This is a genomic window from Dapis brunnea BLCC-M229 (assembly GCF_050015995.1).
Classification (GTDB): domain Bacteria; phylum Cyanobacteriota; class Cyanobacteriia; order Cyanobacteriales; family Microcoleaceae; genus Trichodesmium.
In genome coordinates, this window is sequence record NZ_JBNHEP010000026.1 from 1 (window position 1) to 57,671 (window position 57,671).

Annotated in this window: 39 protein-coding genes and 3 pseudogenes; 16 read left to right on the forward strand and 26 right to left on the reverse strand. The window is 35.5% G+C overall.

Annotated elements, in window-relative coordinates:
- Positions 1-373 precede the first annotated feature (373 nt).
- The gene (locus ACP6PM_RS02335) at positions 374-1,267 is read right to left on the reverse strand and encodes a sulfotransferase (RefSeq protein ID WP_426581484.1); all 894 of its coding nucleotides are present in this window, start codon (positions 1,265-1,267) and stop codon (positions 374-376) included.
- 278 nt (positions 1,268-1,545) lie between these two features.
- Here ACP6PM_RS02335 and ACP6PM_RS02340 point away from each other — a divergent pair, with 278 nt between their 5' ends.
- The 3 genes from ACP6PM_RS02340 to ACP6PM_RS02350 all read left to right on the forward strand — a co-directional run bounded on the left by ACP6PM_RS02340 (position 1,546) and on the right by ACP6PM_RS02350 (position 5,500).
- On the forward strand, positions 1,546-2,550 hold the full coding sequence (locus tag ACP6PM_RS02340; RefSeq protein WP_426581486.1) for an Npun_R2821/Npun_R2822 family protein: 1,005 nt from the start codon (positions 1,546-1,548) through the stop codon (positions 2,548-2,550).
- A 762-nt stretch (positions 2,551-3,312) separates the two neighbouring features.
- Complete coding sequence (locus tag ACP6PM_RS02345; protein WP_426581488.1) at positions 3,313-4,245, forward strand: Npun_R2821/Npun_R2822 family protein; 933 nt, start codon at positions 3,313-3,315, stop codon at positions 4,243-4,245.
- A gap of 475 nt (positions 4,246-4,720) precedes the next feature.
- A complete protein-coding gene (locus tag ACP6PM_RS02350) occupies positions 4,721-5,500 on the forward strand; it encodes a hypothetical protein (RefSeq protein ID WP_426581490.1) in 780 nt (259 codons plus the stop codon).
- A gap of 485 nt (positions 5,501-5,985) precedes the next feature.
- On the opposite strand, the gene ACP6PM_RS02355 is transcribed toward ACP6PM_RS02350, so the two are convergent.
- From ACP6PM_RS02355 to ACP6PM_RS02370, 4 genes are all read right to left on the reverse strand, one after another.
- A complete protein-coding gene (locus ACP6PM_RS02355; RefSeq protein WP_426581491.1) occupies positions 5,986-6,936 on the reverse strand; it encodes an NAD-dependent epimerase/dehydratase family protein in 951 nt (316 codons plus the stop codon).
- Positions 6,937-7,012: 76 nt separating this feature from the next.
- Positions 7,013-7,366: a hypothetical protein gene (locus ACP6PM_RS02360; RefSeq protein ID WP_426581492.1), complete on the reverse strand. Its 354-nt coding sequence runs from the start codon at positions 7,364-7,366 to the stop codon at positions 7,013-7,015.
- A 707-nt stretch (positions 7,367-8,073) separates the two neighbouring features.
- Positions 8,074-9,783 carry an ABC1 kinase family protein gene (locus ACP6PM_RS02365; RefSeq protein ID WP_426581494.1) on the reverse strand — a complete coding sequence of 570 codons (1,710 nt, stop codon included), beginning with the start codon at positions 9,781-9,783 and terminating at the stop codon, positions 8,074-8,076.
- 695 nt (positions 9,784-10,478) lie between these two features.
- On the reverse strand, positions 10,479-11,630 hold the full coding sequence (locus tag ACP6PM_RS02370; protein ID WP_426581496.1) for a DegT/DnrJ/EryC1/StrS family aminotransferase: 1,152 nt from the start codon (positions 11,628-11,630) through the stop codon (positions 10,479-10,481).
- A 551-nt stretch (positions 11,631-12,181) separates the two neighbouring features.
- On the opposite strand from ACP6PM_RS02370, the gene ACP6PM_RS02375 reads away from it, so the two are divergent.
- Positions 12,182-12,421, forward strand: coding sequence for a hypothetical protein (locus ACP6PM_RS02375; RefSeq protein WP_426581497.1), 240 nt, complete (start codon positions 12,182-12,184; stop codon positions 12,419-12,421).
- Positions 12,422-12,614: 193 nt separating this feature from the next.
- Positions 12,615-13,385, forward strand: a complete 771-nt coding sequence (locus ACP6PM_RS02380; protein ID WP_426581499.1) for an ABC transporter permease — start codon at positions 12,615-12,617, stop codon at positions 13,383-13,385.
- 1,478 nt (positions 13,386-14,863) lie between these two features.
- Here the strand turns inward: ACP6PM_RS02380 and ACP6PM_RS02385 are convergent.
- The 10 genes and pseudogenes from ACP6PM_RS02385 to ACP6PM_RS02430 all read right to left on the reverse strand — a co-directional run bounded on the left by ACP6PM_RS02385 (position 14,864) and on the right by ACP6PM_RS02430 (position 23,263).
- Positions 14,864-15,925 (reverse strand): calcium-binding protein, encoded by a 1,062-nt coding sequence (locus ACP6PM_RS02385; protein ID WP_426581500.1) that lies wholly within the window; start codon positions 15,923-15,925, stop codon positions 14,864-14,866.
- Between the two features lie 165 nt (positions 15,926-16,090).
- Positions 16,091-16,258, reverse strand: a complete 168-nt coding sequence (locus ACP6PM_RS02390) for a hypothetical protein (RefSeq protein ID WP_426581502.1) — start codon at positions 16,256-16,258, stop codon at positions 16,091-16,093.
- Between the two features lie 256 nt (positions 16,259-16,514).
- A pseudogene (locus ACP6PM_RS02395) lies at positions 16,515-16,676 on the reverse strand (tetratricopeptide repeat protein); the annotation flags it as partial.
- 12 nt (positions 16,677-16,688) lie between these two features.
- Positions 16,689-16,844: pseudogene (locus ACP6PM_RS02400) on the reverse strand (tetratricopeptide repeat protein); the annotation flags it as partial.
- A gap of 45 nt (positions 16,845-16,889) precedes the next feature.
- Positions 16,890-17,573, reverse strand: coding sequence for a sulfotransferase family 2 domain-containing protein (locus ACP6PM_RS02405; RefSeq protein ID WP_426581504.1), 684 nt, complete (start codon positions 17,571-17,573; stop codon positions 16,890-16,892).
- 227 nt (positions 17,574-17,800) lie between these two features.
- Positions 17,801-19,756, reverse strand: coding sequence for a hypothetical protein (locus ACP6PM_RS02410; protein ID WP_426581506.1), 1,956 nt, complete (start codon positions 19,754-19,756; stop codon positions 17,801-17,803).
- A 1,043-nt stretch (positions 19,757-20,799) separates the two neighbouring features.
- Positions 20,800-21,783: a GntR family transcriptional regulator gene (locus tag ACP6PM_RS02415; protein WP_426581507.1), complete on the reverse strand. Its 984-nt coding sequence runs from the start codon at positions 21,781-21,783 to the stop codon at positions 20,800-20,802.
- A 178-nt stretch (positions 21,784-21,961) separates the two neighbouring features.
- Positions 21,962-22,114, reverse strand: coding sequence for a zinc ribbon domain-containing protein (locus ACP6PM_RS02420; protein ID WP_426581509.1), 153 nt, complete (start codon positions 22,112-22,114; stop codon positions 21,962-21,964).
- A 191-nt stretch (positions 22,115-22,305) separates the two neighbouring features.
- On the reverse strand, positions 22,306-22,683 hold the full coding sequence (locus ACP6PM_RS02425) for an RNA-guided endonuclease InsQ/TnpB family protein (protein ID WP_426581511.1): 378 nt from the start codon (positions 22,681-22,683) through the stop codon (positions 22,306-22,308).
- Positions 22,684-23,122: 439 nt separating this feature from the next.
- Positions 23,123-23,263, reverse strand: coding sequence for a helix-turn-helix domain-containing protein (locus ACP6PM_RS02430; protein ID WP_426581513.1), 141 nt, complete (start codon positions 23,261-23,263; stop codon positions 23,123-23,125).
- Between the two features lie 427 nt (positions 23,264-23,690).
- Between ACP6PM_RS02430 and ACP6PM_RS02435 the strand changes: the two genes are divergently transcribed.
- The 3 genes from ACP6PM_RS02435 to ACP6PM_RS02445 all read left to right on the forward strand — a co-directional run bounded on the left by ACP6PM_RS02435 (position 23,691) and on the right by ACP6PM_RS02445 (position 26,711).
- The gene (locus ACP6PM_RS02435) at positions 23,691-24,428 is read left to right on the forward strand and encodes a dienelactone hydrolase family protein (protein ID WP_426581515.1); all 738 of its coding nucleotides are present in this window, start codon (positions 23,691-23,693) and stop codon (positions 24,426-24,428) included.
- A 583-nt stretch (positions 24,429-25,011) separates the two neighbouring features.
- Complete coding sequence (locus ACP6PM_RS02440) at positions 25,012-25,926, forward strand: S1 RNA-binding domain-containing protein (protein ID WP_426581517.1); 915 nt, start codon at positions 25,012-25,014, stop codon at positions 25,924-25,926.
- A gap of 98 nt (positions 25,927-26,024) precedes the next feature.
- A complete protein-coding gene (locus tag ACP6PM_RS02445; RefSeq protein ID WP_426581519.1) occupies positions 26,025-26,711 on the forward strand; it encodes a hypothetical protein in 687 nt (228 codons plus the stop codon).
- Here ACP6PM_RS02445 and ACP6PM_RS02450 read toward each other — a convergent pair.
- Positions 26,677-28,506 carry an Eco57I restriction-modification methylase domain-containing protein gene (locus tag ACP6PM_RS02450; RefSeq protein WP_426581521.1) on the reverse strand — a complete coding sequence of 610 codons (1,830 nt, stop codon included), beginning with the start codon at positions 28,504-28,506 and terminating at the stop codon, positions 26,677-26,679. The two genes, ACP6PM_RS02445 and ACP6PM_RS02450, sit on opposite strands and share 35 nt — an antisense overlap.
- 161 nt (positions 28,507-28,667) lie before the next feature.
- Between ACP6PM_RS02450 and ACP6PM_RS02455 the strand changes: the two genes are divergently transcribed.
- Complete coding sequence (locus ACP6PM_RS02455) at positions 28,668-29,663, forward strand: N-acetylglucosamine kinase (RefSeq protein ID WP_426581523.1); 996 nt, start codon at positions 28,668-28,670, stop codon at positions 29,661-29,663.
- A gap of 339 nt (positions 29,664-30,002) precedes the next feature.
- On the forward strand, positions 30,003-30,674 hold the full coding sequence (locus ACP6PM_RS02460) for a hypothetical protein (protein WP_426581525.1): 672 nt from the start codon (positions 30,003-30,005) through the stop codon (positions 30,672-30,674).
- A gap of 222 nt (positions 30,675-30,896) precedes the next feature.
- On the opposite strand, the gene ACP6PM_RS02465 is transcribed toward ACP6PM_RS02460, so the two are convergent.
- A complete protein-coding gene (locus ACP6PM_RS02465; RefSeq protein WP_426581527.1) occupies positions 30,897-34,892 on the reverse strand; it encodes a HEAT repeat domain-containing protein in 3,996 nt (1,331 codons plus the stop codon).
- 372 nt (positions 34,893-35,264) lie between these two features.
- On the opposite strand from ACP6PM_RS02465, the pseudogene ACP6PM_RS02470 reads away from it, so the two are divergent.
- Positions 35,265-35,946, forward strand: a pseudogene (locus tag ACP6PM_RS02470) (IS1 family transposase).
- A 146-nt stretch (positions 35,947-36,092) separates the two neighbouring features.
- Here the strand turns inward: ACP6PM_RS02470 and ACP6PM_RS02475 are convergent.
- Complete coding sequence (locus tag ACP6PM_RS02475) at positions 36,093-36,239, reverse strand: DUF4058 family protein (protein ID WP_426581529.1); 147 nt, start codon at positions 36,237-36,239, stop codon at positions 36,093-36,095.
- Between the two features lie 226 nt (positions 36,240-36,465).
- On the opposite strand from ACP6PM_RS02475, the gene ACP6PM_RS02480 reads away from it, so the two are divergent.
- Positions 36,466-41,430: a DEAD/DEAH box helicase gene (locus ACP6PM_RS02480; protein WP_426581531.1), complete on the forward strand. Its 4,965-nt coding sequence runs from the start codon at positions 36,466-36,468 to the stop codon at positions 41,428-41,430.
- Between the two features lie 333 nt (positions 41,431-41,763).
- On the opposite strand, the gene ACP6PM_RS02485 is transcribed toward ACP6PM_RS02480, so the two are convergent.
- The 3 genes from ACP6PM_RS02485 to rppB all read right to left on the reverse strand — a co-directional run bounded on the left by ACP6PM_RS02485 (position 41,764) and on the right by rppB (position 45,579).
- Positions 41,764-42,321 (reverse strand): DUF411 domain-containing protein, encoded by a 558-nt coding sequence (locus ACP6PM_RS02485; RefSeq protein ID WP_426581533.1) that lies wholly within the window; start codon positions 42,319-42,321, stop codon positions 41,764-41,766.
- 66 nt (positions 42,322-42,387) lie between these two features.
- On the reverse strand, positions 42,388-43,836 hold the full coding sequence (locus tag ACP6PM_RS02490; RefSeq protein ID WP_426581535.1) for a multicopper oxidase family protein: 1,449 nt from the start codon (positions 43,834-43,836) through the stop codon (positions 42,388-42,390).
- Positions 43,837-44,223: 387 nt separating this feature from the next.
- Positions 44,224-45,579 (reverse strand): two-component system sensor histidine kinase RppB, encoded by a 1,356-nt coding sequence (rppB, locus tag ACP6PM_RS02495; protein ID WP_426581537.1) that lies wholly within the window; start codon positions 45,577-45,579, stop codon positions 44,224-44,226.
- Between the two features lie 306 nt (positions 45,580-45,885).
- Between rppB and ACP6PM_RS02500 the strand changes: the two genes are divergently transcribed.
- Positions 45,886-46,416, forward strand: coding sequence for a DNA-binding protein (locus ACP6PM_RS02500; RefSeq protein ID WP_426581539.1), 531 nt, complete (start codon positions 45,886-45,888; stop codon positions 46,414-46,416).
- A 115-nt stretch (positions 46,417-46,531) separates the two neighbouring features.
- Here ACP6PM_RS02500 and ACP6PM_RS02505 read toward each other — a convergent pair whose 3' ends face one another.
- The 3 genes from ACP6PM_RS02505 to ACP6PM_RS02515 all read right to left on the reverse strand — a co-directional run bounded on the left by ACP6PM_RS02505 (position 46,532) and on the right by ACP6PM_RS02515 (position 49,464).
- Positions 46,532-47,347: a copper resistance protein B gene (locus ACP6PM_RS02505; protein WP_426581541.1), complete on the reverse strand. Its 816-nt coding sequence runs from the start codon at positions 47,345-47,347 to the stop codon at positions 46,532-46,534.
- A gap of 122 nt (positions 47,348-47,469) precedes the next feature.
- Positions 47,470-49,275, reverse strand: coding sequence for a copper resistance system multicopper oxidase (locus ACP6PM_RS02510; RefSeq protein ID WP_426581543.1), 1,806 nt, complete (start codon positions 49,273-49,275; stop codon positions 47,470-47,472).
- Positions 49,276-49,335: 60 nt separating this feature from the next.
- Positions 49,336-49,464 (reverse strand): hypothetical protein, encoded by a 129-nt coding sequence (locus tag ACP6PM_RS02515; protein ID WP_426581544.1) that lies wholly within the window; start codon positions 49,462-49,464, stop codon positions 49,336-49,338.
- A gap of 1,090 nt (positions 49,465-50,554) precedes the next feature.
- Here ACP6PM_RS02515 and ACP6PM_RS02520 point away from each other — a divergent pair.
- A complete protein-coding gene (locus ACP6PM_RS02520) occupies positions 50,555-50,938 on the forward strand; it encodes a hypothetical protein (protein WP_426581546.1) in 384 nt (127 codons plus the stop codon).
- A 442-nt stretch (positions 50,939-51,380) separates the two neighbouring features.
- Positions 51,381-51,662: a PepSY domain-containing protein gene (locus ACP6PM_RS02525; protein WP_426581548.1), complete on the forward strand. Its 282-nt coding sequence runs from the start codon at positions 51,381-51,383 to the stop codon at positions 51,660-51,662.
- A gap of 114 nt (positions 51,663-51,776) precedes the next feature.
- On the opposite strand, the gene rppA is transcribed toward ACP6PM_RS02525, so the two are convergent.
- Positions 51,777-52,475 (reverse strand): two-component system response regulator RppA, encoded by a 699-nt coding sequence (gene rppA / locus ACP6PM_RS02530; protein WP_426581549.1) that lies wholly within the window; start codon positions 52,473-52,475, stop codon positions 51,777-51,779.
- 379 nt (positions 52,476-52,854) lie between these two features.
- A complete protein-coding gene (locus ACP6PM_RS02535; protein WP_426581551.1) occupies positions 52,855-53,163 on the reverse strand; it encodes a multicopper oxidase domain-containing protein in 309 nt (102 codons plus the stop codon).
- Between the two features lie 284 nt (positions 53,164-53,447).
- Here ACP6PM_RS02535 and ACP6PM_RS02540 point away from each other — a divergent pair, with 284 nt between their 5' ends.
- On the forward strand, positions 53,448-57,452 hold the full coding sequence (locus ACP6PM_RS02540; protein WP_426581553.1) for an esterase-like activity of phytase family protein: 4,005 nt from the start codon (positions 53,448-53,450) through the stop codon (positions 57,450-57,452).
- The last annotated feature ends 219 nt before the right edge of the window (positions 57,453-57,671 follow it).

Sequence of the window (57,671 nt, forward strand, 5' to 3'; positions counted from 1 at the left end):
TGGGGAGATGGGGAGATGGGGAGATGGGGAGATGGGGAGATGGGGAGATGGGGAGTGTGGGAGAAATTAAAAAATATACATCCTCACCATTACCATGCAGGACTACCAATAAATTTATGTTTGTGAGATATTAGCATTTTGATTGCCTCTAACTGGAGAGTACAAAGTTCTGCCAAAAAACTATTTGCTTTGAAGGCTGAAAGTATTACTGGAAAAGACTTACAGTACTTACAGTTTTGAATAAAGAGTTTTTAACCCTTAGATCGCTGAAAGCCTCAGCTAGCAATAGTTCTTCCAAGAACTTTGCACTGTCTAGTCTCTAAGTTATGAAATAATTTAATTATTGTTTGAACAACAAAAAATATTTTTAATTTTAATTCCACTCAAAAGGTTTATTAACTTCTCCCGCAATACGCTCAAATATTTCTAGTTTTTCTGGTGCCAACTCTCTTTGCCAACGTAAATCTAATTTAATAGCTATATCTACATTGCTATAGTAATCACCATTTATTTTTTCTACTTTCTTCTCTATTTCCTGTCCTCGATAGCGACGAATCAGAGAATAAGCACCCTCATTACCAGAAATATCATAATGATCGTATTGCCAATACTCTATCATAGAAGGAACAAAATTTATATTCACAAAATTACAAATTTTTTCCACAGTTTGATGAGGATTACTCGCTAATTGTTCATAAGCAATCTCAATTCTTTTCTCAGGATTAAATTTTTCAAAAAAATCATTTCTTAGTTTGTGTTTTTCTACCCATTCTGTTGCCACCTTAGCCATATCCCAATGAGGATATTTTCTCAGATAAGAGTTAACAACAGCTCTACCATCACGAACTAAATGAATTAAATACCCTTCTACTTTTCCCGATGTAAATTCTTCAGCTTGAATTTTTTTTCCAATCCAAGGATAGGCTTTACTAGCATCAATAATAACGCTTTTATTCTCTAACTTGGAAAACATAAAAGAATAAGGATTAAAAATTTGATCTGTTTTGAAAATTTGTCTAATTTTTTTCTCAAACTTTAAAGGAATATACTTATTTAAACGAGTATTTCCCAGAACGCTAGCCAATTCATATAACCCTTTTTCTCCAAAAGTTTTTTCCCAAAATTCAGATGTCATATTCACACAATCAATAGGCTTTCGCTTGCGATGACGATTGGGAAGACCGACTAATTCACCTGCGGAAAAACAGTCTGGATGACTTCCTAAAATTAGTGATAGAAGACTAGACCCAGAATGCCCACTTGACATTATAAATATGACCTTTTTGTGCATCAGTAATTATTCCTATCAAAAAGAGTAAACAAAAATAATTGATTATTTTAGATAAAAGTATAAAAGTAGGTTAAATTAGTATTGCATAGAATTATTGATATAATCAATAGCAGTAATTCAAATTGATTTTTATGACCCAAAAATAGGGTCTCAAGCCTCCCCTTTTAAGGGGATGAAAAAAGTAAACTTCAGTATTTCAAGCCTCCCTATTGCATGAGGTACTGATAACTGATAACTGATAACTGATAACTGAAATGACCAACGGTATATATACTGTAGCAAATGATGTTGTCTTCGATCAACTAGTAGCTCTACTCAACAGTATAGAGGTAAATGTTGGTACTGACACACCAGTTTGCGTAATTGCTTATGACAATCGCACGGAAAAAGTCCAAGCTGACATAGAAAAGCGAAAAAATGTCCAATTCTTAGACAATCCAGAAATATTTGCCCCTTGGGAAGAATTTTCTTACCAAGCTTGGAAAGGTCATCCAAATGCCTTGAGTATGTGGGCTGAAAAAGGTATTAAAGGAGTAAATCGAATTGGCATGAATCGTAGATATTGTGGCTTCGATCCTCAAGCTCCTTTTGAAAAGTTTATGTATTTTGATGCAGATATTCTGGTCTTAAATTCCGTTGAATATATTTTTGACCAGTTGGATAAAGATGACTTTGTTGTCTATGATTTTCAGTATAAAGACCCCTCCCATATTTTTAATTTAGACTCCCCTAAATTGTTTGAAGTTTTTCCAGAATCACGGATTCAATCTGAAATTTTTTGTGCTGGATTTTATGCAGGAAAAAGGGGTTTATTTTCCGAATCCCAAAGGGAGTTTCTAGTAGAAAAGCTTAACTCTGGAGAAGGAGAAATTTTATATACATCCGCTCCTAACCAATCTTTACTCAACTATATGAAAATGCGATTGGATATTCCTGTTTATAATTTTGGTCTAGATTTACCCCCAGAAAAAAGAACTGGTTGTTCCGTCACATCACCTCATTTTGAAGAAAGAAATAATGTACTATATGATAAAGGAGAAAGACTGACATATCTTCATTATATTGGAGTTTCTTCTAAAAGGTTTGCCAGGCTTTGTCAGGGAGAAAATTTAGATTTTCCTTATCGAGAAATTTTTCTCCACTATCGTTATCTCCATGAACCAGATAAAAGACCAAAATTTACAGGGAAACCAGAACCTTATAATCCGCCAGTAAATCTTATGACTAAAGTCTTCAAAAAACTGGGTTTGGGGCGCTAAGTTAAAAATTATCAAAGAAATTTATCGTTGCCAATGATCGGGAATTGCGAACAAATATTAATTATGGGTAGTCTGTCACAGTAATCGTATCTGAGTTAATCTTGATATTTACCTAAATCTTGATTCCTCCAAATATCCAAGAGTATTTTGATAATGAGTCGTCAAAAAATCATTTTCCCTCTAGCATCTACCATTACTATTCATCACTACCTAATTATGTAATACCGATTTGAAAAAAGAATGCTATAAGGTAAAACTTCAATTATTAAGTAATTAACACAGATGGAATGGTTTTTTTGATAATTATTAGCTAGGAGGGTTTTAATTATAGGGTTTTAATTATTCTTATGTTTACTTATCCCCTACTCCCCCTGCTCCCCCTACTCCCCCTACTCAAAAAAGTGTACTAAACATTTATCAAATTGGTATAAGGAGTCGATTTTAAAAAACTTGCCAGGTTTTGTGAAGGAAAAATTAGATTTTACCTGTTGAGAGATTTGATTCCATTATCTTTATCTCTATAAACCACAAAAAAATAAAATTTCCTAGATGATTAATAGTTGATAATTTTTGGTTGAAAATCTGTGAATTTGAAGGATAAAAAAAGTAAAATTTATGTTTTGAATAAATTGATTGTTTGGAATGAGAGGTAATTGTTGATTATTAATTATTGAAAGGTGAAGCAAAACCTGCTAATCTGTCAGTAATATAAAATGACTAAAATCTGCAAAAAATTTTGTTTAAACCGTTCAGGAAAAAACCATGAAAGGAATATATATTGTCGCCAATGATAAGGTACTTGATAATACAATTGCTCTGCTAAAAAGTATCCGATTATATGATTCTGATACTCCAATTATGATGATTCCTTTTGATGAAAATTATCAGCAGGTAGCAGAAATTGTCACAAGTAAATATGGAGTAGAAATTTATCCAGACTTGGAATTTGTAGATAATCTATGCAACAATTTGTATAACATTTTTGGTCAGGGATTTTTTAACACTCCTAACAAACAAAAAAAACAAGCTTGTTGGTTCGGACCGTTCGATGAATTTCTCTATATTGATGTTGATATTGTTGTCTTTGAAAAAATCGCTGATAATCTCAAATATCTAGAAGATTATGATTTTCTATGTTGTGACTATCAATATTTAGGTGGGATAAAAAATGTCTTTACATCCAAAGTTCTAGAAGGTAAAATTTTTACCGAAGAACAACTTAAAGATGTATTTAATAGTGGGTGGTGGGCGTCAAAGAAAAACCTATTTACAGAAAGTGAACTATATGAAACCTTCGCTGAATGTGCTGCTCATACCGAGTATTTCGACTTTTCTGAAAAAACCACAGACCAGCCAATTTTCAACTATATAGTATTAAAACATATTTCTCGGCGATTGAATCTAGTTAGACGGCCAGAAGGTAAAGGTCCCGGAAGTTGGGCAGGTAGTCCCCATTTTGAACGGGAAGGCGATCGCTTGATTGACCCCAAAGTAGGTAAACCTGTACAATATTTACATTGGGCAGGTTTTCGGATTGAACCAGGATGCCCCTATTGGGATATTTGGGAGCATTATCGATATCTCGGCGAAACTAAACCTACTTACTATCCTCAGAAAATTGAGACTAAAAAAAGTTTAGGGCAAAGATTTATTGATAAAGTCAAAAATATAGGTCAGCAAATGAAGAAAAGTTAGGGTAAGGAAACTGCGACAAGAATTTCCAATTGAGATGTATAATTTGGAGTTATAAAAACTTGAAAGATTAAATAAATTTTCTACTGAAAAATATATTCTGGTAAATCAAAAAAAATTAAATAAGGAAAGAACAAAAAAATTTCCAACGGGGATATATGGGTGGGTGACTCGGAGTCAGAAGAAGTTGAACAATTAAATCAAATATAGCCTTTGTCAAAAAGCATAATTTACAACTGTATTTTTTTCCTTGTTAGCTGTTGCCAGATGAGCTGTTCCCTAAAATTTATAATTTTGTACCTTACTCCATTATGAGAATTGCTATGCTATATGTAAATTTCTAAATGTAAATTTCTAAAATTTATTCAAGATACTTTTTAGTTTAGCTTATTATCCTCAAGATTATTTCCCAATTTTTCCACTCGTCTAATCAAAGACTTTTGATGATTTTTGATTGTTAAAATTTCCAGGTAAAAATATGACCACCGAACAAAAAAAATTTTGTTTTTGTACTTTGGCTCTAGGGCAAAGATATCGCGATATAACCAAGCAATTAGCTAAAGACTTGGAAACAAATTCTCCCGGAACTTCCCTGGTAATTTATACAGAGAAACCTGATGATTTTAGTAGCTATAAAAACGTCATGGCTTTTAAACATCATCAACAAGGTATTCAACATTGTTATAATGACAAAAGATTTCTCTGTCAGAAAGCAATATCATTATTTCCAGTAGCTATATATATAGATGCTGATACTAGAATTTTAGAATCACTACCACAAGATATTGAATGGAAGCCAGGAATTACTGGACGGCATAAAAATTTAGTAGAACACGTTTCAAAATATCGTGCTTCTAGTTTACCAATATTGAAAAAGTTAGCAGAGAAGCTAAATATTTCTGATGAGTCATTTAATAATTCTAGTTGGATAGGGGAAGCCTTATTTATTCTAGTTAGAGATAATGGTAAGGAAATAGAATTTTTGGAAACTTGGGGGAAGATGTCTAGGTATGCAGAATTAAAAGGAATGCACGCTGGAGAAGGAAGTTTAATGGGATTAGCTGCTGCAAAAATAGAATGGGTTATTGATAGTGAAGCGTGGGAAAAAATTCGTGGAGTGACTCAGCACTGGGATGCTTCTCGTAGTAAACCAAAAGCAACTTCTTGGGATAAATTACAAAAGAGGATGGGCTATCATTATCGTTTAAATAAAACTAGAATAATGGCTTTAAGAGATTTTGAATTTTATTATCGATGATCGCTATAAAATCGGGTTGCTATACACACCTTAGTAAATAAAACGTTTCTATAATTAGAGGATAAAATATCAAAACTCATACCTAAAGCAAAAAAGCAAATCTGATATGTTTGACAAATTAAATATCATTATCATTTTTAGTGATTTACCGATTGAAAAAATTTGGTAATAAATCCAATTCATTAGAACAATCTTTTACATCTTTCAACTTATAGCAATTCCCATCTCTGATGAGATACAAGATTCGTTGGTTTTAGGCAGTAGTAATTCGCGAAATAACGAATAGAAAATAAGAAAAAACTCTACTTCAGTAACTTGAGAAACCCTATATCAAACTTCAAAGATACTTATCTTGTTTTTAAGGATTTTGAGAGATTTTTAATTTTATTATTGTAATGTTAGTATTTTTAATTAAAGAGTAAAGTGTTTACTCAGCACCTTACTCTATAAAGCTTTTCTCAGACAATAAATAATAAAGAAAAAATCTAACTATAGAGAGACTGCACCCATTCCCACTCTCTTTGTAACCCCTCTTTCAAAGAAACTTGAGGTTGATAACCTAAAATTTTCTTAGCTTTAGAAACATCTGCACTGGTATGACGAGCATCTCCCCTAGCTTTTTCCACAAAATTTTTCTTAATTGGACGTCCTACTATTTCCTCCATCGTGTCAATAACTTCTGCCAATACAACCCGACTACCCCCACCTACATTAAATACCTCACCGACTGCTTCTGGTGCTTTACCTGCTGCTAAGTTAGCTGCTACTGCATCACTAATAAAAGTAAAGTCCCTAGTTTGCTGACCATCTCCATAAATAGAAATTGGTTCATCTTGCAAAATCCACTTAAAAAATTTATGAAAGGCCATATCAGGTCGTTGCCGGGGACCGTATACTGTAAAGTATCGCAAATATACACAGGGTACATCAAAATTCTGATGATATAACTTACCTAATCTTTCTGCTGCTAACTTAGTAATTCCATAAGGAGATACCGGTTGAGGACAAATAGTCTCAGGAGTGGGAAAAGTTTCAGCATTACCATATACAGAAGAAGTAGAAGCATAAACCAATCTTTTCAAATTAGGAGCATCTTTAGCAGCTTCTAGAATTATTTGAGTAGCATTAATATTACGTTCTGTATAAGAACGAAAACCTTCACCCCAACTAGCTCGAACACCTGCTTGGGCAGCTTGATGATAAACTATATCCACATCCACCAGTAAATCTGACCAATTCAAAGACTGAATATCATTTTCTATTAGTTGGAAAGCGGAATGGTCTTTAAATTGAGAAATATTCTGACGCTTCAAAGCAGGGTCATAGTAATCATTAAATTGATCGATACCTATTACTTTTTCTCCTTGATTTAAAAGAGTTTCTGCTAAATGAGATCCAATAAAACCACCAACACCTGTTACTATAATATTACTCATTGTTTTGATATATTTAAAGTTATAGTTTTATAGTTTGAGACTTAAATGATAATTATCTTGAGTGAGTATAAAAACTTCAACTTTCTTCTGTGATTCCCCGTTCCATCTTGTCTAAAATTTTGGTGAGTTGAATCCAAACAACTAACCCAGTTCCTATAGTTAAAGGTAAACAAATAGAATAAGCAACTAAATTAGTAAATCCAAATAACTGCAAGCTTGATGATAAAAAAATTAATGCACCACTAGCAATACCTAAATAAGGAATTTGTAATGTTAATCCTTTCATAGTTTCTATGTTGCAAGTAGCAGGATTTTCTGACCAATCTTGAACCAGTTGCTTAATTAATTTAGCAAATACTACTCCCGAAGATAAGCTCATCAACAAACCAACTGCAATTAAAAGATAGGGAGGTTGAGGCAGATTATACACAAAAAAATACTTCCTTGATTGATACTTTTTATCTTTTAAAGTAGGTTGGTTAAACTAAGCTTTTTCCCGCTCCGCATAGCTTCTGTTTTTCATATCGTGGTAATGCGTAGCATTTAATAGGAAAGCTTTTCCAAAGGATAAACCCAACTTGGATAAACCAGTTTTTGTTGGGTTTCCTTCCTCAATCCAACCTACAAATATTATGCTTGAGTAATGCTAAGTCGATATTACATAATTATTCATCCAAGAAAAACTGTTTTGCTTTTAATCATAATTTGAGTTTACCAGAATTAAGCAATTAATTTTTCCCTGTAATTCAGTAATATCAAGACATCAATTAATTAATTCTCTTTTTGCTCAAGAATAATTAAAGTATAAGAGTCTTTGAATTATCAACTTATAGGAGATTTTAGTGAAAAATTATGACTACTTATTCCTTATTTTCCTGGTGATTTATTTGCATAATATACTATTCAATTCTAACTGCTGTACAATAGCTAAAAAATTCCGGTAAAACCATAAAAAACATGGTAGGTAATCACTAGTTTTCAAGCTTGCTTCCTGCTTCAACCAGGGAGGTTGGCCTCTTTCAGTCTACAGGCGTAACTTCGGATGCAGTCCACCCTAAAAAATTGATTAACTTCCCCTTTATCTATTATTGCCTGAAATTGCCAGGGATTTTAATACTAGCAATCAGCTCCTGAGTCCTAACTCCTTGCTTGAGAATTTGTCATTGCCATTACAGAAGGTAAAATTGCCGCTGCTCTGTCTGTAGAAAATTCTGCTAGAGCACCCAGGGCAAGATTAAACAAACGACTTGGTTGAAGGTCATCTTGAATTAAACCCCACAGACGACTAACCTCTTCTGTGTGAATCCGATCGTCTTCTACCATTGCTAGTATCAATTGTTTTCGTAGAAATTCACCCTCTTCGCTCAAAAGATATTGTAAACCTAATTGGGCAGTAGGTAGTATATCAAAATTTTGGTCTGTCCGAGCTATGCCAATTAAATTTTCTAGCCTTTGCCACTGAAACTTTCCATCTTTAAATAATACTTCAATCAAACGACGACGTAATGCTGGGGACTCACCTTTTAATAACCTTCTTGCCACATAAGGATAAGCTATATCTACAATTCTAAAATCTGGATTTAGGGAAAGAGCTAAACCCTCTTCGGTAACTAGAGAACGAATAATCAGAGCAAACTTAGCAGGTACTCGGAAAGGGTAATCATACATTAATTCCGAGAACTTATCTGTAATTGTCTTAAAGTTAAAATCCTTGACTTTCTCACCCATAATATCTCCCAACACTATTTCTAGAGCTGGTATAATTGGCTGAATATCCACATCAGGTGCAAGAAACCCAAGCTTGACAAAATCTTTAGCTAACTCCTGATAATCTTTATTAATCAAATGAATTACTGAGTCAACCAAAGTTTCTTTAGTTTCCTGCTCCAATTGATCCATCATGCCAAAGTCAATAAAAGCCATTCGACCATCTTTTAAGGCAAATAAGTTGCCGGGATGAGGATCTGCATGAAAAAAGCCAAACTCTAGTAACTGACGTAAACCACTAGTTACACCTACAGTAATCAGAGTATCAGTATCAAGACCTGCTGCTTGAACTTTTTCTGTATCTAATAATTTAAGACCATCAATCCATTCTAGGGTCAAAACATGAGTAGTAGTATAACGCCAATATATTGATGGAATCTTGACGCTTTGGTCATCAGCAAAATAGGTCGCAAATCTTTCTGCATTACGCCCTTCATTTATATAGTCAATCTCTTCAAATAGCTTTGTGCCAAATTCATCTACAATTAGGGATAAATCATGGCCAAGATTGAGAGGCAACCAGGGAGCTAGCCAACTTGCTGCCCACCTCATCAAAAATAAATCTAGAGTTATGATGGGCAGTAAATTTGGTCGTTGAACTTTTACTGCTACATTTTCGCCAGTTTGAAGGCGTGCATGATAAACTTGACCCAGACTAGCTGCAGCAACTGGTCTGGGAGAAATTTCGCTATATATATCGTTGATGTTTTGGCCTAACTCGGTTTCGATAATTGAGATGGCTGTATCATTATCAAAAGCTGGTAACTGGTCTTGTAGTTTTGTTAGTTCTTCTAAGAAGTCTTTACGAATTAGATCGGGTCTTGTGGATAGTGCCTGACCTACTTTAATAAATGTTGGTCCTAAGCGAGTTAGTATTTTTCGCAGTTGAGTCGCTCGTTCGGGAGTATCTTCTACTTTGTGATATCGCCATTTGTCCCACAAAACTCCCAACAGAAAACTAGCAAAAGAAAAAACTATAACAAGAAATCTCCAGATTACTAACCAAAGACGGTAATGGTAATATTCAGCGATCGCTTCTGGATCGTACCGTCTATTTGAACTCAAGTGATTTTCACCCACTTTTAATATTTTCCTCTTAAATTTTATATTTTTTATTTATCGTTCTTATAAGCTAAAGGTTTTAGGTGCTAGGTAAACTTTCCTTACCTACAATTGATGACCTTCCGATCAAAATACAACCTAATACTTGCAAACTTTTTCAATGGTTTGAGTTAAATATGACTTACGGCTTTTTTAGGCTTCAACACTACACATAGTGTGGCACTATAGTTTTGATTTACTATATATAGGGTTTTTGCATAAGCCATCTGAAAAAAGGGGAGGGTGTTTCACCACACAAATAAGTAAAGGATATTGACAGTTTTTCAGTAAAGGGTAATTGTTACTCTTCTGTACTTAGTTATATTTCTCGAGCTGAAATTTTTCCTTCATCTTTTTCTTGTGTATTGCTCCCTTTTTCTACTTAACTAATGGCAGATTTTCAGTAATTCAGAAGGTATATAAAGTTTGATCCTTGCTGTCTTACATTAACTTTTTTTTATTTTCATTAAGTATAGTATACAAAACTACAAATTTCCCAAAGAAATTTTAAAGAAATATTAAAGTCTAAACTATTATCAAAATAATTTGGTCGCGTCACCCCACCTTTTAAGGTAAAATCCTTTTGGATAGTTGCTCAAAATACCCGTTACAAAAACAACTTCTGTAAATCGCCAATCCGAAGCCTCCCCTATCTGACTTCTGACTTTGTTTTGTTAAAGTTCTTGCAAACAATCTTTCAAAGCAAATATAACTTGTTCTTGTTGTGACTGAGAAAGTTCAGGAAACATAGGCAAGGACAAAACCTGATGGCAAATTTGTTCTACAATTGGCAACTGACGGTATACTAAAGATTTGTAAACAGGCTGTAAATGTAAAGGTGTGGGATAGTATATTGCTGAACCTATTCCCTTGTTTTGTAGCTGAATACGAACCCAATCGCGCAGAGAACTAGAAAAATGAGACTTTGCTGTAGCCTCTAAATCTTGACTTTTAAGCATAATTGTGTATTGATTCCAAACACATCTACCTCCAGCCAACTCTTGAGGAGGAACTACAGCAGTTATGCCACTAAGAAATTTATGGTAAATATCTGCTAAGTCACGACGTTGCTGATTCCAAGTATCTAGATAACGTAACTTAACTTGCAGAATTGCAGCTTGTATGGTATCAAGACGACTGTTAATACCGATGTGTTCATAAAGATATTTGGCCGACTGTCCATGATTTTTGAGTATCCGCACTTGAGTAGCGATCGCCGGATTATTTGTGGTCAGAGCGCCTCCATCTCCAAAAGCTCCTAAATTTTTAGTAGGAAAAAAACTAAAACAACCAATATCGCCAAAACTTCCGACTTTTTGGTTATCCCATTCTGCTCCTGTAGCTTGGGCACAGTCTTCTATAACTATTAGGTTATACTGGCGAGCGATCGCCATTAATTGGGTCATATCTACAGGTTGACCAAATAAATGTACTGGCAGAATAGCTTTTGTTTTTTCTGTTATAGCTGGTTCAAGTTGTTGAATATCTAAGTTAAAAGTCTGGGGGTCAATATCGATAAAAATGGGAGTTGCTCCTACTGCACTAATTACTTCAGCGGTAGCGAAAAAAGTGAAAGGAGTGGTAATTACTTGATCACCAGGCCCAATATTTACAGCTCGTAAAGCTAGAAATAGAGCATCAGTGCCGGAGTTACAGGATATACAATGAGGTACATCTATATAATTAGCAAATTGTTGTTCAAAGTCATCAACAATGGAACCACCAATGTAGCGACCAGAAGCAAGTACCTCTTGAACTTTGGTGTTTATCTCTTTAACAATTATTTTATACTGTTGTGTCAAATCTAGGGAAGGAATATTAGTCATATTAATAGTAATAAATTAAAATGATATAAAAGGCTAGTAAAAATTATTGATATGATAAACTGCTCCAAGCAAAGGAGCTACTGTTATAGAAGTTTTTAGTATAAATGGAACACAGACTAAATAGTTTAGGGAGATTTGATGGAACTTCCCTACTGTGGTCTAATAAAGTGAAAAATCCCGTAAAGTAATTTTTATAAAAATCATAAATATAAATTTTTCCACAATCTAAAGATAGATTTTTTTTAAATTAAGCTCAGAGAAATTTTTCTTAATTTACGACTTTTGGTAGTCACATAAATAACCTTGACTTTAGTAAGTTTATATATAGAAAGATTAGTAAAAAAAATTATTGGTTATTGGTGATTGATAGCGGTTTTCACCAAGGTAGACTACAGTAAAAATTCTATATATACCTAAAGTTTAATAAATTGCAGAAATAGTTGTATTCTATGTTAATGAAAACCGCTATAATTAAAATTTAAAATTGCCAGAAATAATTAATCCTAATCCTTTTAATAAATACAATAAAAAAATTATTTAGGGGGATACTTATGTCAACATATTCTGCGATTAAGGTTCAAAACAAAGAAAGTGGAAAAGAGGAAAAAGTTTATTGGGAAGAAGTAAAATATTACTACAAGGACAAGATGATTGAAAGTATACAAAAAAGACTTCGCGATCGTTTTGGTGGATTAATGTGGGAAGCCATGTCCGACACTTATCAGTCAAATCTGCAAAATCCTCCTGAACTTGGTGTAAATTATGATGACATGAGTAATGCTTCTAGCTAGTACAAGATTCATATTATGTTAGAGCTTTATTAGCTTCAGTGACTTGAATTAACTAATAATAGCTAAATCCTTACTTTCCAAGGAATTCAAATCTAGATTAATATAAATTAGTAAAACCTCACTAGAAACTAATTATTCTAGTGAAGTTTGTTAGTATTATTGCTAATGTATAATTCAAGTTAAAAAAATAAATATGATTCAATTAACAATTACAGATATAGCTATGGCTTTAGGACTTATTGCTATCGCTATCGGTCTCTCAGCTTGGCAAAAATTAGGATTAGAATGGCAATTATTAATAGCTACAGTTCGTACTATTGTACAGTTAATATTTGTTGGCTATATATTAGCAATAGTATTTACTACTAAACAGCCTTGGTTGGTGATAGCTATTATCTCTGTTATGTTAACAGTTGCTTCTCTAGTTACTAGGAATAGAATTAGTCAAAAAATACCTCGGTTATTACCTTTAGTTTGGGGTTCGATTTTAACCAGTACAACTTTAAGTATTAGTTATACAAATTTATTGGTTATTAAACCTGAGACTTGGTATGAACCTCAATATTTAATTCCTTTAGTGGGAATTGTATTAGGAAATGCGATGAATGGAGCAGCGATCGCTGGAGAAAGACTTGTCAGTACAATTAATTCTAGTCCAGTAGAAATTGAAACTTATTTAAGTTTAGGAGCTACACCCCAACAAGCAGTTGCTAAATATAGAAAAGATGCTATTCGTGCTGCATTAATACCTAATTTAAACCAGATGAGTGTAATCGGAATTGTCACACTTCCTGGAATTGTTACTGGTCAGTTATTAAGTGGTGTTAACCCTCTGGATGCTGTGGCGTATCAAATGTTAATTATGTTTCTTTTGGCTTTTGCAAATCTGGTGACAAGTTTATTGGTTACTTATGGTTTATGTCGGCAATTTTTTAATCAGGATGCACAACTCAAAAATTTATAAAGGTTGATTATAACAATTCCTATCTTTAGAGTGAGATACAAAATTAATTTTTTTTAGGGAGTAGGGAATAGTAATTCGGGTTCGGTGGGAATAGGGGTGCAACCCCGTGGGGTGCGACAGACGCCAAAGGAGTAGGCAGTAGGAAATTGGGGAAACTTTACTTTTGATTTTCCCATATTTCTCAAGTAAGATTCCCCCTAGCTACTAAAAAAAATTTAATATAGTAGTATTCATTGAAGTTGGTATAATTTAAAATTAATCAATGACAATATTTATCCATGACCAATTTATCAAACACTATTTAACAGAATTATTATCTAACATAATTATTATCTAACAGATATTAGGTAGAAACAAGTAAAGATATATCTAAAGAAATAAGACAAGCTAACGGTAAGGATTCAGGTCCTATGGAAAAGCCTATAAATCTTGATGGATAAGTATTTCCAGCAATTTCCTCCCAAATTCTATTCTCAATTAGATATTGCTACAAGCCTTGATTTTCGTGATTATTGAGAATGAGGCTGTTAAATTTCTGACGTCAGTCGTTTTCAGAAGTCTCTCTATAACTAGGTTTGAGATACCTGAATCCTTAGAGCTAACGTTTCTTTTATCCCATATACTCAGACTCCTGAGAATTTATTAAACTTAGGTCTACTGGAAAAAATTACTGCCAATGTCTCTATTATCGAACCATTTAGTAATTCAGTTACTTCTAGATAAATTCGTATTTATTTGGAAAAATTATATTATATTTGTAGAAATTTAGAACTATAAATTAATTAAAAAAAATCAGAAAACTAATTAAACCAGTTTACCTCTATTATGGATAATTACACTAACTATTTCACAGGCAATAATTTCGGGAGTTAATTCTGTGAATGATGCAGAATATAGTTCTCCTGGTATTTAGACTCTAGGAAATATATTGAGAACCAAAATAGTAGCAGTTCATCAATTACAAAAAAGTTCGGTTTCTTATTTCTCTTTTGACCTTTTGGCCAACCGGGGGATTTTCCTCGGAGTTTGGGTAAACAGGTCGGTGTTCCAATCTCCAATAAAACTTCACTCCAAGCAGTAGCAGTGCTTCCGGGGGAGAATTGGACTTGAGGTTTAGGCCCACGGTAAAAGACTATCCATAACATTTTCACGAGCTAACCATAACTAGCCAAGTCATCAAAGGCATTAATTGACTCCACTTATCACATTCTTCTTTTTTTTAAATCTATTGAAGAATTGGAAAGTTTGTTGCATAGGGTTTTAAATGAGGGTGAATTAAAAATCAACTGGGAACGAAAAATTAAAAATAAGGGTAATGCTGTTATCCCAAATTAAATGCTGAACAGCTTAGAATGGATAAATAGTCAATAGACCTCTCCGGAAAAGAGGGAACAGGGAACACTTAACTGGGAACACGGAGAAGTAATTGATAATTTCTGGATAAGAATTGATTCTATTTTTAATTTTCACGCCTATGTCTAATAGAATGGATAAATAGTCTCCACATGAACATCTCGCTCTGGAACCAAATCAAGACCTGGTGATAACTGAGCAAATTGTATATCTTTCAAAAACAGAGCACCCGTCTCGGAGTTGTAGGAGACATCGTTAACTGACACTCCGCTATTCAAAGAAATGATCTCGATGTTCGGGTCAACGATAATATCTATGTTCGGGTCAAAATTTATATCCTTAAGATCAATATTTATTTTATTAAGCTTAAAATCAGAGAAATCAATTGATTGATTGAAATCCGTATTAGAGGAATCTACATTAGAATTCGTGAGAGAATCTACAGCTTGTACATCTGTCGCAGTTGTAAGATTTGAGGAATCTACATTAGAATTCGTGAGAGAATCTACAGTTTGTACATCTGTCCCAATCGTTGGTTCTTCTACTGTCAAAGCTGAATTTAGCGCAATAGATGAGACAAATTCTGCAACCGCGACAACTGGCTCGATGATGACGGGTTCAGGTTCATAAACAGGAAAGTGTTTAACATAATTGATTTCAATTTTATCCCCTTCATCGGGATTAAAGTCCTCAATCACACTAATCTTTTCTGGAGTAGTTGTAGTTCGAGAAGAGATTGTAAACGCGAAAGTATCGGCTCCATCGCCGCCTTCAGCAAAATTGAGATGTGATCCCAAGTTTAATCGATCGTCTCCCTCGTCACCAAACAGCCAATCTCCCGCAAAATCAAAGTTGTTTAATTGAGGACTACCACCGCTGAGGGTATCATTTCCAGGACCACCTCTGAGGGTATCTTCACTATATAATCCATTCATTCGATCATTGCCTTCTTCTCCATAGTAGGTTTTTTTGCCATCCTGACCCGGATAAATACGGTCATTTCCTGTACCGCCGTAGATGGTGTCTTGGCCACTACCGCCTCCTATAAAATCGTCACCACCATTCCCAAAGATGAGGTCATCACCAGCTCGACCATAGATTCTGTCCCGCTCATCTCCCCCGTTGAGTGTATCATTATCATTTGTACCCTCAATATCGTTAAACATGGTTCGATAAATGTTTGCCATTGCGATTTTTGTTTAGCCTCTATTCGTTAACTCTATTTAGAGTATGATATTCACTAGAGTCAGTGTCGCCAATTTGGCAGAAATATGATTTTTTGATTCTCATTTTTTCCTTTAAATATTTCAAACAATTATTGATGAAGCGATTTAAAAATATTCAAGTTACTGTCATGATGACGAGACTTTGACTAAAACTCGACCTTGAATTTGACGTTGAAGAATTGACTGAATTTTTTGAGGTAACTCCGTCAATGAAATTGTCGAGGCTAATTCACTGAAATGTTGAGGCTTCCACATGGTTGGGAGTTTTGACCAAATTTCGAGACGTTGAGACATCGGACATTTGAAAAAATAACCCTAATTTTTCTTCAAATCTTTAAATACCGAAAAATCAACTTTATTAGGGAACAGGGAACATAGGGAAATTTGACAGGCACTTTCAACATAGAAGAAAAACATTTTTAGATCAAATCCAGTTATCAAAAGTACCTTTTTTAAAATTCCTGTCTAATCCTTCTGCCTTCAGCATTAAATGTATTACCTTGATAGTAAAGCTTCTTTATCAACCGAATTTAGTATTATTATGATTAATTTATGGCACTTGATATAACCTGTTTTTGTAATAAGATAAATTTGGATAAAGTTGAATAGCATTTTGATAAGAAGTGAAAGCTTCATCTAATTTTCCTTGCTTCTCTAAAACTACTCCTAAGTGATAATGACTCCAGGGAAAATCTGGTTTGATTTTAATAGCTTGATGGTAAGCTTATACTGCTTCTCTATAGCGATTATTTTCTCTAAAAATACCACCTAGTGTATGATAATAAGCCCAATATTTTTGGGGATTAATTCCTATTGCTTGAGCGTAAGCAATCAAAGCTTCGTCTAATTTTCCTTGTTTTTGTAGTTGATATCCTATTTGATTGTAATATTCTTGAGTATAATTTTGTGGTTGTTCTTTTTCTTTTTATAAAATTGAAATCTTGTGATTATTTTGATTTTCATGGTCATAACCTAATAAATCAATAACATTTGAGTTACATTCACGGATAATTTGCATTTGTTCCCCATTCAAAAATTCATAATAAGGGCGGTTGTCATCTCTGAAAAATCCTTTAGCTTTTGGTAAATATCCATAAAATGATATGTTTAATTTCTGACAGACGAAAGTTAAATCTGAGTGAATATTTTCATACTTACCAATAAAATCAACTACTACTTTATCGTTGATTGTGTAAATATTCCAATTTTTTTTTAGGAATGGATTAGTATACTTATTTTTCAGCCAGTCATCAAATTTAATGGATTTGTTTTGGCAAAGAAAGTAGTACAAAGATATAGCTCTATCAAAAGGATTTCTTTCAAAACAAAACTTATAGTAACTATCCAAAATCGAAGGTTCTATGACACATTGAATTTCTTTAGCAGTGATATGGTTGAAATACTTTTTGTATTCATTTCCCTGAGCATCAAAATCTAAATAATTTTGTGGTATTTTTCCAAGAAATTTTCTAATAACTTCATCTTTCAAGGAGATAGGAGTAATTACATCATCATCGTCACAAAATCTAGATAAAGAAATTTCAACTGATGTACCAGCAGTCTTAGTTATTTTCAGGAAAATAAATTTATATTTGTGGGATATAATCATTGTGAAAAGAGAAAAATAGAAAAGTTATCCAATTGAGCGATCGCTTCAGAAATACAGAACCCTATTTCTACTTTCAAAAAACAGCATTTTTCTCATATTTAAGACTTTTATCTTAACTAAATTCTCACTCCCCACACTCCCCACACTCCCCACACTCCCTACACTCCTCAGACTCCCCACACTACCCACACTCCCCACACTCCCCACATTCCCCACACTCCCCTACTTCAACCATTGGGAATATGAGCAGCAATTTTTAAACCTTGTGGGTTATAAACTTCTAAAGGAACTTTAGCATTATTACTAATAGCTTTTAAAGCAACCTGTAAAGTTTTCAAATGTTTTTCTAGTGCACTACGACTCTTTTTATCTTTACTACTTTCTACTGCTTTAGCTGTTTTTTTAATTTTATCCACATAGTCAGAAGTTAACCGCACAGTTATTAAATCCTTCGTAACACTATATTGACAAATTTTCGGTGTTCCCTTACAAGTCTTACTTAAATCCTGACGAGCTTTCGCTAAAGTTGCTAATAATCTTTCGTTAGTTGCTGCTATTTTTAGAAGAGTATTATAAGATTTAATAAGTGGTTTAATTTTAGCATAATAACTAGAATTATTAGGTACTTCTTCAGCAGAATTTAGAGCTTTTTGCCAATATTCTGTTGCCTCTTTCCAATTAGCCCTCCTTTCAAAAACTTCAGCTTGTTTAGAGTAACGGATAGCTTGGTTATAAGCGTCTTCACCAATTTGTTCTATAATTCTACGTTCCTCAGCTAATTGAAGTTTTTGTTCATACTGAGGTAGTAAATTTTTTGCTTCTAAATAGGCGGTTGTTTGTGGAGGAATAGTATATACTTGATCCAAGGCATCTGCCCAATTTGAATATACATTTTTCCAGCTTTCAGGAAACTGAGCTATTACCTCTCTTGTCTCTGCTAACTGAGCTGATGTTTTAGCAGCCATTAATTTTTGATTAGCCTCTTCTTCGGTAGTTAATCTTCCTTTAATAGCAACTAAATACTTACGATATTGCTGCAATTTATTTTTAGCAAAAGGATAAGCACTACTATCTTCTGGTACTTTTTCTAGGAGAGCGATCGCCTCTTGCCAAAGTGATTGAATTTCTACCCAGTCTTCTGCTGGTAGTGGTAAACCTTTACTATGTTGAGCTGCTTGTTGACCATTACGCAAAGCTTTTCTAATTGTTTCTAAATGTTCAGTTTCTGTTTGGTAAGTAGACTTTAAATGTTGTGATTCTAAGTAACGTATTGACCAAAATGGAATCTTTTCTAAATCTTGAACTGCTGTTTCTAACTTTTCTTGTGCCTGTTTTGGAGCTAAAGAGTTTTTGACATTTTTAATTGTTTCTAGTGACTGTTGATTTAACTCTTTTGCTGTTGGTATTATCATACATTTTCCAATCACACAGGGTTGAGTTATTGCATAAAAACAGCCTATTAAAATTGCTAAACTTAAAGTAGCGCTGAGAAATTCTACTTGAGAAAAGGTAGCTAAGTTAACAGTTGATTCTTTTGTTACAGGTGATTTTTGTTCTATATAGTTTCTGGCTTTTCTTTTGAATTTTTTGGGAGATAGGTCTAATCCTTCCACATCAAAAGGATTATCTAAATCATCCAGTAATTTTGAGGTAATCTTGATTTCTGAGTTTTGACTTTTCTCTCCAGGAATATTCTTATTTATGATATGAGAATTTGAATCAGATATCCCCTCAGATTTTAATCTAATAGATATTGCTTCTAAATCTTTTAAATTAAATGGATTATCTAAGGAATCTAATAATTCTGGTGTAATTTTTACTTCAGAAGCTATATTTCCATCTACCCATTTCGGCATAAAAGTTAATGTAGATCCTTCTTGCCGACTCTTCGTAAAAAATGAATGATAAGCATAAGGATATATGTGACCGATTACATTTAAGCAAATACCCACTTTTTCTATAGATTCTAACTCCTGTTTTTGAACTATACTTTTTAACTCTGCAATTGTTTTTTCTCTATCTATTACTATATTGGCTGGATGTTGACAAACCACCAATAATGTTCCTGCTTTTAAGTCGCATTGAATTTGACAAACATCATTGGATTTTTTTAAAGATTGCCAGCTTTTTTGTAAATTATGTTCTAATATCTGTGTGTTAATATCTCTAATTGCTGTTTTCATTTTTACCTTGATAATTTATTAGTTGATTGACCAATATTTTATTAGTATTTTATAGACTATAGCAGTCCTATACAGGTTGTGTGATTTAGATTATCTTAAAATACTAAGTCGTTATGACAGGATCGAGTCAAGACATTGATTTTAATGTTATTTTATAAGTTTCTAAGATATCACGACTGATTGAGAGACTGTTTTTAACGAAGTCAGAAGTAAGAACTCAGAAGTTGTTTTTGTCATATCAAGTCTGGTAGCATTGGTATTGTAAGGTAAGAGTAAGGAAGAAGGCTTTAGTTATCTAGAAGAGAGAAGAAGGGTTAAAAGCCAGAAAAAAATTAAATTTCTTGTAGATATTCACACCTGGGTTTACACAAACAATACTAGCGGACATGATATAATAGAAATCTTGAGCAACCCTCTAAAAACATTTCGCCTTCAAAGATAGGGTTTTAGACCCAATTATTTTGATCGAGCAAATATTAAGAAGGTGAGAAAACTTCTCGGGCGAGGAATTTCATAAATTGTCCTTCTGAAAGAAAAATTTTTGGCGTTTTCGGCTCTCGCCGACATGAAACCCTGCGCAAATATGTCGCGCAGCATTCCGTAGAAAAACGCAAAGTGGAACAGAGTTTTATAACTTTGCTCTCCTAATCCTAGATCGGTATAGAGCTACCTTAAGATTTTTTTGACAAATAGTCTCTTAGAACTCCTATATCTCTTTTTCTTCTGTAATTATGTAATTAAATCAACAATCATCTAGTGAAATCATCAATAATTCATTTATTTATAACTGTATTTATCATATTTGTTCCATGATTAAAATTCTAGTTACGGTAACATAAACATTGTAGATAGCGGTTCTATGATGAATGAGATACAGTATTTTTTTCTCTTCTATTTTCCCAATTAAGCTGTTCCCTATTCTCTAAAATCCCAAACTTCTTTGTCTGATATATTTGAGAAATCCTCTATATAGAATCTAAATTAATTTTAATTTATCTTATTTTCTGCTTCCCTATTCCCCATACTTAAGGATATTTGTCTAGCTAGGCTAAACCTAACTCTCGTTTCAAGAGATTAATCGAATCTGTAACAATATAATTTTCAATACATATAATTTGTGGTGGGCGAATAATATTTTCCCTATTTTTTTGTAATATAGCTTTAACTATATCAAAGCTAAATTTATCACAAACAATTATTCTAGCTGACCGCACCATAGCATTAATTTTGTGGGTTTCTGTATCTTGGGCAGTCATAACAATTACATCATTTCCACGCAAACTATGAATAATTACTTCTGCTGCTCTTAATAAACCTGAACTGAGACTAACTAAACCACAGTAACTTCCCTTGGGTAATGTATGTAGCAATTGAAATTCTTTACCATAATCATATATATCAACTGGTATAACTCGGACAGATTTAGGAGCAGCTATTTCTTCAGCTCGCCCAATAAAATACCGACTTGTTACAACTGTTCCACAAGATACTTGGTCTATAATTTCACCTAGTTCTTCTAAAGGAACTAACTGTACAGAAATATTCAGAGCTTGTTCCAACTCTTGAGCCATTAACTGTCCAATACCAAGATCATAAGATGGAGCTGTGACTAATACCCTAGCACTACAACGTAATCGCCAGTCAATTTGAATCAAAAACATTTCCCTGGCTTCATTTAAACTACAACCTTGGGACAGTAATTCATCTAAACTACGCTTGACTATGTTACTAGCATTTGGATATTTCTCGAAAATGGGAGACTTTAACTTTGACACCCATTTATGGCCTTGAGCTTTCACATATATACCCGAACCTGCTTGAGCTTCTACAAGGCCAGTATCTTCTAGTTGACGATATACCTTACTTATGGTATTGCGATGTAACCCAGTTTGCATAGCAAGTTGTCTGGTACTAGGTAATCGATGGCCAGGGGGAAACTGTCCGGAGGCGATCGCAAACCGAATTTGATTAAATAATTGGTTTGATGCGGGAATATCACTATCTGCTTTAATCTGAAAATCAACCATTACCTAAGCTCCAGTGGATGGCAACAAAAGTCAAAAAATTGTTGCTCAGGAATATATCTATGATTATGATATAGATTTGAACTACCCTAACTTCCTAGGTTGAAGTTTGGGCTTTCTGAACTCAAATCTGAACTCACAGGGGAATGTCTCAAGACAGACTTACGGCCACCTTTTAGTCTTACTTCCCCTCCTTCAGCAGCAGTCCTTCCAAGACCGATAATTGTCTGATGCCTTCTGCTCTTATATTCTTGCTGGCATTTTCATCACGGTCATGGTGCATTCCACAACTCAGGCAAGTCCACTCTCTCATATCTAATGGCATTTCTGACATTTAGTAGAGACAATTAGAGCAAGTTTGAGAACTAGGAAACCATCTATCAATTTATACTAACAAACCACTTTTTGTTGTTGTTTATAGTCAAGAAAATTGACAAATATTCCCCATCAGACATCAGATATAGCTTTAGCTAGGTTATGATTACGAACTATACCCTTGAGGTTTAGATTCTCAACAACAACTACTTAATTATCATTGACGATTTTTCTTGATAATTTCTGTAGAAAGTATTGACGGGAATTACTAATACGTTCGTGAACTCTAGCAACTATCTTGCGTGCTTTTTCTCTTGATTTACTTCCTTTTTTCTTACGAGTTAATTTAGCTTGTTTTCTAGCTAAATTTTTCTGATGTTTTTTCAGGTTTTTAGGATTAGTATATTTTGAGGTTTTACTACCATCATGGGTAATACAAAAATCTTTTAATCCAAGGTCAATACCAACAACTTTACCAGTTAACACAACGTCAGGGTTTTTTTGTTCAGTGTCGAACAACAATGAGGCATAATACTTTCCTGTTGGTGTTTTAATAATAGTTACAGTTTTTAATTGAGCGTCAAACAATCTATGAATTGAGGCTTTAATTACTGAATAATTAATTTAATAATTATTAATTAAATAATTCACCCTTTAAAGCCTCGACTTTCAAGGGTAAAAGGCGGTCGTTTGCGGAGCATGACTTTAGGATGGGATGTCGAGGAAACCTCCCCATATCCAATCACCAATGGGAGAAAAGTGCTAGGATATTTCCTGATATTCAATTCCGTTACGGTTTTAACCAGAAGTAATTATCCATTATCCATTATCCATTATCCATTAATGAACCAGACTTGGGGGACTTTAACTCCATTCTCAAATACTTGAGAGTTTTGAGGATATTGACAGGATTGCTTCCCACGCTCGGACTTGAATCGAGGGTACTTAGCCCTTTTCTCAAAAAAGTTCTTAAACACCTTGGTTAGGCTTAGTATTGTTGAGTGCAAAACTTGAGAATAACATTCTTTCAACCATGCAGTTTCTTCAGACTTTTTGAGCTTTGGCAGAACTTTATTGAGAGCAACTGGCTTAATCCCTTACCTGTCTGTTTATAAGTTTCATTGCACAGGTTTAAGGCATAATTCCACCACCATCTAGCGCACCCCATTATTCGACTTAGCTTTTGGGATTGCTCTGATGATTGGTATATTCTGACTTTTATGGCTCTGTACAAGGCTTTCAGGAAAACTATAGTTAACAGTAGACGATAATATTATAAGTTCTCTCCAAATCCGGAGGCTTCGCGGTTTTATATTTTAGGTAGTCCTGTATAGTAATGGTATTGAGTAAACTTGGTATAACATCTAGTGTAGTGATAAACTACATACCATCTAAATCTTGAATTAGATTTTAGGTTTAATTGAAAGGGGATTCAACTGAAAGAAGGTTTGAGCTATAGAGGTGGTAAGTGTTAGATAAACTTTTCTCCTCCAAGACCTAAGACCTAAGACCTAACACATTAAGATATGCCATATAAAACTTACTACCTAATGCCTACCATCTAAAACGTAACACTTTCAGAGGATAGTGACGATATGACAGAATTAGAAATCCATACAACCAGTATCCAAGTCCCCAATGGAGACCTTCAAATAGATTCCTATCTCGCACAACCATTAGGAGCTGGTCTATTTCCAGCAGTAGTGGTGGTTCAAGAAATATTTGGGGTTAATAACCATATTCGAGAAGTAACAGAAAAAATTGCCAAAGAAGGTTATGTGGCGATCGCCCCCTCAATTTACCAACGTCAAGCTCCTGGTTTTGAAGTGGGCTACACTGAGGAGGATTTAATATTAGGTCGTAAATACAAAGAACAAACCAAAGCTTCAGAACTACTCAGCGATATTCAAGCTACTATTAATTATCTCAAAAGCTTACCTACTGTTAAACCAGATCAGTTTGGTTGTATAGGTTTCTGTTTTGGAGGCCATGTTACCTATCTAGCAGCTACTTTGCCAGAAATTCAAGCAACTGCTTCTTTCTATGGAGCTGGTATTGCCACTGGTACTCCCGGTGGTGGTGAACCTACTATTACTCTGACTCCTAAAATTAGTGGTACGATATATTGCTTCTTTGGCACAGAAGATCCTTTAATTCCTATAGAACAGGTAGATCAAATAGAGGCAGAATTACAGAAACATCAAATAAAGCATCAAGTATTTCGTTATCCAGCAGACCACGGTTTCTTTTGTGACCATCGTAGTAGTTACAATGCTCAAGCTGCTGCTGATGCTTGGGTTAAGACAAAGGAACTTTTTAGTCAACAATTGTGAGCAGGGAGTAGGGAGTAGAGGAAATAATTGATAATTTCTGTACGATAATTGATTTTATTTTTGATTTTTGGAGAGGTCTATTAGTCTCAAGGAATTCTGAAATTATCAGGACTTATGCACCCAAAAAAACCGGGTTTATTGCCCTGATTATTGTTTTTCGCTCTCACGAAATTTTCTCTCATAATCCGGTTGTTGTGTAAATCCTAATTACCTTACTTTTAACTTTTGATTTTTAACTTTTGCTATAGGTTATTTTTCTAATACCAAATTCATGCATAGCATAGTTACACTAAAATGATTATAAAAGTGTCAATAAGTTTGCTGCCGATGTAGAGGGTAAAAATCCAATTATCTCTTGGGGACAAAAAACGACTTATTTTAGTTATAAAACTATTTTTAGTCAATCATGGAAAAGTTTTACTCTTGAAAAAAATAAATATTATAAATTCTTACCTCCTGACTCGGTACTCCTGAGTTCTGACTCCCAATAACAGAGTCACTGTAGCAATATTTTATGAAATTGGTATAACAATACCCCAGAGATTAGTTATATTTGAGTAGCCTAGTGTTTTTTTTACTGTATATGAATCCCGAATCAACTAGCTCTCAAGGAAGTAAACAGTCGTTTTCAATGGACGACTTTGCCAAAGCTCTCGAACAACCTCAGTATAATTATGAATTTCAAAAAGGACAAATAGTTACTGGAAAAGTATATAGTTATGAATCTGAAGGTGTTTATATTGATATAGGGGGTAAGTCTTTAGCCCTTTTACCTATTCAAGAAGCTTTTTTGGGAGTCACACAAGATTTATCGGAAGCACTACCACTACAGCTAGAAAGAGAATTTCTAATTATCCGCGAGCAAGATGCAGAGGGTGAAGTGCTTCTTTCTATTAAGCAATTAGAAATTAATCAAATCTGGGAGAACTTGGTTGAATTACAAGAAGGTGGTCAGTCTTTCCAAGTTCGAGTAATTGGTACTAATAAAGGTGGGGTGACGGTGGATGTACAATCTTTGCGGGGTTTCATTCCGCGCTCCCATCTTCTGGCAAAGGATAATTTGGAGTCGTTGATTGACCAAGTATTGACTGTCAATTTTTTAGAATTGGACCAAGAAAAAAAGAAAATTGTGATGTCTCAGCGTTTGGCCGCTCAATCTGCTGGTTTTAGTAAGTTAATTGTTGGTCAGTTGGTGGAAGGAAAGGTTGCGGGAGTGAAGCCTTTTGGTGTTTTTGTAGATTTAGAGGGTTTAACTGGTTTGCTGCATATTACCCAAGTTAGTCAAAAACGGGTTGATTCTTTATCAACAATTTTTGCCCAGGGTAATTTGGTTAAGGCGATGATTGTCGATTTAGATGAAGGGCGAAAACGGATTTCTCTTTCTACTAAGGTATTAGAAAATTATCCAGGGGAAATGTTGGAAAAAATTGATGAAGTGATGGAGTCTGCGGATGCTCGTGCAGAAAGGGCAAGAAAGGCTTTACCTCAATTGCAATAATTTTGGCTTTTAGGTTGAATTTTTCTATTACTTATCAGGAAGGCTGAGTAGGTTTTGTAACTTATTCAGCAATTTTTATAGTCGAAATTTTTATCAACATGAAATGGCAGGAAAAAGAAGGAATAATTCTTAATTTAATCAAGACAATTTTTCAGCAAATAATTTCAGAAAATCCTACTTTACCTATTAGGGCAGTCTCTAGAGCTGGCGCAGAAATAAGTGATCTTTTAGAAGACAAATTTGTTGAGATATCCCAGCAGCAAGAAAAAATTATTGAAGTTGCAGGTTCTCCTAAAGGAGCAACTAAAAATCCCTATGATATTTATTTTATATATGAGTTTAACAAACAGGAGCAAGAGTTAATTTGGATCGATATCAAAGCCACAAATGCAGCTTACAAAAATAGTAATCCAGATATGGGAACTTACAAAAAATTTCTAGATTTTTTTAAGAATGGAAATTATTTTGCTGTATATTGTAAATTGGCTTATATTCAGGATAAAAATGGTCTGAGATTTGTAGATACTCCTACAGGTCAAATGGTTAATATTTTTCTGTTAAAAGATATTAATTCTTCTTTTAGGATTCAGCCAAATAATCAATTACAAGTTAATTATGCTGCTTCTCCTCAAAGTCGAAGTTTAACTGAATTTCTTGATTTACTAAAAGAAAAAGTACAAGCTTCTTTAGTCAGAAAGCAGCAAAAGATAGAAAAGGAAATTAATAAATTAGAATCTGAGTTTGATGATGTCAAACAAGAAGTGAGAAAGACTCTATCTCGCTAACTTCTTGATTGGTAAATTTTAGTTCTTTGTAAATCAGATAATCAATTTTATTCCTATCCATAGGATTAATGCTAATTAATTTCTCAAAAAATAAACTTTTTTCATCTAACCAAAAAGGTAGTCTCTTTAAATCGCTGACCTTGATTTGAGGTTGCTGCTTGGGATTTCTTCTAATAACATTCATCTGATAGGCTAGATATAAATATAATTTCGAGTTGAGTAGGCGTTCTGTATAAATTAAAATCTTTTCCCACTGTTCCTTATTAAAATTAGAATAAATAGGAGTTAATACATATAAACTATTATTTGCCATAAAATTTTCATTAGTAAATTTGGCAATTAAGCGATCGCTTGATTGTCTAATAAAAATTTTAGGCGATCGGTAAATTTCCAGTTGACCTAAACCAATGCGCTTTTTATTTTTAATACCTTCTTTCTCCAATCTCACTCTAATTTCTTCGCTGAGTCGAAGTTGCAATTCATAATCATATTTAATGTAATGAGAAAATGCAAAAGGTTTATCAGCAGAGGATAAAGATTTTCCTCCTTCTAGATAAGGCATAATTAATCCAGATTTATCTCTTTGATAATCTTCTTTAGTAACTAAAAATTTTTCAGTTAAATTCAACAGCATACAACAGGTTCTAATTGATTTTCTAGGAAAATAGTCAATCAATAGTTGATTCTGAGTTAGCTTATCTAAAATTGAGTTAGAGTCAGATATGCTGATTCTACATTCCACATCTTTCAACCATTTATCCTGATTTATTTCCTGAATTTTATGTTGATAAAAATCTTCTATTAAAACAGGTTTTTCAGGGAAAATATTCGTAATCTGCCAGATTGTTTGACCGCTAGCGACATTCTCAAAATTAGCTAAACCCATCTGAATAGATTGAATTTGGAAATTTTCAATTATCCACTTGCGCAAATAATAAGCTGAGGTTTCGTAAATAGAATTATCTAACAAGTAAATTAGATGACCACCTGTGTTGAGCAGATTCAAACCGTGTTCAATAAAAAACATATACAAATTTAATTTACCATTTTTGACTGAATCAGGAATAAACTCATAGTTACTTAAATAATATTTTCTATGACTTTCTGGTAACTTTTTACTGCGTCTGCCGTAAAAAGTGATAAAAGGTGGGTTGCCAAAAATATAATCAAATTTAAGCTCTTTTTTGATGTTTATTACTGGAGGTGAGTCTTTGTATATGCTATTAAAATCATTAATCAAATCAAATCCTTGTGAGGCTTTGACAGTAAAATCAGTCTGATAAAAATTTAGGTTTTGATAGGTATAAATATCAATATTAAAAAATTGCTCTAGTTCTAATAAAAACCGAATTTTACAAATTTCTAGTGCTTCCCAATCTAGATCAAATCCATAGATTAAATTTAAGATTGCATCTACAGAATCAAAAGAAAATTTAGTTAGTAGTTGTTTAGCTAATATCAAAATAAAATTGCCAGTGCCACTGGCAGGATCTAAATATTTATAGTTTGGTTTAATTTCGATTTGTGAAATAATTTGATTGACTAAATCCTCAGAAGTATAGAATGCTCCTAAACGGGGAGGTCGAGATTTTTCAAATATTTCTAGGTTAGTTACATCAGATTTAATATTTTGCTTGCTATCCCCAATAATTTTCTCAATCATAAAGTCTCTTAATTGAGAATTTTTTAGCTTCAGAATTAAGCTAGAGACAACATCTTTAAATTCTGGAGTTAGATACGGCTTATCCTGACTATTTGTGATAATTTTTGTCTGGTAGGGATAGTTTGATGTCATTTCAGTTATCAGTTATCAGTTATCTTATTTTATTATCAAAACTTTTCCTGTCTCCAAATTAGATAAATACAGCAGATTTTATTAAGGATGATGTAAAGCTATTACAGGCAAGATTCCTGTGCTACTCTAATTTAGATAAATAATAATAATAATTATAGAATATGAAAAAATTAAATGTTTTAGGAATTGATGGCGGTGGCACCAAAACAGAAGCCGTTTTAATGGATGAAAATTATCAAATTATTGGTAGTGGTAAAAGGGGTCCGTCAAATTATCAGAGTGTAGGAATTGAAGTAGCAAAAAATTCGATTCAAACTGCTATTACTCAAGCAGTTACTAATAATAATAGCCATCAACCAATCTCTGGAATTTGTCTAGGTTTAGCAGGAGTAGGAAGACCTGAAGACTTTCCAGTAGTAGAAAATTTGCTCCAAGAAATTATTACTAATCTGCCGATAAAATGGGATTTACAGCCAAATACAATAATTATTTGTAGCGATAGTAACATCGCTTTGGTAGGAGGTATTGGATATTCTATAGGTATTGTGGCAATGGCAGGCACAGGTTCCCTAGTATTCGGCCAGAATAGTCAGGGGTTAACTAAGCGGGTTGGTGGTTGGGGTTATCTGTTGGGAGATGAAGGTAGTGGTTATAATATAGCTATTCGAGGTTTACAAGCAGCTCTGAAAGCCTATGATGGACGTGAATCTCCGACTACTTTAATTACAGATTTTCAAAGACACCTGGGCCTGACAAATATTGAAGGTATAATAGAAGTAGTCTATCGCCGTGGATGGGGTGCAACAGAGATAGCCGCACTTGCTCCCATTGTCTCCGCAGCCGCAGATAAGGGAGATAAGGTAGCTAAGAAAATTATTCAAGGTGCTGTGGAGGAGTTAAGCATAGCTACAAAAGTTGTGATATCTACCTTATTTAAGCCTCACGAAACTTTTGAAGTAGTTACTATTGGAAGTGTCTGGAACAGTATGATTGATTTTCGCGGTCGGTTTGAAGATTCTATCTTGGCGATCGCTCCTACTGCTCAACTTATTTGGCCTCGACATCAACCTGTTTATGGTGCAGGAATTTTAGCTTTAAAAGCTGTAAAAGGGAAGGCAGAAGGCAGAAGGGGTGGCAGGATAAAGTCAAACTTGTAGGGTGTGTTAGATGGCTAAAATTTAGACTGTGAAAGAAATTTAACAATCCATCGTAACGCACCACTTTAGTTATGTCAGTCTACTGGACAGACACGCCTAAAAATGAAAGCCCTTGTAGAACGAAGTGAAACCCAACAAAGACTTATTAGACATCTCCAGAAAAGTTTCTGAAACCCTTATAGCACTGTTCCAGAATCAGTATTTTTGGAGAGGTCCATTGTTGTTGGGTTACCCTGCGGGAAGCAAGCTACGGTTCCTCAACCCAATCTACGCTTATTGCGCTGATAACTAATAACTAATAACTGATAACTGATAACTGAATTGGAGGATATACTACCTATGTTTAACTCAAAAAAATGGCGTATTGGAACATCTTTATTATTAACTTTAGGCATGACATTAGCCACAGCAACTCCAGGTTTATCAAACCGAGCTATGGCTCAATTTAACCGACAAACACAATTCCCAGGCAACCCACGAAGACCATTTTCTGTAGCACGAATACCAGCAGGAACACTCATCCCTGTAGGATATGAGGAAGCAGAAAAAGTTGTGGTAACTCCAGATGAGTCGATGAGATTAACGTTGACAGTGACTCAAGATATTAGGGATGTTCAAGGAAGAGTGGTAATACCTTTTGGCAGTGAGATAGAAGGTGAACTACGACCTGTTTCCAATGGGACTCAATTTTTTGCCGAACAATTAATTATTGGCGATCGCCGTAGGTTTCGTATTGATGCTATTTCTAAGGTAATTACTGATACTGAAAGAATAACAAAAGGTGCTAATGCTGGGGATATTTTGAAGGGTGCTGCTGTGGGTACTGGTGCTTCTGCTTTATTGTCTGCAATTCTTGGGGATAAGGTTTTGGCGACGGAAAGGTTATTGATAGGTGCGGGGTTGGGTGCTTTGAGTGGAGTGTTATTGGGTCGGGAAAAGGCGGAGGTAGTTGTGATTTATCCAGAAGAAGATTTAGATTTGAGGTTGCGTTCTGATTTGGCGTTGCGTTAGTAGTTAGTAGGTAGGGTTTCGCTGTCGCTCTACCCAACAGCTCTATTATACCTCTCCGGATAGACCTCTCCGGAAAAGAGGGAGTAGGGAGTAGGGGCGATTCGCGAATCGCCCCTACAGGGTTTTGGTTGTGATGATGTGGTTCATCAATCTGAAAAGCGCTGTAAATAGAAGTCAGGAGGAAATGTTTTTCCCACTGTTCCCTGTTGCTTGACAATTTATCTATGACGCACCGTTAAGATAATAGTGCGTTGTTGCTTGCTTATCATAGTGAAAACCATTCATATTTTCTAATCGCTGCAATTTCTTTTTTGCCCACTTCCGCAATTGTTTGTCTGGGTCTTTTGCTGCTCTGTCTTTTAATAGTGGCAGACTTGGCGGATGGTCTCGGTATTGTTTGACTATTGCCTCTAGTGCAATTTGTCGAGGGTTGTATTGATGGTCATTTTCAGGTTGAAAGGGGTCATTGAGGGCGGTGTGATAAAACAATTCAAAAATTCCTGGCTGATGTTTCCAACCAGTAGCTATTTGTCGCAGCGCTTCAACTCGGATATCCGAATCATCATCAGACTGTACCCATTGTTTGAGTAAATCTAAAGTTTCCGACTCATCTTTCCAAGCAGTAGCTATTTGTTGCAGCGCTTCAATTCGGACATCCAAACTATTATCAGATTTTACCCATTGTTTGAGTAAATCTAAAGTTTCCGACTCATCTTGCCAACCAGTAGCTATTTGTCGCAGTGCTTCAACTCGCACAGTTGAACTATTATCAGACTGTACCCTTTGTTTGAGTAATTCTAAAATTTCCGACTCATCTTTCCAACCAGTAGCTATTTGTACGACCGCTTCACGTCGCACAGTCGAACTACTATCGGACTGTACCCTTTGTTTGAGTAAATCTAAAATCTCCGACTCATCTTTCCAACCAGTAGCTATTTGTGCCACCGCTTCACGTCGCACATTCCAACTATTATCGGACTCTACCCTTTGTTTGAGTAATTTTAAAATTGCTGGCTGATGTTTCCAACCAGTAACTATTTGTCGCACTGCTTCAAGTCGCACATTCCAATTCTTATCGGACTCTAAACTTTGTTTGAGTAATTTTAAAATTGCTGGTTGATGTTTCCAAACAGTAGCTATTTGTCGCAACGCTTCACATCGCACATGCCAACTATGATCGGACTCTAAACATTGTTTGAGCAATTCAAAAATTGCCGGCTGATGTTTCCAACCAGTAGCTATTTGTCGCAGCGCTTCGCATCGTACATTCCAACTATCATCCGACTCTACCCTTTGTTTGAGTAATTCTAACATTGCTGGCTGATGTTTCCAACCAGTAGCTATTTGTCGCAGTGCTTCACGTCGCACATTCCAACTACGATCTGACTCTGCCTTTTGTTTGAGTAATTTTAAAATTCCCGACTCATGTTTCCAACCCGTGGCGATTTGTCGGACTGCTGCAAGTCGCACATTCCAACTATGATCGGACTCTACCCTTTGTTTGAGTAATTCTAAAGTTCCCGGCTCATCTTTCCCACCAGTAGCTATTTGTCGTACCGCTTCAAGTCGCACATTCCAATTCTGATCGGACTCTACTCTTTGTTTGAGTAATTCTAAAGTTCCCGACTCATCTTTCCAACCAGTAGCTATTTGTTCGACCGCTTCTCGTCGCACATTCCAACTATTATCAGACTCTAGCCATTGTTTGAGTAATTCTAAAATTCCTGGCTCATCTTTCCAACCAGTAGCTATTTGTTCGAGCACTTCCCGTCGCACATTCCAACTACTATCAGACTCTAGCCATTGTTTGAGTAATTCTAAAATTCCCGATTCATCTTTCCAACCAGTAGCTATTTGTCGTACTGCTTCCCGTCGTACATTCCAATCATCATCAGACTTTGCTCTTTGTTTAAGCCAAGTATAAGTAAAACGTTCATTCCTCCAGGTTGCAGCCACCACTGCCACAGCTTGAGTACGAATTTCACGAACTATGGCTGCATTTTTCGGATCAATTTCTTGAGAGTAACTCTCACAAGGTTTGTAAGAATAACCAAGGTTATACCCAGTCAAATCTTTTAACCTATTTAGTAATCGAGACCCTACATCACCAATACTCTGACGATTTCTAACTTCAAACAAACACTTGCCAGCCAAAAATAAATTCAAAAATTTTTCATCTTCCCCATCTTGTTCCATCAAATAACTAATAATTTCTCTGACAAATTTAGCGTCAATTATTCCTGGAATTAACCGCAACACCTCATGCCATTTTTCATCCTGCCAGTGCTGACCAAAAACTTCCTCAAGCAGTTCATCTTTAGAAATTTTATGTTCTTTTTCAAACTGCCAAACAAATTCCCTCGCACAAAAATATTCCCAAAAAGTTCGATGCACAAAAGCATAATATTCAGCCCCAACAAAACACAAAATAAAATTGCGAGTCTGCAACTGTTCTATTAATGCCCTAGCCACAGTTTTGACATTATTAATACCTAAAGTTTTGAGATAATTCTTGATAATTTGTTCTAAATCATTTCTATGAATCAAATTACCAGCGAAACCTGCTTTATTTTCCTGCATAAAAAAAGCTACCTGACGCAAGATTGCCTGTTTATCTTTATAGTCAATAGTAATTGGGTCAATCTTGGCATCAGTTAATGCCATTTCTATATCCCATTGATGTAATAAAACCCGGGAAGCTTGATTATAAAGTTCGACTCTATCTCTCGGAAATTCTTGATGACGATTCAAAATAGCCATCATAGTTAATAAAAGAGGATTTCCCGACAATTCTTTCATAGCTGAAGAATCTTTAATTGCTCGTTTAAACCTTTCTATTTTCTTCTCTCTTTCCCCCTTGTCTTGATAAGTAAAACTGTGCCAACGTTGAATAAAATCATCAACTTGTTCATCTTCTAAATCTTGCAATATAAAATGATCGAACTCAGCATCTATGAGTTTTTGCGGCTGATAACCAATTACCCGTGAAGTAACAATAACCCGCACATTTTGATAGTCATTAGTAAAGCGATGAATCTGGGTAATTATTTCCTCTCGTTTGATAGGGTCGAAAATTTCATCTAACCCATCAAACAGTATAATAGCTTCACTTTTTTGTAATTTTGCATGAACTTGTTGTTGAGGTAAATGACAAGTAACTCCACTACCTTTTTCCAGAAATTCCAGAAAATTTTTGCATTTATTAGCATCATAGTTCCGAACATAAGTCCGCAGTTCAATTAATAAAGGAATTGGCTGTAAAACTAAATCTTTTAGAGGCGAGCCTGCCCATTTTAGAGCAATATATTGTAATAAAGTAGATTTGCCAGATCCGGGGTTGCCTAAAATCACTAAATGTTGATAATTTCTATTTTCAACTAATTCCACAACTGACCGAATAGGTCGATCTAAATATCTCCGGTGCAGACTTTCCGATTGTTCTTGAGAAAAATCTTCTCCAAATTTCCCAGTCTCTTTTAATCCCTGCCGATCTTCTTGAGAAATTTCATGTACTTGAGGCAAAATTTCTTGAGATTCCCGGACATTTTGAGGAATAAACATTTCCCATGACTTCAATTGATGATACGCATGAATAGTCGGATCTAAACTGTCTAATTTCAGATTTACATATTGTTCGATAATTCCTTTTCTATATTTTTTTAAGTCAAAATCTAGCGGTATTTCATTCTTTGTATTTTCCAGTTTATCCTGATTTTTTGCATCTAATATTTTCCGTAATTCATTCGACTTTATCCTCATAATTTTGACTTTTTTCAGATAGTTGTTAGCTATTGCTACCCAGTCAAGTTTTTTTGGCAAAGATGGATTTATTTTGTTCCAGGTGGCAGCCATTTTTTTACTATCTAAAACTTTAATATCTTTATTAAATGGACTACCAAGAATTCCTAAAACTGACTCATTTTTTAGAAACAGTTTGAAAGGTTCAGTATATTCCTCAATTTGATTGGGATTTAATTCAGCAAATTCTAATTCTTGCTGTACTAACTCTGAAAGTTCTTTAATAGCTTCTGCTGTAGCTTTTTCTAGAGTTTCTCTTTCTGTATTGGTTATCCTATCTTCTGTAAAATCAGTAATACATTGCTGAAAAAAATCTTTAAGATAGTCTTCAGTTTCTTCTTGAGCCAATTTTCCTAGAACTTCTTGAGCAAGAAATCCCACTAATTGGCCATTTGCCAGAGTACTAGACCATTCAAGCATAATTATTTTACCTTTGATTTTAACTAATTATTAGCTTTTAGCATTTCTTGACGGAATGCTGCCTCTTGCCTCCTCCAGAGGAGCTGCTTCTTACAGAGGAGCTATCCTAGAGAATGCGCAGCGAAACGCAAATGCTTTTCATGTCGGCGACAGCCGAAACACGTTAACAGCTTTTTGGGCTTCGGTTGAAATCCTCTGCTCAAGGTCAAAAAAAAATGATCCTACTGATTGCTGAGTGCTGACTTTCCATCGATTCCATAATTATACACAGCTATTAGCTCAAGTCAGAACTATGACATTGCATTGTTGCGAGATGATTTATAATCAAATGGAAAATTTCAGATGAGCAATTGCTGAATAGAAAACATGAAAATTAATTGTCCTAAATGTAAATCAAATAATATTAGAAAAAATGGACATAGGCGGGGTAAGCAAAATTATCAATGCAAAGAGTGTGGTCGTCAATTTGTAGAATTTTATTCTCAAGCAGGTTATTCTGAAGAAGTAAAAGAAAATTGTTTAACTCTGTATGGAAATGGTAATAGTTTTAGATCGATTGAGAGAATAACTAAGGTTAATCATAATACAGTTATACGTTGGGTAAGACAGACAGAAAAAAAAGTTACTATAAAAGAAGAATGAATATATAATACTATTAGTTGGACAATTAGATGAGTTACAAACAGTTATAGGAATAAAAAAAGATAAAATATGGGTATATAAAGCATTATATAAATATTATTCGTCTATTTAAGAGTAGAATCTACGAAATATAAATGCAGAAAAATTTGAAAATTTATGGAAAAATATCAAACAATATAACTGTTATTTTTGGAGAACAGTATAGATATAAAGTTTACCCAAAATTTATTCCAGACGGCGATAATATTACCAGCAAAATATCCATGACTATAGTAGAAAGTAAAAATAGCAGATTGAGACATTATTTAGCATAATTACATCGAAAAAAAATGCTTATTATAATTTTAAATAAATCTTAATTTTATCAATAAAACTATTGATTTATTACTTTAAAAAAAGGGTTAAAAAGTGAAAGATTGCCCACAATTTTTGTTCTTTTAGATATTCAGAATTGGCAGAGCATAGCGATAGCTAAATCCTCTGTAATTTAACCATTTTTAAACTTATGAAAAAATTGCATATCATCCTGCAATGATGCAAAACCGGACTTGAATTTTCTCAACGTCTTACCGAAAAATTACGAATACTGTCGCTCAAATTAAAAAAATACAACTTGCCATTCGGGCGAATATGAGAGGGACTGACCAAAATTCGATAGTGACTTGTAGCGCTGGTTAGCAAAGGCAAAGGTTCGCCCTCTAGCAAAAGTTTTAATTAAATAAATTCAAGATATAAAATAAACAATTTAATCTCCCTATTCCCTATTCCCTATTCCCTGACTTCTACAAGAAGTCTAATCATTTGATGATATAATACTTAATTCATTAGGAGGTATTAATAGAGCTCTCCAAAAATCAAAAATAAAATCAATTATTACCCATAAATGATCGGTTACTTCTCCCTATTCCCTATTCCCTATTACCTGTAAAAAATGACAATATTTCAAACCAACCCATCCAACTTTCCCCAATTACTCCAAATGGTAAAAGATGGAGATGAATTAAATCTACAACCGGGAGATTATAAAGCACCTTTTACTATTGATAAATCAATTACTATTCGTGGTAGTGGCATCGATACTGTAATTTTTGCTGCAACTGAACCCCCTCTAATAATTACAGTTCCCGCAGTGCGACTGGAAAATTTAACAGTAGAGCGAACAGTTGGTGGTGACAAAGGGGAAGTTGCTATATTTGCCGAAGCTAATACTAACCCCATTTTGAGTCAGGTGAAATTAAATGGTATTGCAGAAAATGTGGAGTGGGAAGGAGCAAGTTGGGATATTCCCACAATTCTCGACTTTGGGGAAGTAGAAATAAATCGACAGCTGGAACGTGGATGGGAATTACAACTGGGTTTGGTTTGTCAGGTTTTGTGTAATTTGAATTGGTTGCAGGTGCGCTCCAGTTATCTCTCACCAGGGCGACAAAATTTGGAGGTTGTGCTCAATAGTGCTGATATTCCTACTGGTACAAATTTATCTGGTTTAATTTCTCTGTTGGCAGCAGATGGTAGACGGGAGTTAGAAGTTACTGCCAAAATTATTTCCCCACTTCCGGTAACTCCGGTGTTGGAAACGAAAACAAAAGTTTTGCCTGCTAAAGTTTTGAATTCTCAAGATTGGGGTTATCGGTTTATCGGTAGTGCAGTAGATAAATTTATTCGCGCTCAGTTGGGTGAGGCTGCTATGAAGAAATATCCAGAATTTCACCAACGTCGAAAAAAAGCTGAAGCATTGATGTCTGAAATATTGGATGAAGATTCTCATTTATATTATGTGCGTCGTCAAGCACCAGGAAAAGAAGAGGGGGACGAAATTTGGGAACTAACTATGGCGACTGACAGGGAGGATGGGGAGTGGGAAAAAACTTTGAAACTTAGGGGAGCAGTGAATGTTGATGGGGAGAGGGTTTTAAAAATATTATCGGTGCAGTTAATTTCTCAAAAAGCAGAAAAAGATGAGTTTAGTCTGGCTTTGCAAATTCGTTTATTGCCACAACATCAGTTCCGACGGGGGATACCGTTGGGAGCAGTGCGCTCTATGGGTAAAATGCCTTTTTTTGGCGATCGCCTACCTACACAAGACCAACTTCCTATTTGGACGACTTTTGTGGAAATAGAGCAACGTCTGGCAGAAAAACGTCAATTTTGTGTAGAGTTTCTTAGTCACAACTATGGTAGTGCAAGGAGAAAGGTAACTTTTGAAATTGATATTTCTTTAGCGACTATTGATGGAACACCGGAAACCGCTATAGATGATATTGAGTTTCGACGGCGACTTTTCGAGGCAAAAAATCAAGATATTCAGCTTTTTAATACTTCTCCAGCAGGTAGGGATGGTAGAGATGGGCAAAAGTTGGGAGCGATCGCTGCTATTGACTGGGAAAAGAGTCAAGTGCGGATAATGTTGGATAGTGAAATTGTGGAAAGTATTGCTCGTGGGAGTTATAAAATACCGTCTAAAGGGTTTCTATTTTTTGTTGCTTTTGGGGATATTGCTCAAGTGCAACGGAAACGCAGAGCGCTAGAAGATTTACAAAATGGGCGCTGTCAAAATCCATATTTGGGGGAATTTTTCTTTGATGCTACCTCTGCGCGAGTTCCGAAAAAGGCAGTTAAACTCCAACCCCAGGATTTATTATTGCCTGCTGGGAATGCTAATCAAATTGCTGCTGTGGAGAAGGTTTTGGCAGTTCCAGATTTGGCTTTAATTCAAGGTCCACCTGGCACAGGGAAAACTACTGTTATTGCTGAAATTTGTTATCAGGTTGCTTTGCGCGGGGGGCGGACTTTGATTGCTTCTCAGGCAAATTTAGCGGTTGATAATGCTTTGAGTAGGTTGGTACATAACCCAGTTATTCGTGCTGTGCGCAAGGGAAAAGCAGAGAAAGTGCAGGAAGAAGGAGAAGCATTTTTGGAGGAGCGAGTAATTGATACTTGGTTAAAAAATACTGCTAATGACTGTGAAAATAGTTTGCACGAGCGACTGCAACGGGTAGAAATTTTATGGGATTTATCGATCGAGTCTGAGAAGTTTAATGCTTATCTGGAGTTGGAGGAAATATGGGCAAGTCAGCAGAAAGAATTGAGCGATCGCCGAACTATTTTGGAGGCAAGTCGGGAAGTTTTAGAAGGTGAGGTTTTGCAATTAGAAACTGATAGAAAGGAATTAGATTTTCTGGTATTGGGATTAGATTCTTTGTTAAATTCTGCATCTAATGTTAATTGGGAAGATGAGGAAGTTAAAGATTTTTTACCCCGTTTACAACCTTATTGTCAGGAGGAAAAGTCGGTCAAAGATTTGGTAGAGAATGTGGGTTTAGGTCGGAATATTGCCAGAGATATTGGTTGGGAAATTCCGGAATTAGGAGCTTTTGGTTTAGCAGCTTGGTTCCAGGAAAATTTAGCTGTTTCGTTGCCAGAATTTCAGACTGGTTTAGCTTTGGCAAAAAAGGCAGTTATGGCAATGTCGGAAAGTGAGAAATTATTACAGATTTATCAACAGAGTCATAGTCAGTTTGAGCAGCTTAAAAAAGATATTCAGGAACAAGAGATAATTTCGGAAAATCTACAAAAAAAGCTAGAAGAATTAGAAAAGGAAAAAAGTCAGATAGATTTAGTTGTTGGCGAAGTAGGTGTTTGGATAAAAAAAGTTGGTAAAGAGCGGATATTTGAGGAATTGAAAAAATGTTGGGATAGCGGTGAAGCTTTCCAATTAGATTTAATTGGATTACCAGAAAGTTTGATGAAACTTGCTAGTAGAGAAAAATTACAACTTTTGCCAGACTATGCTCAACCTATTAATAATTTGCCAGATTGGGAAAGGTTAGAAAAAGCATTAAACGCAGAGTCAAGTCGTAATTTTAAGAATATTCAAGGTAGAGAATATCGTTTTGATGAATTTTTGCAAATTACTCTAAGTCAACCCCCCATAGTTTTGTCAGAAAGAGATTATCAAAACTGGCAAGAATTTGCTAAAGCATTTGCAATGTATCCGCAACTTAGCCAACAACAACGACAAAATTTAGTCGCAAAATCCCAACAATTTTTCCAGGAAAATCAGCAGAAATATAGTTTGGCGTGGGAACCAGATAATATGTCGAATACTTTGACAGAACTCATAGATAAAATCTTCAATAAAATTCTCCATAATTCCCGTGAATTTTTACTGCCGATGAAACAAGAAAATCTCAAAAAAATCCTGAAAAATCAGGAACAGTTAGAGGAAAATAGTCAATTACTCGAAAGCTACAAACAAGAACTAGAGATAGTCGAGAAAAAAGGCAAAGATTCCCATCAAAAGCTTGAACAAAAATATCAAGAGTTTCTCCAGACATTGCCAGAGATAAATCGTCAAGTAGAGGTTAATCCAGAAATTGGTAATTTAGCCAAACAGTATCTGGAATGGCAACCATTAGAAGTATTAAACGATCAATCCAATTTTCTAGAAAAAGTCAATTCCTGGGAAAATAACCTCAAACAACTTGAGAAAATCCCTACCCGACTAGAACCTTTTACCGTTCTTGCAGAAATTCAAAATATTTTCCAAGACAAACTAAATACCATCCAAGAAAAAGCAGATAGATTCCAGGAACAACTCCAATCTTGCCAAACAGAAATTAATCAAATTAAAACAGCATTAGAAAAAACAGTACCAACCAACTTAATTGAAGAGAGAAACTGGTGGAAATCTGCATGGCAAAAAATACCAGAAAATCTCAAACCCACCGTTCCTGAAACAGAATTATTTGCCATAGAACTTTTACAGAGAATCAAAATTCAACAGCAAAACTGGCAACAAGAATTAGAAACAGAAGAAACCAACCTCAACCGTAACCAAAAATTTATCCAAGACTGGATAGAAAAACTCAAAAAACCTTCAGAAAAAGATAGTAACGATCTGAGAAAAATTTACCTTGATAATGCCAATGTTATTGGAATTACCTGCGTCCAAGCTGCCAGTCGAAGCTTTGCCGAAGAATTTAATAGTTTCGACGTAGTAATAATTGATGAAGTTAGTAAATGTACTCCCCCGGAAATATTAATTCCAGCATTAAAAGGCAAAAAATTAGTATTAGTAGGAGACCATCGCCAATTACCACCAATGCTCAACGATAATACTGTTGAAGAAATAGCTGAAGAGATGAAAATTACAAAAGAAGAACTGAATTTTTTAGAAGAGTCACTATTTAAAACTCACTTCGAGGCAGCAACAGAAAAAATCAAACAGATGTTAACCATTCAATATCGAATGCACCCGAATATTATGGGAGCAATTAATCAATTTTATCAGCATCGTTTACAATGCGGTCTTCTCGAACCAGACCAACAACGCGCCCATAATTTAGGAGGTAAAATTATTCAAGAAAATCGACATATTATGTGGGTAAAAATGCCACAGTTAGAAAATTTTATCGAACAAAAAGAAGGAACATCACCTTTTAATGAAAAAGAAGTTGATGTAATTGAAAAATTATGTACTGAAATGGAGAAATCCTGGTCTGTGAAAATTGCCGAGGGGTTGCCAAGGAAAGAATTAGGAATTATCACATTTTATAATGCCCAGTTGCGACTAATAGAGTCAAGAATTAATCCCGAAAATTTTCCATCCCTACATATTAGAACTGGAACAGTTGATAGATTTCAAGGAATGGAAAGACAAGTAATTATTGTTAGTATGGTGAGAAATAATCAGGAGGGAAAAGTAGGATTTGCCAAGAAACCAGAACGGGTAAATGTTGCCTTTTCTCGCGCTCAGGAATTGTTAGTTATTATTGGATGTCATGGGTTATTTACACAACATTATGGAATGGTAGGAAATATGTATTCAGAAGTTTCTGATGTTGTGCGTCATCAAGGAGGGTTGGTGGAAGTTTCTGAAGTTTTAATAACCTAACCCCCCAACCCCCTTCCCTCGTAGGGAAGGGGGAGTCAGAGAGTTGGTAGTGGACCGACACAGCTAATTTAGTGCAAAATTGTAGGGTGCATTAGACGGCTTAAATTCAGACTATGAAAGGGATTCAGCAATCCGTCGTAACGCACCATTTTAGATGTGTCAGTCCAGTAGGGTGCGTTAATGCAATGTAACGCACCACCTCTTTCATCATATTCGGTGTGTTACTAATACACCCTACTGGATTTTTATAATATTCGGTGCGTTACGCTTCGCTAACACACCCTACTCGACTGCTGTGTCTAGCTTGAATTCTCCTGTTTTCCGATCGACATTCTAGAATTTATAGGAATTAAAAACTTTAGTCTGACCATCTTTTTGAAAGGCAAATACATCAAAAGATTGTTGGCGATCGCCCATTTCCATACCAGGAGTACCAATAGGCATTCCAGGAACGCTAATTCCAGCAATATTTGGTTTCTGGGCGATTAAACGTTTAACATCTTTTGCCGGGATATGACCCTCTACAAGATAGCCAGCAATTTCACTTGTATGACAGGAAGCCATATCTGAGGGTAAATTATATTTCTGGCGAATAGTTTGAATTTCTGACTCAGGTTTGACAATATCAGTTACTTGAAAGCCATTTTGCTTAATATGTTCCACCCAACCCTTACAGCATCCGCAAGTGGGAGTACGGTAGACAGTGATATTAAGTGCTTGTGGTGCTAAGTCTGTTGTAGGTGAACCAGAATTCGCCACAGTCTGAGTTGTTGTACTAAAGGTTGGATTTTCTGGCAAACCAACAAAAGACCAATATGCTGTGCCTAAAACTCCGGCAACTGCGACACCAGCAATTAGAGACTGCATCCAATTAGAGAAAACTTTTTTCATAACTTATTACCTCAAATAATCTATAAGTGCTTTTATTAATCATAAACCCTCCAGTCGAGTGGAAAGTCAAGGCTTAATTTCCAAATTTCCCATCATCCCCAAATCTTCATGGTCAAGAATATGACAATGGTAAACAGTCTTTCCAGCAAAATCTCGCAAGGGCATCCGAATTAAAACTGTTTCCCCTGGTCTGACTAACACTACATCTTTCCAGGCGCGATAGGGTTCTAGCTTACCATTCCGACTCAAAACTTGAAAAGCATTGCCATGAACATGAAAAGGATGATCCATCATGCCTGTATTAATTAATTCCCAGTCTTCAACCGTATTTAGCTGAACTTGAGTATCAATTCTTTCTGGTTGATATGGCTGACCATTAAACAAAAATGCCATTCCTTGACCAGGTATCATGCCGTGGTTCATCTGAAAACGACGTACTTTTTGAGGTTCTGGCAATGCTGTGACTGGGACGAGTTTTGTTGGCAGTAGCACAGCAGCAACCTGTGTGTCATAACTCACTGTTGCTAAAACTTGCGGTTGACTTTCAGGAAAGTTTCTCCCCATCATACCTCTACCCATCATGCCCATACCCACTCGTTCATAAGGCAAATTCAACAAGCGATATTTTCCTGGTTCTCGGTTAGCTTGGATTAATACATCTGCACGTTCTCCAGGAGTCAGCAACAGTTCTGACATTTCTACAGGTTCAGCTAATGCACCTCCGTCAGTAGCAATTAGATAAAATGGGTGTTCTTCTAGAGACAACCTATAAAACCGGGAACTTGAAGCATTAAGAATTCGTAATCGTAATAAACCTTGAGCAGGAATGGTAAAGTTAGGGTTAAACTGACCGTTAGCAGTAATCAAATTTCCTTCCCTTCCAGTCATTATTGAAAGTTCCTGGGATGGGAGCATATTTCCTTGTTGGTCTAGAGCAAAATCTTGCAACACTAAAAATCGTTCTGAAGCAGCTTTCACTTCTGGAATTTCATCTAACTCTCCCCGAACAATAAATAATCCCGCCAAACCACCAAATAATTGTTCTGCAACTAAACCATGCAGATGCGGATGATACCAGAACATCCCGGCAGGATGATTTTCAGGAATTTGGAATTGATATGTGAAGCGATCGCCTGGTGGAATATTGAGAAAGACGTTATCAGCATTTCCGGTGATGGGAATATGCAGTCCGTGATAATGAATGTTTGTGGGTTGGGGTAAATTATTAGTGAAATTAATCCGAATAGTATCTCCTGGTTTTGCTTCTAGTCTTGGTCCAGGAATTTGTCTGTTATAACTTAATAGATAAGCTTGTTTATTTCCCAGATTTATTTGATTAAAATTAGCTGTTAAATCTATTTCTAAAATTCCATCTTGGCTCTGATTAATTTGAGGATATGATGAAAAAAAATGTCGATTTTCTTGAGTTTTAACTATGCTACATTGAGCTATTAAAGTAGCGATGGCACTACTATAACTTAGGATTAAAAATTTTCTACGATTAATTTTTTTCATAATTAATATTTGGGAAATTTTACATTTGATTCAAAATTTTATTTCGGCAAGTTATCATTATATAGCGCTACGCACTAGGAAATAGGGAACACTTAACTGGGAACAGTAAACTGTCAAAAGGTTTCAGTATTAAGAAATGTCCGCGCCCTTTGCTTCGACTGCTATAGCACTAAGCAAATAAGTTAAGACATCCTTCTTTTCCCTGTTCGCTATTGCCCTACAAGCAAAATTTATTGTCCTAACCAAAAATCGAATCTGTATATCATTACATTAGACATCTCCAGAAAAGAGGGAACAGGGAACAGGGAACAGGAAGAAAGAATAGATAATTTCTGGATCAGAATTGATTTGATTTTTAATTTTCGGAGATGTCTATTTGACAATGGTTTAATAATAAATAAAAGTCTTATTGACTGTGGTAAAAAAAGGTAATTTCAAAGTAAATGTACTGCCTTGACCAGGTACACTTTCAACAGTAATATTACCTTGATGAAGTTGAGCGATCGCTAATGCAATAGACAGACCTAATCCCGAACCTCCTGTCTGACGAGAGCGATCGCTATTCACACGATAAAATCGGTCAAAAATTCGTTTTTGTTCTCTTTCGGGAATGCCAATACCTGTATCTTTGACATGGATTAAAGCTGAATTAGGATTAACTTCTAAAATTATTTTCACTTCACCCTCTGGAAGTGTGTAGTTAATAGCATTAACAACTAAATTAGAAACCAAACGATACAATTGTTCAATATTTCCCATCACCTCCACAGATTGAGAAACCCTAATTTCAGACAGAAGTTTAACCTTAGCTGCAACTGCCAAAAATGCAAATTCTTCAGCAATATCGTTAACTAAATCATTCAAACAAATACATTCCTGTTTTTGGGGCAATTTCTCCATCCCACTATCCATCCGACAGAGAATTAACAAATCTGCCACCATTTGAGATAAACGTTGATTTTGTCGCCCCATTATTTCCAAAGTTTCCCTAGCTTCCGTCTCACTCAGTTTTGGCAACATTAAAGTAGATTCAATAGTCGCTCGAATAGCAGCTAACGGCGTTCGTAACTCGTGGGCAGCATCCGCCGTAAATTGCTGAATTTGCCGATATGAATGGTAAATGGGGCGCATTGCTTTGCCAGATAACCACCAACTAGCACCAGCGATCGACAAAATTCCCATTGGCAAACCCAAGAGTAAAATATAAGTAACTATTTTGATATATTCATCAAAATCTTGCAAACTCCTTCCCACCAGAAGATATCCCCACTCCAAGTCATCCTGAGTATGCACCATCAAAGAGATTTGTCGATAACGTTTGCCATTGGCAGTAAGGCTTTGTAGCTGTGGTGTGTTTTGAGTGAGTTGCAGTCCTTTTGGTCGTAACCCTGCTACTGCAATTAAATTGTGGGAGCGATTAAGTAAGCGCAAATAATAATTTGCTGTTTCGGGAACTCCTGTCTGGGGTTCAGTAAAATTGCAGGAGGTTTCCACTAAACAAAAATCAGGTAAGATGCGAGTTGCTGCGAGTGTTATCTGTGCAGGTTTTTCGAGAACAGTTTTTAAACTATCGTGTATTGTTTTTGCCACTGACTTAAGTTCTCGGTCAATGGTAATTCGGTGAGCGTGGAGAATAGCTTCATAAAATCCTAAACTGCATAAACTCAGGATAACTCCCATTACCATGACATACCAACCAGCTAGGGAAAGGCGGGTTTGTTGAAATAGCTTGTTTTGGTGCATTTTTGAGTGACATACCGCTATGGGCAAGTTAAAAGTCAAAAGTAATTTCTTATTGAGTTAAAGGAATATCAACCTGATACTTTGATGCTAGATGCGTAAGTATTATTTATATTTTGTATCACACAAAATCTAATATTAACTATTCCCTAAAATTCATAACATTTTCTCTTGCTCCAATATAAGAATTGCTATATCAGATTTATTAATACTATATTTTTTACCACTATTCATCAAAATCACTCCTACTTTAGTTATCAACGAAGCTTTGTGTTATACTATTGCGTATATCAAAATAAATAAAAAATTATGTTTGTTGGCACTACTGAAGCAGCAAGTTTATTAAGTATTTCTACTCAAAGAATCCGAGTTTTACTCAAAGAAGGTCGGATTCAAGGAGCCAGAAAAATCAATAGTCGTACTTGGGTAATTCCTCTATATAAAGGAACAATCAAAATTGCAGGCAGAAGCCGTGGTCCTGAGCCTCGTTGGTCTTCCCGTAGGCACTGTGGCAAGAATACTATTCATTTCAATCGAAATAATATTGGTATCAATAAAAATAACAAAAATACCGATCTCGATGTAATTTCTGTGAAACGCAGTTCTAAGACTTTAGCAAAAGGTCACGAAATAGAAATTCACGGTCCTTGTCGGATTGTTTATAAACCAGAAAAACCTCATTCATGCGGAGCGACTGTTTGGATTGAGACTTTGGCAACGGCGACAGTCTTCAATTTTGATGGCACAGTTGAGCGAGTAGATAGTACCTGGATTTGGGAAGAAGACGAAATGTGGAAAATTAATAAGAAAAATATTGATGAGTTGATAAAAGCATCCTAGTCAAAAAGTTAATTTGAATCAGAGCTATCAGTCTCCTGTATAGTCTCACAGGTTAATCGGAAATCTGTGTGTAAATTTATCGTGGCAAAATTTAAACAACATACTCTTCTTTAGTTCAAAATGTAAACCTCAAACCACCCATAAATTTAACCTCATCTACACTTTCCCCCTCTTCCCTGGCAAAGTCTGCAGTGCCAGCAAATTTACGTTCCCAGGAAATACCAATATAAGGTGCAAAGCGACGACTAAATTCATAACGCAGTCGCATTTCTAACTCAATATCATTAAAACCAGTACCAATTTCAAATTCTTCAACCTCCTGTGCTGCTACATTAACTTCAAATTCTGGCTGCAATACCAATCTTTGGGTAAGCAATAACTCATATTCTACACTTAGCCGGGCAGAAATATCGCCATCTTCGCTGACAAAAAGAGCGGCATCTACTTCAAAGAAATAAGGAGCTAATCCTTGCAAACCAAAAACTACAAAAGCACGTCCGTCAGACTCAGAGCCAAATATTCTGTCGTAACGCACACCAGCTTGCCATTCCCAAAAAGACCAGACTAACTGACTGTAGAGTAGTTGTACTTCTGCATCTCCTTCCCCATCTTCTGTATTAACTTCACCATCAGTTTTTAACCACAACCTTCTGTAGTCGCCACCAACCCAACCATGAACATCCCAATTAAAACTACTGTCAGCATCATTAACGCGATATTCTAACTCTTCAATTAACAACAGCCAAAATATTTGATTATCTTTGATTACTGAAGGCCAATTTTCCTGGTTGTACTCATTGGCAATTTCCCAAGTAGGAGTAAGATTAGTCGAGCGATCGCCTATCTGTTTTCCTTCTGCCATAACCACTGGTGCATAACTGAAGTAACCAATAAAACTGACTAAACCTGCTACGGCACAGTAAAAATTCAATTCTTTTCTCTGTCTCCCCCCTTTCAAAGGGGGGTTAGGGGGGATTTTTTCCCCTATCCCTTTCAGAGGGGGGTTGGGGGGAATTTTTTTCCCTATTCTGAACTTATGCAAAAATTTCATTATTATGCTTGTTCTACCTTATCAGTTACAGAAACTACACGAAACATTCCTACCTTCATGTGATAGAGCAGATGGCAATGAAACGCCCAATTACCAGGTGCATCCACAGTAACATCTACAGACATTCTCTCGGCAGGTTTAACCAGAACAGTATGTTTGCGTGGTTTATAAGCACCTGCTCCATTATCCAATTCCATCCACATTCCGTGTAAATGAATAGGATGTTCCATCATGGTATCGTTGACAAAGGTAAGTCGTAGTCGTTCACCGTTATAAAATTGAATTGGTTCCTTTGCTTCTGAATATTTTTTCCCATCAAACGACCACATATACCGTTCCATATTTCCGGTGAGATGTAGTTCTATTTCTCGTTCGGCTTTTCTTTGGTCTTCACGAGGTTTCAGACTGCGTAAGTCGGTGTATAGAAGAACACGAGTACCTGTGTTTTCTAAACCAATGCCTGGTTCATGCAGGCGACTTTTTGACATCATAGCTACCCCCGCACTACCTGAACCATGATGATCTGGACCGTGCATTACGGGTTCTTGATGGGGTATCGTTTGTGTTTCGGTTAAATTATCCATCCCACTATTATGTTGAGAATGATCCATCCCACTGTCATGTTGAGAATGATCTATCTCACTATTATGCTGAGAATGATTCATCCCATCCATGCTTGGAGAATGTTGAGAATGTGCAGAATGATCCATGCCATGATCGTGACCCATATCCGCCATAGTTCGTAGAGGACGTTTTCTGCGTTCCGGTAGAGGCGCAGTCATACCCAGACGGGGCGCAAGAGTTCCACGAGCATAACCACTTCTATCCATTGTTTCGGCAAAAATAGTATAAGCAGTCTCTTCTTGAGGTTCAACAATTACATCATAAGTTTCAGCAATGGCAATCCGAAATTCATCCACAGTTACAGGTTGCACATTTTGACCATCTGCTTGTACTACCGTCATTTTCAGTCCTGGAATTCTTACATCAAAAAAAGTCATTGCTGAAGCATTGATAAACCGGAGTCGGACTTTTTCACCAGGCTTAAATATGCCACTCCAGTTAGATTCAGGTGCCATACCATTCATTAAATATGTATAGGTTGCACCTGTAATGTCAGCAATATCAGTGGGGTCCATTCGCATTCTGCGCCAATCTATATCATCAAATAAATGTCCCACTGTTCGCCGTTGATAATTATAGTAAGTGCTTTTCTTTTTCAAGTTAGCAAGCACTTGATGGGGGTTTTCAAAAGTCCAGTCAGAGAGCAATATTACATATTCCCGGTTGTATTCAATAGGTTCGGGTTCAGCCGGATCTATAATCATGGCTCCAAAATGACCGAGTTGTTCTTGCAACCCACTATGACTGTGATACCAATAAGTGCCACTCTGGGTTACAGGGAAACGATAGGTGAAAGTTTCTCCTGGTTTAATGCCAGCAAAGCTCAAGCCAGGAACGCCATCCATTTCTGGTGGAAGAAGAATTCCATGCCAATGAATTGAGGTATCTGTTTTGAGATTATTTTTGACTTTAATAGTTGCTGTTTGACCTTCCTGTAAACGAATTAATGGCCCAGGAATTCCGCCGTTAACTGTCATGGCAGTAGCTTTTCGCTCTCCTATTTTGAGTTTAGTTTCCTGAATTTGGAGGTTAATTAAATCAGGATATTTACTTCCGTTTTCAGGGTTGCTACTAGCGATGATTTGTCTGTTATCAGTAGGGAAAATATTGTTTATGCCTGCTGCTATACCGATGCCGGCAGTCAAGCGTAATAAATTTCGTCTGGTAAGTGGGTTTATTTTCATAGTTTTAGTTAACGTTTTGCTAAATTTACAGTTAAAAAATTATGGTTAATTAGGTTGCTTTCAAAAGCTTTGTTTTTCATATTTACTCGCATCTGTGTCAACATTTTGTACATTTTTTCTAAATCTTGCCCGTTGTGCTTGCATTTGAGAATTATATTGTGCCAATTTTATGTGAGCAACAGAGGACATGATTTTTAATACTGAAATTGTTATGCCTAGATGAGAGACTGTTTGTAAAATAAGTCGAATGAGAGATGCGTAGTCACTAAAATCTAAAAGCGGTAGTACTTCAATAAATTGAAATTTGGTAGATACCAGAGGTGGAAAGGTATATATATTTCCAGATTTTTAACTGACAAATAGTTATCTTAATTTCTTCCTCTCTATTCCCTATTCTCTATATCCCTCCATACCTATTCCCAGTTAAGTGTTCCCTATCTCATTTTTATCTTTCCTTTACAAACAGTCTCTGACAGTAGTAGACATCTCCGAAAAATATATAAACTTTTTGTAAAAGTAGGGAAAAGGGAAGATATTTTCAGTAAAAACGTACATAAAATGATTTTGTCAAGAAATTTTACAACTCTAGCTTATAGTAAATAAAGGACAACTTTATTTTCTGGAGATGTCTAATGGTAAGAGTTTTAAAAAGGTGAAGGTTGCCTAGTTGATTTTTCAATTGATAGGACATATTGATATTTTTCCAAACAAAACTAATATTTTTTTACTCAATGTTAGTTTGACTTAAGAATATGAAATTGAGATGAAATCTAAACTAGATTTTTTTTAAATTTTAGTAGTTATAATCTCTGAAGCAACAACGGGAGCATGTCAAAAATTTATTAATGGTGGGTCACGGTGCAAATTAAATTTTATTGGTATATTTCTAAAATCAATCCTGTACCTAACTCTGTAATACACCTAAAATGTTGCAATAGTAGGGGCGGGTTCTGCGTTAAGTTAATGGTGTTATAAATTATCAGATAGAACCCGCCCCCGCCCAATAATCTAAAGCACATCCATTAGCTGTTTCGGTATACTACGAAATAGAGGATTTTATGATCGGCACAGGTACGAGATAGTTATTAAGGATTTTAGATTGACATTTCATCCTAATTTCATAAATGCTGTGTATACTCAGTCTTGATTGCCTAAAAAAAGCTCAGTTAGTTTCGACTATTTGATGATAAAACCTGACAAAATTGGGTTGATTACTGAAGAGCGATCTGATTTTTATTCAAAATCTTAGAAATTATCTCTAATAGGAGTATAAAACATAATGCAAACTATGTCTTTATTCGCTCATGCACCAGAGTTTCATGTACCCAATAAAAATGATGATGCAAAAGGAGAAGAAACACAAGTAGAAAATAATTCGGTTAATGAAAAACCAGAAAATCAAATACAAAAAACTTCTTCTCCAGAGGTAGAAACTCAAGTAGAAAATAATTCGGTCAATGAAAACCTAGAAAATAAAATACAAGAAATATCTTCCCCAAAGGTGGAAACTCAAGTAGAAAAAGTTGTAGAGGAAAAAGTTATTGATTCCGTTGACTTAGCTCAAACGAATAATTTTCTGCCTCAGCCTGGAGAAATTGTTTTTTTACTTTTATTCACTATGCCTTTTTTACTATTTTCAATGAAGCGGTATATATTTAGATAAAGTTTTAAAAGGTAGTCAAAAAAAATGTAAGGATTCAGGTCCTATGGAAAAGCCTATAAATCTTGATAGATAAGAATTTCCGGCAATTTCCTTTCCAATTCTATTCTCAATTAGAGATGGCTACAAGCCTTTATTTTCGTCATTATTGAGAATTAGACTGTTAAATTGCTGAATAAGTCGTTTTCAGAAGTCTCTCTATAGCTGGGTTTGAGATACCTGCATCCTTACAAAAAAATATTAATCTGCCGGTCTTTTTTATTCTACTAATTGTGAAAAATTACTCTCTAAATTAATCTATATTCTATGGTCTTTGGAGACCAAACCCCTAAAGGCTACTCTAACTTTAATAACCAGAGATGCAATTGCAGAAAATTACTATTATTTTTTTTTAATTCACTCGATTATTTTTGACATCAAATCAACTATAAATAAGACTTAAACTATGAAAATAAATAAAGCCAGACTGCGCCAAATTCACTATTGGTTTGCTCCAATAATGTTATTTCCTGTACTACTTAGTTTAATTACAGGTTCTCTCTTTCAAATATCAGTTATTACTGGTCAATCCAATGATTTTATTTGGCTATTGGAATGGCATAGAGGTAAGTTTGGGAGAATTAATTTAGAGATTATTTATCCATTTTTAAATGCCTTTGGAATGTTAATGCTGGCAGTAACAGGAATTATTATGTGGTTCCAAATTCGCCGACAAGATAAGAAATAATCAGAACAAGCTATTTGCTCAAATTTTCGGTAGAAAAGATTAGATACAAAAACTATAAAATTATTTTTGAGATTTATTGTATATTATTCCCTGTTAGTAAAAAATAGATTATGCCTATTTATCCACAGGATTAAAGCGATAACCTAAACCATAAACCGTTTCAATTAAATCTCCACATCCACTAGCCCCCAATTTACGTCTTAATAATCTAATTTGAGCAGCAACAACATTACTGATTGGTTCTGCATCTAATTCCCAAAGTTGAGCTAAAATTTGGTCGCGACTAAGAATTTGGTGAGGATGTCGGAGAAAATATTCTAATAGTACAAACTCTTTATGAGTGAGATTAATTACATTTTTTTCCTGATTTTTCTTGATGAAACAAATAGTATTAGTACCGTAGTCTAGAACAAGATTTCCTACCTGTAATTGTTGACGTTGAATTTCAGGCGATCGCCTTTGTAAAGCTCTGAGTCTTGCTAATAGTTCTGGCATTCCAAAAGGCTTAACTAAATAATCATCTGCCCCGGCATCTAATCCCATGACTTTATCTGCCATACTATCTTTTGCTGTTAACATTAATACGGGTAAAGCACTATTTTTTTGTCGCAAAAATTTGACTAATTCTAACCCTGATAAACCAGGCAGCAACCAGTCAACAATAGCAAGGCGATATAAGGTAAATTGACTTTCTAAATATTCCCATGCCATTATGCCATCAACTACCCAATCAACCACATAGGATTCTTGATGGAGAACCCGTTTAATTGCCGATCCTAAATCTGGTTCATCTTCGACTAATAAAACTCGCATAATTAGGTTATATTAAATCACTTTTATTGACCATAATACTAGAAATTAGTGCTGTAGATTGTTAGAGACTGAATGTATCAGGAAATATAAAAAGGAGATAGGGAACAGGAAACAGGTATAACAATCCTAAATCATTCGTGAACAGTAATTTGCTTGAAACTCACATACAGCAAGAATATTTCTGGAGAAATTTTACAAACCATATAGGATTGCTATATGGAGGTATGAAGGTATGGAGGAAGGAAAAAATCAAGACAACTGTTTGTCAGTTAAAAATCTAGGAATATATGTACCTTTCCACCTCTTGTATCTACAAAATTTCAATCTCTTTAAGTACTACCCCTTTTAGATTTTAGTCACTACGCATCTCTCTTAATACTTATTTTACAAACAGTCTCTTAGTGAAATTAATCTGAATAGTATCTCCTGGTTTTGCTTCTAGTCTTGGTCCAGGAATTTGTCTGTTATAACTTAATAGATAAGCTTGTTTATTTCCCAGATTTATTTGATTAAAATTAGCTGTTAAATCTATTTCTAAAATTCCATCTTGGCTCTGATTAATTTGAGGATATGATGAAAAAAAATGTCGATTTTCTTGAGTTTTAACTATGCTACATTGAGCTATTAAAGTAGCGATGGCACTACTATAACTTAGGATTAAAAATTTTCTACGATTAATTTTTTTCATAATTAATATTTGGGAAATTTTACATTTGATTCAAAATTTCATTTCGGCAAATTATCATTATCAAGTAAAATTATGAAATGAAGATTAATTTTTTTACCCAAGAAGCCAGATGTAATTATCAATATATCCAAATCGACTGAAACCGATAAATTTAATTTAATCTTAAAATTTTCTTAATTTTTACTTAATTATTTTCAGGTATATCTTAGCTCATGAAAGAATTCCAAGTTCTTTCTTCAATAACAAAAAAGTCGATTGTTTTGATTGAGAGATAATTAAGTTAAATGCCAGAATTAATAGGATTTGCATCTTTACCCGCTGATACATTTGCTGATGGACCAGAATCAGGCGCAGATGTAGACACCACTCGTACTGGGCCTTTTCCTGGTCAACCTGTAGGTGGATGGAGTGGCGTACAATTTGCCGACGCTAATAGCTACTGGTTCATAGTAGATAGTCTTTTTGGTGGCAGTTCTGATACTCTTGCTAGAATCTACAAAGTTAATCCCAATTTTGCTGGTATAGAAGGGGGTGACGGTAGTGTTGAGCTAGAAGAATTTATTACCCTTACCGATCCTAACAATTTTGTACCTTTTGAAATTCTGAACGAAAATGACCCTGAAAGACCTTTAACAGGTACAGACTTTGATACCGAAGCATTAGTTATTGATAGTAACGGCGACCTGTGGGTAGGAGACGAATATGGTCCCTATCTATTACACTTCGACAGTAATGGAGTTTTATTAGAGGCTCCTATTTCCACCCCTAATATTCCTCGACTGAATACTCTTAACGGGAAAATTCCTATTAATATTGGTCATCGTGGCGCTAGCGGTCCTCGACCAGAACATACTTTAGAAGGTTTCCGTTTAGCTTTAGAGCAAGGTGCAGATTTTATTGAAACGGACTATGTGATGACTTCGGATGGAGTGCCTATCGTTCGTCACGAACCATTGCTCAATAACACTACAAATATTCTTGATATTCTTGACGATAACCCTGAATTTGCAGCTCGCGAAACAACTAAAACTATTGACGGAGTTGAAATTACAGGTTTCTTTGCAGAAGACTTTACCCTAGATGAAATTAAAACCCTACGCGCTCGACAACCTCGGCCCGAACGTAGTGATGAGTTTGATGACTTGTTTGAAATTCCCACGATGGCTGAAGTAATTCAGTTAGTTAAGGATTTTACAGAGGAAACAGGTGAGGAAGTAGGTATTGTTCACGAACTCAAACATAATAGCTATTTTGATAGTATTGGTTTGAATGTAGAAGAAGCTACAGTAGATGTTTTGGTGGCAGAAGATTTTACAGACCCAGAACAAAACATTATTCAAACTTTTGAAATTGCACCTCTAATTAGTTTAGACCAGGAAATTATGCCAGATGCAGGAATTGATGTTCCTCTGCATCAACTTACTGGAGCAGTTACAGAAAACTTTAATCCTGGATTTTCTTTCCCTTACGATCTAATTGACAACTTTAGCGATCCTGATTTTACTGAGGATGATGCTCGTGAAGTTTACGGCGATTTAGTCGATATTATCGATCTGAGTGAAGAAACAGGATACGGCGATTTATTGGCATTGCCTGAATTTTATGATTTCATGGCAACCTACGCTGAAGCTGTTAACCCTTGGAAAAATACTATTTTACCGAGAGAACTTTTGGAGGAACCTGTAGATGGTGACGGGGATGGTAACGCTGAAATTACTACCCAGTTAACAGGGGAAGTTTTGCCTCTAATTGATTTTGCACATGATGCAGAATTACTGGTTAATGTATATACTCTACGGGATGAGGAACGCTATCTGACTTTAAACCCAGATGGTTCGGTACAAACTCCGACACAAGAAGTAGAAGATTTAATAAATTTAGGTGCAGATGGTTTAATTGGTGACTTCCCAGAAACTATTGAGGAAGTATTGAATCGCTTTTTTGCTGATGAAGTAAGAGCGCCTCAAAATCCTGATGTGGAAGCAGGGGATGCTGTAGCAAATTTACGGGGTTCCCGTGGTTTTGAGGGTATTGGTTACAGTCCAGACAGAACTACACTTTATCCGATTTTAGAAGCACCAGTAGATGGCGATCCAGAAAATTCTCTACGAATTTATGAATATGACATTGAGACTGGAACTTACAGCAACGAAATAGTAGGATTATATCCCCTCGACGATCCTGGCGATACTCCAACTTTCCAGCTCGGAGATTTAACTCCCGTCAATGATACTCAGTTTATCGCCATTGAAAGGGATGATTTTCAAGCAGATGAAGCTTTCTTCAAGAAAGTCTTTCTCATCGATATTTCCCAAGTAGATGAGAATGGTTTCGTCTCCAAAACTGAATTAGTCGATCTGTTAGATATTGACGATCCTGATGACCTTGATGGGAATGGCAGCAACAATTTTACTCTTCCCATTACCAGTATTGAGGATGTATTAGTATTTGACGAGGAAACAATTCTAGTTTCTGTAGACAATAACTATCCGTTCGGTGATTTTGCCACAGGGCGACCCCCAGAATTAGATAATAATGAAATTATCTTAGTCGAACTAGACGAACCTCTGGATCTCGATCCGCGACTAGGAATAAACGGGTTGCCAGCTCCAGAACCAATTTTCAACCCAGAAGCAGAAATTGCAGAAGTTAGAAGTATTGAATTTATTGGTGAAAGTAGTATTCCTGCTGCCTTAGATTTTGAAAGCACTGAAGTAGGTGGGTTTTCTGGTTTAACTTACGACCCTGAAAACCGAGTTTATTACGCTATTTCTGATGACCGCAGCAATATTAACCCTGCTCGTTATTACACTTTAGATATAAATCTCAATGGTGGTAATGCTCTAGATGTTAGCGTTGCAGAAGTAACTACTCTGTTGGATGAAAACGAAGATGTTTTTGAGTCAGAAAGTCTAGACCCCGAAGGTATTGTTTTAACCAATAACGAGACTGTATTCATTTCTTCCGAAGGCAATACAGGAGAATTAGTTAATCCTTTTGTTAATGAATTTGCTTTAACAGGAGAACAGTTAAACGCACTTGAAATACCTCAAAAATTCTTGCCTACCGCCGACAATAGCAGTGGTATTCGGGATAATTTAGCTTTTGAAAGTTTAACTATCGATCCTCAAGAGCGCTTCCTCTATACCGGAATTGAAAATGCTCTCTTCCAAGACGGACCTGCTGCTGGTATCGACCAAACCAGTTTAGCAAGAGTTATTCAATACGATCTAGCTACAGGGGAACCACAAGCTGAATTTGTTTACGAAACCGATAATGCAAACGCTCCTGCTGGCACTCCTGATAGTGTAGATCGTACTAACAGTCTTGCTGAATTAGTAGCATTAGATAATTCAGGAACTTTCTTAGCTTTAGAAAGATATTTTGACGACAATGGTTTAAATCAAAACAAACTCTATCTGGCATCAGCTCAAAATGCTACTGATGTAAGTGACTTAGATAGTTTAGTAGGTCAAGAAATTGTCGTTGCTGGGAAAGAGCTGCTGGTAGATTTTAACGACATTGACACTGGTTTTGATGGTCTGGATGATTTTGAAGGTTTAGCTCTAGGACCAATTTTACCTGATGGTCGTCAATCTTTAATTGTAGTTAGCGATAACGACTTCGACTCTACTCAAGAAACTCAATTCTTTGCTTTTGCTCTTGACTTAGGTTTACCTCCAACTAACGGCGATGACACGTTAGTGGGTACTGGTGGAGATGACGTGATTGATGGTCGTGGTGGTAACGATGCTCTCAACGCTGGTCGTGGAAACGATAAAGTATTTGGTAAGTCTGGTGATGACTTGTTGATAGGTCGTTCTGGTAATGATATTTTGTTGGGTGGTCCAGGGGAAGATACTTTAGAAGGAGGTATTGGTCGCGATCGCCTCAATGGTGGAGCAGGAAACGATACACTCAGAGGAGGTGGTAGTATTGACCGCTTTATCTTTAACACCAATCAACCATTTGATTCTGATGATTTGGGTGTAGACACAATTACCGATTTCTCCATTACCCAGGGAGATATTATTCTGTTAGACCGCCAGACTTTCACTACTATTAACAGTGAAGCGGGAATAGGTTTTAGCATTGACAGTGAATTTAGTACCGTTGCTAGCGATGGAGATGCGGCAACTGCTGATGCAGTTATTGTTTACAATGAGAATAATGGTAATTTGTTCTATAATCCTGATGGTGACACACCTGGTTTTGGCAGTGGCGGTCAATTTGCAACTTTGACAAATACTGCGTCTTTAGGAGCAGATGATTTCTTGATTAGGTCTTAGGATATTGTAAGCTGTATCGTAATGCACCTTATATTGTATCTCATTAATTAGCTACCTTAAAGTAGGGACGTTGGATGGAACGTCCCTACAAGTTTTTGGTTGTAAATATGTGGTTCATAAATCTGAAAAGCGCTGTATAATGAAATTAATTCATTGATGCCATCCAGTGCGAGCTTCTAGCTCGCGAATGATTTTGACGAATATATTTCCGAAAAACGT

Excerpts from the sequence above, each read along its gene's own strand:
- ACP6PM_RS02380 (WP_426581499.1), top strand. The coding sequence starts at position 12,615 with ATGATTCAATTAACAATTACAGATATAGCTATGGCTTTAGGACTTATT.
- ACP6PM_RS02335 (WP_426581484.1), bottom strand. The coding sequence starts at position 1,267 with ATGTCAAGTGGGCATTCTGGGTCTAGTCTTCTATCACTAATTTTAGGA.
- ACP6PM_RS02525 (WP_426581548.1), top strand. The coding sequence starts at position 51,381 with ATGAAAATAAATAAAGCCAGACTGCGCCAAATTCACTATTGGTTTGCT.
- ACP6PM_RS02510 (WP_426581543.1), bottom strand. The coding sequence starts at position 49,275 with ATGAAAATAAACCCACTTACCAGACGAAATTTATTACGCTTGACTGCC.
- ACP6PM_RS02460 (WP_426581525.1), top strand. The coding sequence starts at position 30,003 with ATGTTTAACTCAAAAAAATGGCGTATTGGAACATCTTTATTATTAACT.
- ACP6PM_RS02435 (WP_426581515.1), top strand. The coding sequence starts at position 23,691 with ATGACAGAATTAGAAATCCATACAACCAGTATCCAAGTCCCCAATGGA.
- ACP6PM_RS02405 (WP_426581504.1), bottom strand. The coding sequence starts at position 17,573 with ATGATTATATCCCACAAATATAAATTTATTTTCCTGAAAATAACTAAG.
- ACP6PM_RS02535 (WP_426581551.1), bottom strand. The coding sequence starts at position 53,163 with ATGAAAAAAATTAATCGTAGAAAATTTTTAATCCTAAGTTATAGTAGT.
- rppA (WP_426581549.1), bottom strand. The coding sequence starts at position 52,475 with ATGCGAGTTTTATTAGTCGAAGATGAACCAGATTTAGGATCGGCAATT.
- ACP6PM_RS02375 (WP_426581497.1), top strand. The coding sequence starts at position 12,182 with ATGTCAACATATTCTGCGATTAAGGTTCAAAACAAAGAAAGTGGAAAA.
- ACP6PM_RS02540 (WP_426581553.1), top strand. The coding sequence starts at position 53,448 with ATGCCAGAATTAATAGGATTTGCATCTTTACCCGCTGATACATTTGCT.
- ACP6PM_RS02350 (WP_426581490.1), top strand. The coding sequence starts at position 4,721 with ATGACCACCGAACAAAAAAAATTTTGTTTTTGTACTTTGGCTCTAGGG.
- ACP6PM_RS02385 (WP_426581500.1), bottom strand. The coding sequence starts at position 15,925 with ATGGCAAACATTTATCGAACCATGTTTAACGATATTGAGGGTACAAAT.
- rppB (WP_426581537.1), bottom strand. The coding sequence starts at position 45,579 with ATGCACCAAAACAAGCTATTTCAACAAACCCGCCTTTCCCTAGCTGGT.
- ACP6PM_RS02445 (WP_426581519.1), top strand. The coding sequence starts at position 26,025 with ATGAAATGGCAGGAAAAAGAAGGAATAATTCTTAATTTAATCAAGACA.
- ACP6PM_RS02440 (WP_426581517.1), top strand. The coding sequence starts at position 25,012 with ATGAATCCCGAATCAACTAGCTCTCAAGGAAGTAAACAGTCGTTTTCA.
- ACP6PM_RS02410 (WP_426581506.1), bottom strand. The coding sequence starts at position 19,756 with ATGAAAACAGCAATTAGAGATATTAACACACAGATATTAGAACATAAT.
- ACP6PM_RS02455 (WP_426581523.1), top strand. The coding sequence starts at position 28,668 with ATGAAAAAATTAAATGTTTTAGGAATTGATGGCGGTGGCACCAAAACA.
- ACP6PM_RS02340 (WP_426581486.1), top strand. The coding sequence starts at position 1,546 with ATGACCAACGGTATATATACTGTAGCAAATGATGTTGTCTTCGATCAA.
- ACP6PM_RS02520 (WP_426581546.1), top strand. The coding sequence starts at position 50,555 with ATGCAAACTATGTCTTTATTCGCTCATGCACCAGAGTTTCATGTACCC.
- ACP6PM_RS02390 (WP_426581502.1), bottom strand. The coding sequence starts at position 16,258 with ATGTCTCAACGTCTCGAAATTTGGTCAAAACTCCCAACCATGTGGAAG.
- ACP6PM_RS02480 (WP_426581531.1), top strand. The coding sequence starts at position 36,466 with ATGACAATATTTCAAACCAACCCATCCAACTTTCCCCAATTACTCCAA.
- ACP6PM_RS02345 (WP_426581488.1), top strand. The coding sequence starts at position 3,313 with ATGAAAGGAATATATATTGTCGCCAATGATAAGGTACTTGATAATACA.
- ACP6PM_RS02465 (WP_426581527.1), bottom strand. The coding sequence starts at position 34,892 with ATGCTTGAATGGTCTAGTACTCTGGCAAATGGCCAATTAGTGGGATTT.
- ACP6PM_RS02355 (WP_426581491.1), bottom strand. The coding sequence starts at position 6,936 with ATGAGTAATATTATAGTAACAGGTGTTGGTGGTTTTATTGGATCTCAT.
- ACP6PM_RS02415 (WP_426581507.1), bottom strand. The coding sequence starts at position 21,783 with ATGGTTGATTTTCAGATTAAAGCAGATAGTGATATTCCCGCATCAAAC.
- ACP6PM_RS02430 (WP_426581513.1), bottom strand. The coding sequence starts at position 23,263 with ATGGGGTGCGCTAGATGGTGGTGGAATTATGCCTTAAACCTGTGCAAT.
- ACP6PM_RS02450 (WP_426581521.1), bottom strand. The coding sequence starts at position 28,506 with ATGACATCAAACTATCCCTACCAGACAAAAATTATCACAAATAGTCAG.
- ACP6PM_RS02485 (WP_426581533.1), bottom strand. The coding sequence starts at position 42,321 with ATGAAAAAAGTTTTCTCTAATTGGATGCAGTCTCTAATTGCTGGTGTC.
- ACP6PM_RS02490 (WP_426581535.1), bottom strand. The coding sequence starts at position 43,836 with ATGAAAAAAATTAATCGTAGAAAATTTTTAATCCTAAGTTATAGTAGT.
- ACP6PM_RS02515 (WP_426581544.1), bottom strand. The coding sequence starts at position 49,464 with ATGTCCTCTGTTGCTCACATAAAATTGGCACAATATAATTCTCAAATG.
- ACP6PM_RS02420 (WP_426581509.1), bottom strand. The coding sequence starts at position 22,114 with ATGTCAGAAATGCCATTAGATATGAGAGAGTGGACTTGCCTGAGTTGT.
- ACP6PM_RS02370 (WP_426581496.1), bottom strand. The coding sequence starts at position 11,630 with ATGACTAATATTCCTTCCCTAGATTTGACACAACAGTATAAAATAATT.
- ACP6PM_RS02500 (WP_426581539.1), top strand. The coding sequence starts at position 45,886 with ATGTTTGTTGGCACTACTGAAGCAGCAAGTTTATTAAGTATTTCTACT.